This window comes from Skermanella mucosa (assembly GCF_016765655.2).
In the GTDB taxonomy this organism is placed as follows: domain Bacteria; phylum Pseudomonadota; class Alphaproteobacteria; order Azospirillales; family Azospirillaceae; genus Skermanella; species Skermanella mucosa.
The window spans coordinates 5,865,384-5,919,205 of sequence record NZ_CP086106.1; the positions used below are offsets into that span (position 1 = coordinate 5,865,384).

Below are 53,822 nucleotides of genomic sequence, written 5' to 3' on the forward strand. Positions count from 1 at the left end.
GTCGTCCAGCGCCTCCGCGCCGATGTCGAAGGGATTCGAGGGCGGCCGCGGCTGCTTCGTCCGCCGCCCGCGCGGGGCCGGAAGCGGCACCGCGGCGGACCGCGCGGTCTCGCCCCAGAGCCAAAGCCGGCCGTCCCGGAATGCGGCATGAAGGAATACGCTCATGGCGCGACCATAGCCGTCATCGCCGGTCAGATCATCCTCTGGCCGAACAGGTCCTCCTCGATCAACCCGATCTCCTCCGTCAGGTCGAAATACCGGGCGGTCCAGGCCTCGTCGCCCCGCTTGCAGCCGTGCTCGTTGACCTCGCAGGTGTGGGCCGTGCAGATCGGGCGCAGGTGCGGGGCGACGGTGCAGCCGCGCGGCCCCATGAAAGGCAGGGCGGGATGCCAAGTCGGCTCCAGCCTCTCGCCCCAATATTCCAGCGCGAAGTCGCGCGTCAGGTCGCAATACATCGGCGCGCAGCAGGACAGCGGCTTGGCGCATCGGCTGCCGGCGCATTCGGGTTCGGTGTGGGCGGCCAGTTCGGCATAGAGCACGATCAGGCGCTGCCGCGGATCGTCGGGCATCTGCCTGTTCCTGGAAGCGGTTCCCGATGGTGCGGCGGCGGCACGCCGGAATCAAGACCCTCCTGCCCGATCTATCGGGGCATCCGGCTGAATCCGGTCAACCCTTCTGTAAGGCAACCCAACGAATGCCCATCTGTTAATAGATGTAACTGTCTAAAAGCGGAACCGGCGCCCGCCGTCGCGACCGCTCGCCACTCGTCGATGCAAGGAACAGCAATGAAGTCGCAGAAAAGTCAGGTTGGGTCGATCAACGATCTCAACGCTCTGGTCGACGAGTATCTCGCCAAGGGCAACAAGATCACCCAGTGCCCGCCCGGTCCGTCGGAAGAAGTCGTCTACAAGAACCAGTACCGCAAGCGCCCCAAGAAGCCCGACGCCGCGGCCGCGCCGGCCGAGGCGCCCGCCGAGAAGACCGACGCGCCGACCGCGTCGGAGTAACAGAACCCGCTCCGGCACCCCCAGCGGGGCTCAGCCCCGCCGGGCCGTGTCGATGATTTCCGCCATCAGGTCGCGGGCATCCTTCAGCCGCTCGTGGTTCAGCCCTACCACCGGGAAGCTCCCCGAGGTCATCACGCTGACCACGGCGTTGACATGGTCCAGGTGCTCGTCCAGGTCCGGCGACGGTCCTTGCCTCCGGCGCTCGTGGATCAGGTGGTCGCGCATCGCGACCAGGCAGCGCAGCACCTCCACGACCTCCTCGTGGTGCTGCTCCGGCCTCTCGGCCAGGACCCGGTCCAGCATTTCCAGGGCCTTGCCGCAGCCGTGCCGCTCGATCACCTCGGGCCCGATCATGGCAGCCGCCTCGCGCCGCGCGCGGCGAGATCGCGGTCGACGCGGCGGCGCGGGGAAGTCCCCTCCGGTTCCCGCCGGGTCAGGCGGAAATACTCGTCCGGGCGCTCCGCCGACCGGTTGCCGGCCTGGAAGACGGCCTGGCGCATGACCATCCCCCCCGCCAGGATCGCGAGCGAGCCCAGCACCGAAAGCCCCCGGCTCGGCCGCTTCGACAGCGCGTTGACCGCGTGGCAGGCCAGCGGCACGCCCAGGCCCAGCGCCAGCGCCCCGGCCTTGTATCCGGCGCCGATCGGCCCCTCGCGCAGGGGCTGGCCGACGCCGGCCTCGCGCTGGCGGCGCTCCGCCACGGCCGAGGCCACCAGTTCCCCGGCGGCGGCGATGGCGGCGAGGCCGTCCAGCCGCCGGCAGTTCCCGGGATCGCCCGCGACCTGCTCGCCGAGGGACAGGGCCGCCGCGGCCGTCGCCATGGCCGAGGTGCCGAACTGCACCGCCATGGCGCGGGGCGCGGCCGCCCACAGGGGCGTGCTGGTGGCGCTGAGCAGCGCCGCGGTGTAGGTGCTCATTCCGGCACCCAGGAAGGCGGCCGGGACCTGCGCCATGTCGGCCGCGCGCCGAAGACCGGACCGGCTGCCGTCCCGCCGCCGCTCGCCGGCCATGTGGCCCAGGGCGGTCAGGCCGCTGGCGAGGCCGAACCCGGTCAGGATGTAGGACCCGAACGACATGGGCGAACTGGTCCGGTAGATCCGCAGCATGTTGTAGAATCGCTCGGGCGTCTTCAGGTCGGCGATCAGCAGCGGCGGCCCGGCCAGCGCGCCGGCCAGCGCCAGATAGCGCCCGTTGCGCACGATCGTCTCGTCCCGCCCGTCGCCCAGCCGGTCGGCGAGCGTCGCGACGATCTGCGACGATCCCGCGATGCCGGCGATATAGACATAGGCGGCGATCTTCCAGTCGAACGGGCTCGGCTTCAGGGACGCCTGGCCGTAATAGGTCTCGCCCTTCCAGTCCTTCGCCATAGCATCGGGCGCCATCGCATCGGGCGCCATCGCATCGGGCGCCATCGCATCGGGCGCCATCGCATCGGGCGCCATCGCATCGGGAACCGCGTTCATCGGTCCCCTCCCCGCCCGGCCGACATCAGGGCCGCGGCGGCGAGGGTCAGCCCGGCCATGGCGGCGAGCCCCGTCAGGAAGCTGGGCCGGACCCGCCCGCTCGCCCGGGTCGGCGCTGCGGGCAGGTTGTAGACCTCCGGCCTGTCGGTCAGCAGGAAGAAGGCGTTCAGGTGCTTCAGGCCGCCGGTCGCCCCCGGCGTGTCCGGCGCGCCGTAGAGATAGGCGTCGGTGGCGCCCTTCTCGTGAAGGCTCTCGACCCGCTGCCGGGCGCGGTCGAACAGTTCCTCCACCTCGCCGAACTGGATGCTGTCGGTCGGGCAGGACTTGGCGCAGGCCGGCTCCAGCCCGCCCTTCAACCGGTCGTAGCACAGCGTGCATTTGTGCGCCTTGCCGTCCGCGGCGCTCAGCTCGACCACGCCGAACGGGCAGGCCGGCACGCAATAGCCGCAGCCGTTGCAGATATCCTGCTGGACCACCACGGTGTCGAATTCGGTTCGGAAGATCGAGCCGGTCGGGCAGGCTTCCAGGCAGGGAGCGTTGGCGCAGTGCTTGCACACGTCGCTCATCATCAGCCAGTTGCTCTGGAACGGTGCCATGTCCCGGGCGCGGTCGCCGCCGCTGCCGATCTTCTCGACGAAGGCGACGTGCCGCCACGTGTCGGCGCCCAGGTCGCCGGTATTGTCGTAGCTGTGCCCGGTCAGGCCCAGGTTGTCGGCCGGCAGCCCGTTCCATTCCTTGCACGCCACCTCGCAGGCCTTGCAGCCGATGCACAGGGTCGTGTCGGTGAAGAAGCCATAGCTTTTGCCCGGCACGATCTTGGTGCCGCAGGTCAGTTCCGACTCGTCCGGGATCACCCCGTTCGGGAAGGACTCAGCATAGTCGAGTGCCCGGGGGTGGACGCCCATCAGTCTTCTCCTCGGGAACCGTCATGTCTCATCAGGCGTCCGCGCCTGACATTGCAGACCAGCGCCTTGTTCTCGTGCATGCTGGTGTTGGGGTCGCCGACCACGGCGGTCAGCACGTTGGCGATGTCGCCGGTGGCGTAGCCTTTCCAGCCGAAATGCCAGGGCATGCCGACCTGGTGGACGACCCGCCCCTCCGCGAGGCGGAACGGCTGCATCCGGTCGGTCACCAGCGCCCGCGTCTCGATCTCGCCGCGCAGCGTCGAGATCACGATCCAGTCGGTGTTCCCGATGCCGAGGTCCCGCGCCAGCTCGGTCGGGATCTCGGCGAACCCTTCCGGCTGAAGCTCCGCCGTGACCGGGACGGAGCGGGTCGGCGTGCCGCCGGAATGGTGCTCGGTCAGCCGGTACGTGGTGAAGGCGTGGGGGAAACGCGGATCGCCGGGCTCCGCCAGCTGGTTGTCGGCCTCTTCCCAGCGCTTGGCGACCGGGTTGGACTGCCGCCCGTACAGGGGATTGCGCACCGGGCTTTCCAGCGGCTCGTAATGGGTCGGCAGCGGACCGTCCTTCATTCCCGACGGGGCGAACAGCGACGCCTTGCCGTCGGCGATCATGATGAAGGGGCTGCGGCCGTCCAGCGCTTCCATGCCGACCGGGTGCTTGCTCCAGTCCGGGTCGTATCCGGGCGCCTTGGTCTTGGGGAAGTCGATCGAATCGTCGCCGGTCCAGCTTTCCTTCTCCGCGTCCCACCAGACCAGCCGCTTCTTCTCCGACCAGGGCTTGCCCTCGGGGTCGGCGGAGGCCCGGTTGCACAGGGTGCGGCGGTTCTCGGGCCAGGCGAAGCCCCAGCCCAGGTGGGTTCCCGGTCCCTGCGGCCCGTCGGCCCGGCGCGAGCGGGACCGGTTGTCGCCTTCCTCAGGGAAGACGCCGCAATAGATCCAGCAACCGCAGGCGGTGGAGCCGTCGTCCTTGATGTCGTTGATGCCGGTCAGCTGCTTGCGCTCGACCCAGGTATAGCCGTTGATCTCCTTCAGCACGGCCTCGGCGGACGGGTCGCGGTCCAGCCCCATCTCCGGATAGTCCCAGGTCAGGTTCCGGATCGGCAGGTCCCGCTCCTTGTCGCTGTCGGCGTACAGCGCCTTCAGGCGGAGGCCCAGGTGATAGATGAACCAAAGCTCCGACTGGCTGTCGCCCGGGCCGTCCACCACCTTGTCATGCCACTGCAGCAGACGGTGGGTGTTGGTGAAGGTGCCGTCCTTCTCGCCGGCCAGCGAGCCCGGCATCAGGAAGATCTCGGTCTTGATGTCCTCCGGCTTCAGGTCGCCGTCGCGCACCAGATGACCTTGGTACCAGAAGGAGGCGGTGTCGGTCTCGGCGCAGTCGCGTACCACCATCCAGTCCAGTTCGGCCATGCCGGCCTGCACCATCTTGGAATTGCTGCCGCCGATCGCCGGGTTCTGGCCCAGGAAGAACATGCCGCGGATCACCCCGTCGCGCATCGCCAGCGTCTGGGGAAGCTGGCTGTGGTCGCCGACGATCTTGGGCAGCCACTCGTAGCCGAAGCCGTTGGACGGGGCCGCATGGTCGCCGTACCAGGCCTTGAGCAGGCTGACCATGTATTTGGGGAAATTGTGCCACCAGCCGGTCGGCGTCTGCTCGGTCTCCAGGAACTGCTTCAAGTCCTTGTGCGGCCGGTAGGCGTGGGGCTGCTGGAGATATCCGGGCAGCATGTCGTACAGGGTCGGGATGTCGGTGCTGCCCTGGATGCTGGTGTGCCCGCGCAGCGCCAGCACACCGCCGCCCGGCCGCCCGACATTGCCCAGCAGCGCCTGGATGATCCCGGCGCCGCGGATCATCTGCACGCCGGTGCTGTGGTGCGTCCAGCCGACCGCGTAGCAGATCGCCCCGGTCCTGTCCCGGCCGGAATTCCGGGTGATCGCCTCGCAGACCTTCAGGAAGGTCGAGGCCGGGCAGCCGGTCACCCGCTCGACCATCTCCGGCGTGTAGCGGGCGTAGTGCCGCTTCATGATCTGGTAGACGCAGTTGGGATGCTGGAGCGTGCGGTCGTGCGGCGGCGGCCCTTCGCTGGTGGTCTTTGAGGTGTCGTTGAAGGACTCGGTCGTGGTCGCGTGGTGCTCGGCCAGCGACGACGGCACCTTCATGCCCTCGTACTGCCAAGTGTCGAGCACGTAGCTCTTCTTCCCCTCGTCCCAGCCGGAGAAGACGCCGTCCAGCTGCTCCGGGTCCTGGTAGTCGGGCGAGATGATCATCGCGATGTTCGTGTATTCAAGGGCGTATTCCTTGAACCACAGGTCGTTCTCCAGGATGTAGCGGATCATGCCGCCCAGGAACGCGATGTCCGATCCCGCGCGCAGCGGCGCGTGGATGTCGCACATGGCCGAGGTCCGCGTGAAGCGCGGGTCGGCATGAACGATCGTGGCGCCCTTCTCCTTCGCCTGCATCACGAAGCGGAAGGCGATCGGATGGTTCTCGGCCATGTTCGACCCCATCACCAGGACGAAGTCGGAATTGGCGAGATCCCACTGGGCGAGCGTCGCCGCTCCCCTGCCATAGGTGGCACCCAGACTGGGCACCGACGAGCTGTGTCAGACGCGGGCCTGGTTCTCGATCCAGACCATCCCCAGGCCGCCCGAGAACAGCTTCTTGATCAGGTAGTTCTCTTCGTTGTCCAGGGTGGCGCCGCCCAGCGAGCCGAGGCCCAGCGTGTGGTTGACGGTGGTGCCGTCGGGCAGCTTGTGGACGAAGGTCTCGTCGCGGGTCTGCTTGACCAGATGGGCGATGCGGTCCATCGCCCAGTCCATCGGCTTCGCCTCCCACCGGTCGGAGTGGGGCGCCCGGTACAGCACCTTGTCGATCCGGTCGGGCATGGTCATGAGGCCCAGGGTGGCCGCTCCCTTGGGGCACAGGGTCCCCTGGTTGATCGGGCTCCGCGGGTCGCCCTCCACATGGATCACCCGGCCGTTCTTGGCGTACATCAGCTGGGCGCAGCCGACCGCGCAGTAGGGGCAGATGTTGGTGCCGACCGTGTCGGCCTCCTCCAGCCGGGGCCTCAGGCCCCGCGACATGGAGCTTTCCGCCGCCTTGGTGGCGGAGGACTGGCCGGCGACCTGGCGCGGGACGGACCATTCGCGGACGAAGCTCCCGATGCGCTCGGGGATCGTGCGGCTGCGGATGCGTTTCATGGTCGTGCCCTCGCTCTGAATCTCATCACCGGCGATTCACCGGCCGGTCCCGTCGGCCAGCCACATGTCCTGGACGATGCCGGCGATCAGGCCGTCGGCATCCTTGTAATGGACGGTCACCCGCGCCTGGGACCGCTGGAGGCCCGGCAGGTCCTGCGGCTCGACCGGCGCCGAGGGCGCCAGGACGAACAGCATCGGCTGGCCGTCCTCCGGCTCCATCTTGAACCGCCCTTCCTGGACGATCGTGATGGTGCCGGTCATGGTCTTCAGCGCGGACTTCATGGACCCGGACCTTTCGCCCTCGCGGCGTCTTTACCGTCGAAACTCCCGGTTTGGTAACGACGGCCAGGGCGGGAGGTTCCCAAGAATGATTCGGGGTTCGGAACCGGCGGCGGATTCGACGGCACCGACCACCGCCGCGTGGACATGGCCAAGGTTCCGGAGCGCCGCGACGCAATCCTCCGCCCGGTCGGCCGGCACCCCGGCGAGCAGGCCGCCGGCGGTCTGCGGGTCGAACAGCAGGTCCGGCACGGGACCGTCGGCATGAGCCGCAGCCGCGGCGTTGCCGGGATGCAGGGTGCTGCGGACGCCGGCCTCCAGCAATTCGGCGGCGCCGTCCAGCGCCGGGACGGCGGCGGGATCGAGGCGGAGGGTGGTTCCCGACGCCTGCATCATCTCGACCAGATGGCCGAACAGGCCGAACCCGGTCACGTCGGTGCAGCCGCCGGCCCCATGCTCCGCCAGGCAGCGGGCGGCCGGTCCCGACGGCTGGTCCATCGCCGCGAGCGCCCCCGCCACCCAGCGCGCCCGCGCCCTGCCCCGCATCGCGCCGGCGAGCAGCACCCCGGTGCCGAGCGGCTTGGTCAGGATCAACCGGTCGCCCGGCCGGAGGCCCCCCTTGCGCAGCAGGCGTCCCGGCTCGACCGAGCCGGTGACGGTGAAGCCCAATGCCGGCTCCGACGCTTCCGCGCTGTGGCCGCCGACCAGCAGGGCGCCCGCGTCCCGCAGCACGTCCAGCCCGCCCCTCAGCATCTGGAACAGGTCGTCCTCGACGATGTCCGGCCGCCCCGGAGGCACGCAGGCGATTGCCAGGGCGGTCGAGGGTTCCGCCCCCATGGCGTGTATGTCGCCCAGCGCGTGGTTGGCCGCGATCCGGCCGAACAGGTAGGGATCGCCCGTGAAGGCGCGGAGGAAATCGACGGTCTGGACGGTCAGCCGCCCGGCCGGCGGCGGCTGGATCACCGCGGCGTCGTCGGTTCCGGAGTCCAGCCCGAGCCGGCGCAGCGCGCCCTTCAGGGCCTCCGCCGGCACCTTGGCGCCGCAGCCGGCGCAGCGCGGTTCGGCCGGCGAAGCCGACATGGGTTTCGGCGTCATCGCCGGGACCTCCTGGAACTTCCTCATGAAGCCCCGGTCGATCCGGTCCTTCAGCCACCAGGCCCAGCGCCCCTCCGCGGAGAAGCCCCCGCGCGAGGCGACGGCGTAGCGGTCCCCGGTGCTGATCAGCTTCAGGTAACTCCGCTGCGGCGTGAAGGGCACCGGCGGCTGGCCGGCCAGGGCACGGCGCAGGTTGCCGGTCAGCGGCGGCCCCTGGCGGACCGCGAAGACCCCCGCCTTCTCGCGCGGGTGTTCCAGCACCGCGGCCACGTCGCCCGCCGCGAACACCCGGTCGTCGTTCACGGAGCGCAGCGTCGCTTCCACCGCGACGAAGCCGCGCTCGTCGAGCGTCAGCCCCGTCCCGCGCAGCCAGGGCGCGGCACCCGCCTGGACCGCCCACAGCGCCTCGTCGAACGCGATCCGCCGGCCGTCGGCGCAGACCAGGGCGCCCGGTTCGACCGCGGCCACCTCGGCGTCGGTGAGCACCTCGACCTCCCGCTCGGCCAGCAGGCGGACGAAACGGTCACGGACCCGCGCGCTGTCGTTCGCCAGGAGTTGCCCCCGCGTCACCAGCACCACGCGGGGCCGGAGCGCCGCTTTTCCTTCCGCCGCCATGAGACACTTCAGCCGGTGGTCGATCGACAGCGCCAGTTCCACCCCCGCCGCCCCGCCGCCGACCACCGCCACGTCGAGCCGCCGGTCGGCCGCGCGGACCCGCTCCACCACCGCCGCCCAGCGGCCGGCCAGCCTGTCCACCGGCTTGACCGCCGTCGCGTGCTCGGCCGCACCCGGAACGTCGTGGGCCCGGGGCGTCGACCCTATGTCCAGCGACAGCACGTCGTAGCGCACCGGCGGCCGGCCGGTCAGCAGCACGGCGCGGTTAGCCCGGTCCAGGCCCGCCGCCTCGGCATGGATCAGCCGGGCGCCGGCGAACCCCGCCAGCTTCATCAGGTCGATATGGCAGGCATCATGGTCGTAATGGCCGGCGATGAAGCCCGGCAGCATGCCGGAATAGGGCGTCTCCACGTCCCGGGTCACCAGCGTGACCCGCACCCCCGGCATCGGGCGCATGCCGAAGCTCCTGAGCACATGGACGTGGGAATGGCCGCCGCCGACCAGCACCAGCTCCGCCATGGTCCCGACGGAGGACGTCCCGCCGCTCACAGGCGCCACAGCAGGACCCCGTCGGGCACCGCGGCCCGGTCCAGGCATGATTTGACGTCCACCGCCAGCCCCCGCCCGCCGTCGAGCAGCCGGGCGATGCCGGGCCAGCCCGCCTTGAGGTAGCCGGCGTGCGGGACGGCCAGGATCACGGCGCCGGCCGGCGGCAGGGCGTCGAGCGGCAGCAGCTCGATGCCGTACTCGTGCCGAGCCTCGGCCGGGTCGGCCAGGGGATCGTGCAGGGCGACGGCGACGCCGAAGCTTTCCAGCTCGCGCACGATGTCGACGACGCGGGTGTTGCGGATGTCCGGCACGTTCTCCTTGAAGGTCAGGCCCAGGACGGTGACCCGCATCCCGCTGCCCGCGCCGCCGCCTTCCCGCATCAGCCGCTTGACGGTTTCCTGCGCGATGAAGGCGCCCATGCCGTCGTTGATCCGTCGCCCGGCAAGGATCACTTCCGGCTGGTAGCCCGCCTGCTCCGCCCGGTGCGTCAGGTAATAGGGGTCAACCCCGATGCAGTGGCCGCCGACCAGGCCGGGGGTGAAGTTCAGGAAGTTCCACTTGGTCCCCGCCGCCTCCAGCACGTCGCGGGTGTCGATGCCGAGGCGCTGGAAGATGCAGGCCAGCTCGTTCATCAGGGCGATGTTCAGGTCGCGCTGGGTGTTCTCGATCACCTTGGCGGCCTCCGCCACCGCGATCGACGGCGCCCGATGGATGCCGGCCCTGACCACGCCGCCGTACAGCGCCGCGACCCGGTCGAGCGCCGCCGGGCTGGAAGCCGAGACCACCTTGGTGATCGTCTCGAACCGGTGCTCGCGGTCGCCGGGATTGATCCGTTCCGGAGAATAGCCCACTTCGAAGTCGCGACCGAACGACAGCCCGGACTGCTCCTCCAGGATCGGCACGCATTCCGCCTCGGTGGCACCCGGGAACACCGTCGATTCGAACACCACGAGGTCGCCGCGCTTCAGCTGTCGCCCCACGGTGCGCGACGCGGACAGCAGCGGCCCCAGGTCGGGCCGCTTCGCGTCGGAGATCGGCGTCGGCACGGTGACGATATGGACGGTCGCCTCCGCCAGGGCGGCGGGGTCGTCGGTCAGCTCGATCCCGGCCTCCGCCAGCGCCTCCGCCGTGACCTCGCCGGTCCGGTCGCGGTGACGCCGAAGTTCGGCGATCCGCCGGGAGTCGATGTCGAACCCGATGACCCGCTGGCCGCTCCGGCCGAACGCGACCGCGATGGGCAGTCCCACATATCCCAGCCCGACGATGGAGATGGCGTGATCGCTGCGCATGGGCCGGGTTTCTTTCGGTGTGGAGGACGGGAGCGGACAGATAGCAGATAGGCGCTCCCGCGGGAAATCCGATGAACCGGCCCCTCCGGACGAAAAAAGCCCCGGCGCGCGCGGGCGCGCACCGGGGTAAAGTCTGGCTATCGCCGCACTCTCGTGCGTGCACGGCCCCCCTCTCCTGCCGCAATGGCAAGGGCCCATGCCTGGGAACGGCTACCGGATGGTCCTGACGGAGACCTTGGCCCCGGTGCCGAATTGGGTGATGGTGACCGGCGGGGCGTTCGGATTCGCCGTCACGTTGCTGGAGAACGTGGCCTCGTGCCGGTTCCCGTTCTGCGTGATGGTCGCCGCCATGGTGCCGGTCTGCAGGCCGGCCGCCTGATTGCGGTTGCCGGTCTGGTTGACGACCGCGAAGTTGCCGGACCCGGACTGGAGGAGGGAAGTCTCGTTCCGCTGTCCCCTCTGCCGGGTCTCGAAGAAATTGTTCGATCCGTTTTGCGTGATCGAGACCGCATTGTCGCGTCCGATCTGGTCGATATAGGCGCTGCTGGACCCGGCGATGGCCGGACCGGAGCCGAGTGCCGCCAGGATCAGGGCGGAGAACAGGAGCTTGCGCATCGTCGCCTCCCGGCTGGAAGAGTGAAGGAGAAGGGGGGAAGCCCGGAGGCTTCCCCGAAGCGTGCCCCGGGGATCGATGCCGGACCTGGTGTCAGTTCTGCTTGACGGCGGACTGGTTGCCGTTGCCGATCTGGGCCGTCGAGCCGTAGTTGCCGTTGCCGATCTGGGACATGCCGGAGCGGTTCTGCGAGCCGTGCTGCTGAACCATCGACTTGTTGGCATCGCCGTTCTGGTACTGCCAGGAGATGTTGCCCCCGCCCTTCTGCGTCAGGTCCAGCAAATTGCCGTCGCCGTAGGTGACCTGCATGCCGAAGTTGCCGATGCCGTCCTCCTGGAGGATGCCCGCCACGTTGTCGTCGCCCACCTGGATCTGTCCCGCGAAATTGCCGGCGCTGACCTGGTCGATCTCCGCCAGGTTCCGGCTGCCGGCCTGGGCCTGCGCGGCGATGTTGTCACCGCCTCTGGGTCTGGAGGTGGCGATGGCTTCGTTGTCGTCGCCCGACTGGAACTGGGCCGCGATGTTGCCGTTCGACGAGTGCCGTATGGTGACCTTGTTCCGGTTGCCGTCCTGCTGCTGGTACGCCCGGTTGTTCTCGACCTCGGGCTTGGCGAGGGTTCCCTTCTGGACGAGGATCGCCTGGTTCGAGGTGCCTTCCTGGAGGACGATCGAACCGTTGCCGTCGCCCACCTGCGTCTGCCGGCTCCAGTTCTTCGTACCGCTGACGACGGCCGAGGCGCTGTTTCCGTCGCCCTTCTGGTACTGGAAGGACCGCGAGTCATAGCTGATCCCGTCCACCGGGGTGGAGTACTGCAGGTACCCGTTGTCGGTGCCGGTCTGCGACATGGAGGCGGCGTTGCCGTCGCCTTCCTGGGTGACGGTGATCTCGTTCCGGCTGCCGCTCTGGGCCGTGTCGTTGAAGTTGCCGTTACCGATCTGGTCGATATAGGCATAGTTGTTGTCCGCCAGCACCGGCCCGGCGGCTGCGAGGGTGGCGAGGGCCACGGTGGAGAGAAGAATTTTCCGCATGGTCGTTCAGCCTCTCTTGATCGTAAGCGCCGGTCGCTCGCCGGCTTGACGCGGGGGAATGGACGGACGAAGGCCCGTGGGGACGCGCGGGAGCACGGAGGCTCCCGCGCCGGCCCGCTTAGCGCTGGGTCACGGTGGACCGGTTGCCGGAACCGTTCTGCGTCACGTAGGCGGCGTTCTTGGAGTAGTACTGCTCGACCTTCGAGTTGTTGCCGCTGCCGGTCTGCGAAACCAGGGCGTAGTGTTCGGAACCGTTCTGGCGGGTGGTGGAGACGTTCCACGAGCCGGCCTGCGTCACGTCCGATTCGTTGGCGTCGCCGATCTGGTACTGGTAGGAGACATTGCCGCCGTAGCCGGACTGGCTCAGCCTGGCCAGGTTGTCGTTGCCTTCCTGCAACTGGAGGCCGTAGCTGAAGGCGGCGGTGCCCTGGGTCATGTGGGCTACGTTGGAGTCGCCCGCCTGGACCTGCTCGCCCTTGCTGAAGTTGCCGGTCTGCGTGACGTAGGCCTGGTTGTAGTCGCCGACCTGGGTCTGGTAGGCCGCCAGCCCGAGGCCGTCCGCCTTGGCCTCGGCGCGGTTGTGGTCGCCCCTCTGGAACTGGTCGATCAGGCCAAGCGCGCCGCCCTGCGTGTTGACGATGGCGACGTTCACGTCACCGTCCTGCTTCTGCTTGGTGGTCAGGGACGAACCGGTGCTCTGGTAGGCGATGGCGTCGTTGTGGCCGCCGTCCTGCTCCTGGTCGATCAGGTTGTTCGAGCCGATGCCCGGCTGACCGGCGACGGCATAGTTCTCGACGCCGTCCTGGTCCTGCAGGATGGTCTGCCTGGACCCGCCGTGCTGGGTCGCGATCGCGTTGTTCTTGTGGTTCTTCTGCTCCTGCGAGATCCGGTTCTTGCTGCCCGCCTGGGTCGCCTCGGCCTTCTGCTCGGTGCCGGTCTGGGTCTGGTCGATGCCGTAGACTGCGGTGCCGATCCGGCGGCCGAAGACGTAGATGTCCACCGGGCGGTTGTCGGAGCCGGACTGGACCGCCGTGGCAAGGTGGTCGGAGCCGGTCTGCGTCTGCGTCGTGCTGTTGCGCGCGCCGGTCTGCGTGATGTAGGCGTCGGAGCCGTTGCCGCCGGACTGGGTGACCTTGCCATACAGGTCGGCACCGGTCTGCTTGACGTCGGCCATGTGGTTGTTGCCGACCTGATCGACATAGGCCGCGTTGCTGTCCGCCAGCGCGGCGCCCGAGACGGTCAGCGCGGCGAAAGCGACGGTGGAAAGAAGAAGAGTGCGCATGTCCTTGGACCTTTCTTTGATTATAACAAAAGCCAGAAACAACGACCACTGAAATGGCCTAACCAAATCATTCACCGAATTACAGGCAATCAGGCGGGAGCATAAATACTCCCGCACCGATCCTTTTATTTCTGCGTAACAGAGGAACGGTTATCACTTCCTTTTTGGGAAACGATCGAGTAGTTGTAAGAATTCTCCTGTTTCTGGAAAGAATAGTTGTTGTTACCGCCGAACTGCTTCACCCGGGCCTCGTTGTCGCTGCCGAACTGGAGCTGCATGGCGTCGTTGCCGTTGCCGAGCTGTTCCGCCTTGGCGAAGTGGCTGTAGCCGACCTGGATCTGCGTCAGGGTGTTGTCGGAACCCGACTGGAGTGCTTCGGCCTCGTTCCACGTGCCGTACTGGCCGACAGTCGCCTCGTTGCCGCGGCCGACCGCCTGATCGACCGTCGCCTTGTTGTCCGTGCCGTACTGGGTCACGTCGACCTTGTTGGCGGTCTGCGCCGTCGCGATGCCGGACTGGGTGACGCGGGCCTCGTTGTCGTCGCCCCACTGGTCGATCTTGTTGTCGTTCTCGTAGCCCGACTGGACCGAGAACGCCTTGTTGGCCAGGCCACGCTGATCGATGTCGGAGTCGTGCTGCCCGCCGGCCATCGACTGCGACGCTTCGTTGTACGAGCCGTACTGGTCGATGTAGGCGTCCTGGATGCCGCCGGACTGCGTGGCGGCCGCCCGGTTCTTGTAGCCGTCCTGGACGATGCCGGTGAAATTGGCACCATCCTGCTGGTTCTGGATCGCCTCGTTCTCGACGCCCTTCTGGTTGATCCTGGCGTCGTGCTTGGTCCCGCGCTGGGTCGTGGAGGCGGTGTTGCGCTCGCCGTCCTGCCTGGTGTCGCTCAGGTGACCGATGACGGAGTGGGCGTTGTTGTTGGTCTGGTCCTGGGTGTTGACGTTGCCCGAACCGATCTGCTCGACATAGGCCTCGTTGCTGAGCTTGGCGTCCTTGGGCGCCGCCACCGCGGAACCGGAGATGGAGAGAGCCACGAGAGCGACGGTGGAGAGAAGAACCTTACGCATGGAGTTGTGAACTTTCGCTTGCTGAGAAATACTGGTAGGGTGATGAAGTCGACCTGAAATGGTCTAACGAATTTCTTTTCCGAGAACTTCCCGCAAGTCGGGCACAAAGCTTGCCTGACTTGCGGGCTCTCCTTGTCGTCTTCCAGATATACTGACCGGCGCGTCACTCCTTGATCGACGGCGCGCCGGGGATCGGGCTGCGGCCGTCGGGCAGCACATAGACCGGGGCCGGAGGGGCGGGCGGCAGGCCCGGCTGCACTTCCGGCTGGATCTGGCCTTCCGGGCTGGGCCGGACCTGGGGTTCGTCGCTCGGCGGCGGCTCGATCCGGGTGCCGTTCTGGCCGTTCCGGTACTCCTCCAGTGTCGCCTTGACCGTCTGGACGCCGTAGAGGCCGTCCTTCTCGCGCCAGTACCGGTCGATGAGCGGCTGGGCGAGCGACTGGTCCTTGAGGCCCCAGTAACCGTCCACCAAACCCTCGACCACCAGGGCGTAGACCGACTTCTCGATCGCCTGGCGGACAGCCAGGGTCGGCGGCTCGTTGGTGGTGAAGCCGGTCTCTATCTCCAGCAGTTCCTTGAAGCCGACGAAGCGGAAGGCACCGCCCTGGGCGCCGACCGAGTAGATGGTCTTGGTCGTGCTGACCGACTTCAGGATTTCGCCGGTCTGCACCGCGATGGCGCGGAGATAGACGGTCACCGTGTCGCGCCGATACTTCACGTCGCCGCCGATGCCGAGATAGCGGGCACCGACGCCACCCGTGATGGTGTTGCTGTCGTAGCCGATGATGCCGCCGTCCAGGATGATCCCGGCGAAGCTCATGGGCGGCAGCGCCGGCTGATTGCGCCCGCCGTATTCCTCGCGGGTCGCCCGGATGATCTGGCGTTCCTGGAGGACCGAGGGGAGCGAGGCCCTCTCGACGGTGGTGAACCATTTGCGGCCGCCGGCCTTCTCCAGCGCCTGGACCAGGATGGTGGCGCCGCCCTGGGTCACCGCCCGGCTGTATTCGGAGAAATTCTCATTCGGCTTGTTCTGGCCGGTCAGGTCGTCGAACCGGTAGACCGCGACCGAAAGCTTGCGCGCCGGTTCCGGAAGCGAAGCCAGTTCATCGAGGCTGACGGTCTGCTGCTCCAGCATGGGCTGTTCGGACAGGGCCAGTTCGGGGTGGGTCGAGGCGCAGGCCGACAGGGCGGCCAGGCTGGTCGCGACAAGGGCGAGTTTCTTGAAATTCATGATCGGATATCTCCGTCGTCATCGATTGTCCGCGGGTTCTGGCAGGAGGTCCGGAGACGCTCAGAACCGGGGGATGGTGATGACGGAGGTGCCGCCGCCGCCGCTCAGGGTCAGGTTGATGTCGTTGCCTGCGCGGTTCCATTCGATGATCTGGTCATCGATGACGACGCGGCCCGCGTCCTGCGCGTTCTCGCCATAGATCTGCTCGGAGATCTGGCTCGCGACGCGGCTCAGGATGCTGGAGCGGATGATGCGGGAGAACTCGTCCTGCTGGGTCGTGGCCCCGTAACTGAAATCCTGGGCCGACGGGTCCTTGTATTTGTCGATGGCGCTGGCGATGCCGAGCAGATGGGCGGAGTTGCCAGGATAGCCGCCGAACGAGGGATTGACCGGCTGATAAACCAGCTCTCCTGCGGAAGCCGAAGCGATGCCGGCGGTCAGAATGAGAGTTGAAAGCAGAGAGTATTGAGCGATCTTAGCCATCGTCGTCCCTATTTTTTATAGTTACTGACCGTTTACTGTCAGTACCGGGTCGATTTTGATTGCCGGACTTGGTTGTTCGTCGTCACCGGCATGACCAAGACATTACCGATTAACGGCATTTTAGCCAAATGCCCGTGTGAGGATAAAAAACATATAAAGTTTTATACTTTCTCGGAACGGAACCACTCCCCGGAGCTTCCCGTCGTGAGCGCCAACCGCTCCACAGGTTAACAAAGTGTAAATACATATCGGGGTAGCCGCGCCCGGTCGCGGTTCCCTTCCGGCAGGCCGGGGTCGTACCCCTTGGGGGCCGCGCCATCACAAGGCTTCCGAGGGTCGTCCGCCAACTGGACATCATATCCGGTTGGCCGCCTTCTCCCGAAACTGATTTTCCGCATGGCAGGAGGCTGACCGGTCTGTCCGTTTCCACGGCTTCGCCAAGGAACCCGGAACTTCCCCAACCCGTTCTCCGGGTTCCGGCGCAAGGCGCCTTGGTGGGAGATTAGGGATCATGAGAAGCACAGCACTAGGCGCTGCCTTGGCCGCGGGTGTCCTGGCGGTCTTCGCTCCGGGCGGGGCCCGGGCCCAGGACGTCAAGGAGACGGTCTGCGCGCAAGGGACCTATTCGGAGCCGTGCCCCCAGGTGATCTGGTGTCCGGCGTCCAATTGCGGGATCGGCATCCCGCAGCCCGACGGCCAGCTCGAGATCATTTCCTCGACCGAGAAGAAGATGGACGGCACGCAGCGCCGCCCGGTCCAGGCCGGCAAGCCGATGACGCTGGAAAGCATCACCGGCCGGGTGATCGTGTTCGAATGGGAGGATGCCGGCCAGGTCGAGCAGGCGGGATCGGACCTCACGATCAAGGACATCCTGTACGTCGTCATGCCGCCCGCCGGGTCCGGCTGAGCGTCGGATTTAACCAGGCGCCCGGCTCCGCGCCGGGGACGGTCCATGAACGGCATTCGAACGGGAAGAGAATCTGATGATCAAGTTGCGCATCAACGGGCAGGAAAAGCAGTATGACGGTGACGGCGAGATGCCGCTGCTGTGGTACCTGCGGGACGAGCTGGGGCTGACCGGCACCAAGTTCGGCTGCGGCATCGCGGCGTGCGGCGCCTGCACCGTCCATCTGGAAGGCGAGGCCGTCCGGTCGTGCCAGACCCCCGTCAGCGCCGCCGAGGGCATGTCGGTGACCACCATCGAGGGCCTGGACCCCGAGGGCGAGCATCCGCTCCAGAAGGCGTGGCGCGCCCAGGCCGTTCCCCAGTGCGGCTATTGCCAGACCGGCCAGATCATGCAGGCGGCGGCCCTGCTGAAGCAGACCCCGGACCCTACCGACGAGGATATCGACAGCGTGATGTGGGGCAACATCTGCCGCTGCGGCACCTATAACCGCATCCGCAGCGCGATCCGCGCCGCGGCGAAGGAGGCCTGAGATGGCGGCCACCCGACTTTTCAATTTCAGCCGGCGCGACGTGCTCAAGGGCATCGTCGCCGGCGGCGGCCTTGTGCTGGCGGCGCGGATCATGCCTTTGGGCAGCTCCGTCGCCCAGACCGCCGGGGCCTATGGCGCCGCCGCCATGCCGCACGGCACGGTCAACAACCCCAACGCCTTCATCTCGATCGGCAAGGACGGCATCGTCACCATCGTCTGCCACCGTTCCGAAATGGGCCAGGGCGTGCGCACCGGCATGCCGCAGATCGTCGCCGACGAGCTGGAGGCCGACTGGGCACGGGTGCGCGTGGTCAACGCGCCGGGCGACGAGGAGAAATTCGGCAACCAGGACACCGACGGGTCGCGCAGCACCCGGCATTTCATGCAGCCGATGCGCGAGGCGGGCGCGGCCGCCCGCATGATGCTCGAGGCGACGGCGGCCAAGCGCTGGGGCGTCGAGCCCGGCGAGGTCGAGGCCCGCGACCACGAGGTCGTCCACAAGGCGTCGGGCCGCAAGCTCGGCTACGGCGAGCTGGCCGAGGAGGCGGCGACCCTGGAGGTCCCGGCCAACGACCAGCTCCGCCTGAAGAACCCCGAGCAGTTCCGCTACATCGGCAAGGCGATGCCGCTGGCCGACGGCTTCGACATCACGGTGGGCAAGGCCCAGTACGGCTTCGATACCTGGATGGAAGGGATGAAATACGCGGTGGTCGCCCGGCCGCCCGTGTTCGGCGGCAAGGTCGCCTCGGTCGACGACAGCGCGGCGCTGAAGGTCCCCGGCGTCGAGAAGATCGTCCGGATCGAGGGCACCCCGGCGCCCGCCAAGTTCCAGCCGCTGGGCGGCGTCGCCGTGATCGCCAGGAACACCTGGGCGGCGATGAAGGGCCGCGACGCGCTCAAGATCACCTGGGAGGACGGACCGCACGGTTCCTACGACAGCGAGGCCTTCCGCAAGCAGATGGAGGAGACGGCCCGCAAGCCGGCCAAGGTGGTGCGCGACGACGGCGACGCCGAGGCGGCCCTGGGCAAGGCGGCGAAGAAGGTCGAGGCGGAGTATTATATACCGCACTTGGCCCAGGCGCCGATGGAGCCGCCGGCCGCGACGGTGCGGATCCAGGACGGCAAGTGCGAGGTCTGGGCCTGCGTCCAGGCGCCCCAGGTCACCCGCACCGACGTGGCGGAGCGGCTGGGCATGAAGGTCGAGGACGTGACGGTGCATGTCACGCTGCTCGGCGGCGGCTTCGGCCGCAAGTCCAAGCCGGATTTCGCGATCGAGGCGGCGCTCCTGTCCAAGGAGATGGGCGGCGCCCCGGTCAAGCTGCTGTGGACCCGCGAGGACGATATCCGGCACGGGTATTATCATACCGTCTCGGTCGAGCGGATCGACGCCGGGCTGGACGACAAGGGCAAGGCGGTGGCCTGGCGGCACCGCAGCGTGGCGCCGAGCATCACCTCCATCTTCATGCCCGACGCCAGGCACCAGGGGCCGTTCGAGCTGGGCATGGGCCTGGTGGATGTGCCGTTCGACATTCCCAACCTGCGCTGCGAGAACGGCGAGGCCGAGGCCCACGCCCGGATCGGCTGGTTCCGGTCGGTGTCGAACATCCCGCACGCCTTCGCGATCCAGTCCTTCGCGGCCGAACTGGCGGCAGCATCCGGCAAGGACCAGAAGGACTATCTGCTGGAACTGCTGGGGCCGCCGCGGGTGGCGGCGCTGGAGTCGCTGGACACCCTGTGGAACTACGGTGAATCGACCAAGGTCTATCCGGTCGATGTCGGCCGGCTGCGCAACGTGGTCGAGCTGGTGGCGGAGAAGTCGGGCTGGGGACGCCAGCTGCCCAAGGGCCACGGCCTGGGAATCGCGGCGCACCGCAGCTTCGTGACCTATGTCGCGACGGTGGTCGAGACGGTGGTGGCCGAGGACGGCACCCTGACCATCCCCCGGGTCGACGTGGCGGTCGACTGCGGCAACGTCGTCAACCCGGAACGGGTGCGCGCCCAGATGGAGGGGGCCTGCATCATGGGCCTCAGCCTGGCACTGTCGAGCGAGATCTCCTTCAAGGAGGGCCGCGTGGTCCAGGGCAACTTCGACGACTACCAGGTCGCCCGGATCGATCAGGCCCCGCGCGAGATCAACGTCCACATCGTGCCGTCGAACTGGGACCTGGCGCCGGGCGGCGTCGGCGAGCCGGGCCTCCCGCCCTTCGCGCCGGCCCTGACCAACGCCATCTTCGCGGCGACCGGCAAGCGCATCCGCCGGCTGCCGATCGGCGACCAGCTCAGGGCCTGACCGCCGGGGAACGGAAGACGGGAAAGGCCGGGCGCATCCAGGGGCGGCACCAGGGATATTTGAACAGCTGTTCAGATTGACAGGTGCCGCTACCGGCACTAAGGTGCCCCCGACCATTGGGGAGTAGCCACCCTCCTGCGGGAGGGGTTCGCGCCAACAGACTCGGGGATAGCCCGTGGCGCGTGCGGCAACCGGGCGTCAAGTCCGGAGGCTCGGCGAGACTGATGGCACGACCGCCGCCCGAAGGCCAACCGGGTGCGGGCGTGCTATCCTGTTTCGTCTGGCCGGAGATACCCGGATGTTCGGCGCCACGTCGTTCGCGCTCGCCTTCAGCCTTTCCATGGATTCCTTCGCCGCAGCATTGGGACGCGGCGCCGCCCATTCGCGGCCCGGCCTGCCCGAGGCGTTTCGCGTCGGGGCCACTTTCGGCGCGTGCCAGCTCCTGATGTCGGTGGTCGGCTGGGCGGTCGGCGTGTCCTTCGCCGAGGCGGTCCAGGGCGTCGACCATTGGATCGCCTTCGCGCTGCTTCTTCTCATCGGCGGCAGCATGGTCCGCAACGCGCTGGCGGGAGAAGCCGACGACGGTGCCGCGGCCCGGCGATCCGGCTGGCTGTCTCTGCTGGCGACCGGCGTCGCCACGAGCATCGACGCCAGCGCGGTCGGCGTCGGCCTCGCCATGGCCGACCTGGACATCGTGGTGACGGCGACGATCGTGGGTCTCGTGACTTTCCTGATGGGGTTCGGCGGCGTCATGCTGGGCCACATGGCCGGCCCGCTCCTCGGGCGCCGCGCCGAATTGATCGGGGGGCTTGGCCTGATCGGCATCGGCACCAAGATCCTACTCGAACACCTGAAGTCATGATGCATATTGTCCGGTACCTATCGGACGCGAGACCATCAAGAGCCTGGAGATCCTGCCATGTGCTGCCGCCCAGCCGTCGAACGAGCCTTTTCCGAGATGAAGGCGTCCGGAGCCCCCGACCGGCACGCGCTCGAGGCCGCACTGATCATCCACCGCTTCCACCATCCGGAGATCCCGTTCGACGAGGCGCTGACGGAAGTATCGCGATGGACCGTCGGGCGCCTGGTGCATTAGGCGCCCGGTCCGGGCGGGCGTGGGAAGCAACAGGGGCGGCAGGTTGCGCCGCCCCTCCGATCCGATCCGCTCCTCAGGAAGCGACGCTGTCCAGTTCCCGGCGGCGGGCGTCGGGAATGTTCAGGCGGCTCGCCAGGAAGTCCAGGTAGCGCCGCTCGGTCTCGGAACCGCCGCGGATCGCGATCTCCGATGCCAGATAGACCTGCTCGGCGGTGTCCTGGTCCCTGACCTGGCGGATGATGTCGTCGGTCGAGCGGGGCTGGCGGATCTCCTGCTCGACGATCTGCCGCTCCTCCGGTCCGGCGCCGGCCTTGTCCAGGTGCTGCACGATGCGCTGGCGCTCCTCGGCGGTGATCTGGCCGTCGGCGTTCGCCGCGGAGATCATGGCGCGAATCAGCAACAGGGCCTGGTCCTCGTCCATGCGGGGTTCCGCCGGCACTTCCTTGGTCGGCTGGAACACCCCCAGGGCGTCGAAGATCGGGGCGAAGGGACCGCTGGCGCCCGTCTTCTGCGTCGGCTCCGCCGGTGTGGACGCGGCCTGCCCGCCGCTGCCGCTGTCCCGGTAGGCCTTGTAGGCGAGATAGGCCAGCGCGGCCATGCCGGCCTTGCCGCCCAGGCCCATGCCGGCCTTCGTCCTGCCGCCGCCGAGCAGCATCGGCGCGGCGGTCGCCAGCGCGGCGCCGCGACCGCCGGTCCGTCCCGCGAGCCCGGATACCAGCATCGTGCCGAGCACCTTGGTCAGATTGGCCATGTCAGCCTCCCGTATCTTGTTTCGATGGATCGTTAACGATTGCCGGGCTCCGAGGTTCAGCATGCCCCGGGGTTCCACGGCCGTGGGTCGTAGGTCGGCTAGAGCGAAGCGGCAGCCGACCTACGGTTGAGTGTCATGGTCGCCGTTTCCGCGGGCAGCGATCACCAGCGCCACCATGGCGGCCAGCGGCGGGACCAGGGCGTCGGAAGCTCCCATCGTCCAGAGCGTGGCGCCGCTGACCATGCACCACAGGACGGGTAAGACCATCAGAACCCACCGCCACGGGCCGGACGCCAGCGCCACGATGCCGAGCGTGCCGACGGCGGTGGGATCGGGCGTCATGGCGAAGACCTCCACCTGCGACCAGTCCCGTCCGGCCAGCACGCCGGCGAGCGGCTGCGCCGCCAGGGCGAAGGCGAACAGGCCGAGCCGCCAGGGGCGGCCGGCGGCGAGGTCCAGCTTGCCGCCCAGCGTGCCGGCCAGCACCAGCAGCGCGGCTTGCGCCAGGAACAGGCCCGCGAACCAGGTCGCCGCCCAGTTGATCGTGGCGTAGCGGGTGTAAAGGAAGCTCCAGGCGACCCACGCCCAGCAGGCCGCCAGCAGGGCCGCGGCGATGCGGCCCCTGGCCGGGCCGCCGCGCGCAGCCAGCGCCAGGATCGCGACGCCGACGGCGAGCGCCGCCAGATGCGCCGGCCACAGGTCCGCGTTGTGAAGCTCGAACAGGCGGTGATATGTCCGGGACGAGAACAGCAGGAAGTCGGAGAGCGTGTAGGTCCACCACTCCGACATCAGAGATCCTCGACATGGGCCGCCATGCGCCGGCGCATCGCCTCGTCCGGCATCGGTCCCCGCGCGGCGGCCATGTTCTCCCGCACATGGTCGACCCGGGTTGTCGCCGGGATGGCGCAGGTCACCGCCGGGTGCGAGACGATGAACTTGAGCAGCAGCTGCGCCCAGGTGTCGCACCCGATCTCAGCCGCCCAGCCGGGTAGCGCCTCCCCCTCCAGCCCGCGGGTCAGGGCGCCCTGGCGGAACGGACGGTTGACGATCACCCCGATGCCGCGCTCGGCGGCCAGCGGCAGGATGCGCTCCTCCACTTCGCGGTCCAGCACGTTGTAGCTGACCTGGACGAAATCGAGCGGGTGGTCGCGCATGATCCGCTCGAACTCGCCGTGGCGCCGGCCCTCGGAGGTCGTGATGCCGACATAGCGCAGCCGGCCCTCCGCCTTCATGGCGAACAGGGTCTCCAGGTGCCGCTCCCACGAGAGCAGGTTGTGGACCTGGAGCAGGTCGAACCGGGGCACGCCCCAGTGGCGGCGCGACTCCTCGATCTGCCCGGGACCGGCGGCGGGGGACGAGATCCAGACCTTGTCGGTCGAGAACAGGGCCGGCGGGTGGCCGAGCCGGTCCAGTCCGTGGCCGATCACCGCCTGGGACGAACCGTACATGGGCGAACTGTCGATCATCCGCCCGCCGGCCTCGAAGAAGGCGGCCATGACGTCGGCGCACTCGTCCCGCAGCACCGGGTCGTCGCCCACATTGAAGGTGATCCAGGAGCCGAGGCCGACCATCGGCATCGCCTCGCCGCTCGACGGGATGGGCCGGGTCAGCGGCGGCGAGGGCGGAGGCGAGGCCTGGGCCCTGCCCGGGGAAGGCGTCAGGACGGCCGCAGCCCCGGCCGCCGCCATCAGTCCCAGCAGGGAGCGGCGGCTGAGTCTCGGCGTTTCGGTCATCGGGCAGTCTCCATCTCGGGGGGAACCGTTTCCCCTGAGATGGACCTCCGGGCCGCCGGAGTCAGGCCGGATCGTCGGGTTTCTTCGGGGCGCGCCCCTCCGGCACCGACTTTTCCCCGGTCCGGGCGCCGGGCGACCTGTTCCTGGGCGGAGACAGGACCTTGAACCGTTCCAGCTGGTCCGGCTCGTTGTAGCCGCCCAGGAACAGGTCGCCCAGCGCCCGGCGGCTGAGCGCCCGGACACGGTTGCGGATGGCGTTGCGCAGCGCCTCCTGGCTCATCTGACAGCGCTGGCAGAGCTTGCGGAGCTTGCCGCTGACGTCGCCGGACAGCCGCACGAGGCGGACCGTCACCGGCATGTCGCGGACCTCGGCGTACTCGACCACGTTCGGCCAGGCCGCGCGGCGCCCGCGCCGGTCGCGCCAGGTCTGGTCTTCGGCATCGAACCAGCGCCCATCCGCCAGGCAGCGTACCACCGTGCCGTGCTTCCGCCCGCAGTCCCGGCAGCGCTCGTTGGCGCTGACCGGTGTCGTGTCCGTGTAGCGCACGCTCTCGCCCGAAGGGTCGAGCTGCGGCCGGTATGTCGCCTTTCGCCGTCCTGCGCTGCTCAAACTCATGTCCCCTTGACCACCGGGCCACCATGTCACACCTACGCCGCGGCGGCCATGCGCCTCCGCTCGCACGAGGCCTATGCCATTAGCAATAGGCGGACGCTCTGAAATCTGTCCATGCGTACAGCTTCGGCGGTTTTCCAGCAAAATGCACGCAGGCGATGCACGATTCCACTTGAACCGGAGGCCGATCCCTCTCATGTTGCAGTGCAGCAAGAGACGGGATCGATCGTTCCTCCAAACGGACGGGCCCGGCTCCTCGACACCATCAAATCATCATCTTTTTGGGAGACGCTTTCATGAATACGTTCACTCCGTTCAAGGTTCCCGGCTTCGAGCAGTTCAAGGTTCCCGGTTTTGAACAGTTCAAGGTTCCCGGCTTCGACTTCAACGCCGTGTTCGACATCCAGCGCCGCAACATCGAGGCCCTGACCGCCGCCGGCCAGACCTTCGCCCAGGGCATGCAGACCGTTGCCCAGCGCCAGGGCGAGATCGCCCGCCAGTCCATGGAGCAGTTCCAGGGCCTCCTGTCGAACGCCGCGCCGACCGCCAAGGTCGAGGACAACATCATCAAGCAGGCCGATCTGGTCAAGGCCGCCTACGAGAAGAACGTCTCGAACGCCCGCGAGCTTCAGGACATCGTCTCCAAGGTCACCAACGAGGCTGCGGACATCCTGAGCCGCCGCGTCGTCGCCAGCCTGGACGAGATCAAGGCCGTCGCCCAGCCGAAGAAGGCCCCGGAGCGGACCGTCAAGGCCGCCTGAGGCAGGGTTCCGGGCCTTTACCGGGCCTGATCGGGAACCGGGAACCTCAGATTGCACCCATTTTTAGCGGTGACAATGTGAGGTTCTCGGTCCGCTTTGCTGGAATAGTGACTCGGTTGTGGTAGTTTCCACTGACCGAAAGGATACTGGGGGACCGGTTTCCGGCCCTGATTTTCACCGCGACGCGGCACCTTGCCAGGAGCCGGGGATCCATAGGGAGAACATGATGCGCGACATCGCCATTACCCTCGAACAGGCCGCCCATTGGCTGAATTGCAGCACGGCGAAGGTCAAGGAATATCTGGCGGCCGGCCGTCTGCGCGCGTTCGAAGGCAAGTCGGGCGATGCCGCCAAGGTGATCTCGCTGAACGCGACCGTGATCCTGGCCGAAAGCCTTCCTCCGGAAGCCGGCATCTTCCAGATCGCCGAGAAGCGCGACTACGACTCCGCGCCCCGGCCGCGCCAAGCCGGCATGGGCCGTGAGCGTCCGCCGCTCGAAGTCGTCCGCGCCTCCGGCCCGATCGTCGAGCGCCGCCCGCTGCGGCCGTTCGTGGCCCGCTGATATTTGCAGTACCCGACGCATGGATCGGCCCCGTCTTTGGCGGGGCCGATCCATTGTCGTTATGATGATCCTTCGGAGTCGGCCTCCGGCACCAGCGAGATGCCGTTGAGACCCGCCGTGATGTCCGACAGCATCGGCACGTAATCGTCGCCGTGCCCGCCGGTGACGGCCAGCGCGTAGGAGTTCCGGACGGCCGCCCCCAGCGGGTTGGCGATACCGGCCGCGTTGGCGAAGGACGACATGTAGGTCATATCCTTCAAAGCGTTGCGCAGCGTGAAGCGGTGGGCGTTCCGGTCGCGCTCCAGCACATATTTGAAGAAGGTCTGGTAGAAGCCGCAGTCCATCCGGCCGCCCCGGATCACGCTGTCGAACACCGCCGGCGTCAGGCCCGCCTTGGCGCCCAGGGTCAGCGCCTCCGAATAGAGCGCCGCGTAGCCCATCGACAGGAAATTGTTGAGCAGCTTCATCGTGTGTCCGGTCCCGGTCGGCCCGGTCTCGATGACCCGGCCGGCGAAGCAGTCCAGCACCGGGCGCGCCCGCGCGACGGCTTCCGCCCCGCCGCCCACCATCACGTCGAGCGTGCCTTCCCAGGCGTCCTTGGGCGTCCGGCCCAGCGGCGCGTCGATCAGGGTGATGCCCTTGGGCTCCAGCTCGGCCGCGAGGCGGGTGGTCACCGCCGGCTCCGACGTCGAGCAGTCTATGATGAGCAGCGGCTTGCCGGCCGAGGCCAGGCCGTCAGGCCCGTTGATCACCGCCTCGACCTGCGGGCTCCCGGTCACGCAGAGCACGACGATGTCGCAGGCTTCGGCCAGTTCGCGGGCGCTGCCGGCCTCGGCCGCGCCGCGCCGCTTCAGGTCCTCGACCGGCTCGCGGTTGCGGTGGCCGAGCACGGTCAGCGGATAGCCCTTGCCGACGATGTTGGCGGCCATGCCGTGGCCCATCAGCCCGACGCCGATGAAGCCGATTCTTTCCTTGCCCATGGATGTCTCCCCTCGATTGTTCTTTGTGGATGGGTGTTCAACGCCTGTCAGAGCCATCCGCTCCGCTTGAAGCGCAAATAGAGCCACAGGCAGACCGCCGCGATGACCGCTACCGTCGCCGGATAGCCGTAGCGCCAGTGCAGTTCGGGCATATGCTCGAAATTCATGCCGTAGAGTCCGGCGATCGCGGTGGGCACCGCCAGGATGGCGGCCCAGCCGGCCAGCTTCTTCATCACCTCGTTCTGCCGGATCGAGACGATCAGCAGGTTCGCCTCCAGCGCCGAGGCCAGCAGCTCGCGCAGGTTCTCGATCCGCTCCGCCAGCCGGGTGGTGTGGTCCTGCACGTCCCGGAAATAGGGCTTGAGATCCTCGTCGATCAGCGGCACCTCGACCCGCGCGAGCCGCCCGGCCATCTCGATCAGCGGCGTCACCGAGCGGCGCAGCACCTGGAGTTCGCGCCGGATCTCGTAGATGCGGGCGATCCGCTCCGGCGAGAAGGCGGCGGTCAGCACTTCCGCGGCGGTCTCCTCGACCTCCGCCTCCAGCGTCTCGACGATCGGGAAATACTTGTCCACGACGAAGTCGATGATCGAGTAGAGGACGAAATCGACGCCCTTGCCGAGCATCCCGGGCACCGTCTCGCAGCGCTTGCGCAGTTCCGCGTAGGAGGACGATGCGCCGTGGCGCACGGTGATGACGTAGCCGTGCCCGATGAAGACATGGGTCTCGCCGCACTCGACCCGGCCCGACTTGAGCTCGGCGGTGCGCAGCACGACGAACAGCGATTGCCCGTAGGCCTCCAGCTTGGGCCGCTGGTGCGCCCGGTGGGCGTCCTCCACCGCCAGGTCGTGCAGGCCGAACCGGGACTGGACGGTGTGAAGCAGCTCCTCGCTGGGCTCCAGCAGCCCGATCCAGACGAAATGGTCCGGCTGATCCGGCGGCTCCGCCTGGTCGATGCTCACCGAGCGGTTGCGATGCCCCCCGATATAGAGGGCGCTGTCGACCACCATGTCCATGGAGCTGTCCCGTCGCGCGCAAAGCGCGATCATAGGCACGTATGCGTCGACCTGTCGAGCGACGGCGCCGCGCGCCTCACTTCCGGCCCGACAGCGCCGCCTCGAAGTCGCCCAGGAGCTCGATCATATCCTGGTGGCGCTCGGCGCCGCGGAGCGACAGGCCCTTCAGCAGGACCTTCTCCACCGCCGGCGGGATCGCGACGCCCAGGCGGGACGGCGGGACCAGGTCGTCCTGCTCGATCCGGGCCAGCGCGTCGGCCGGCATCTGGCCGGCGAGCGTGCGGTAGAGGGTGGCGCACAGGGCGTAGACGTCGGTCCAGGGTCCCTGGCGGCCGCCGGCGTTATACTGCTCCAGCGGGGCGTAGCCGCGCTTCAGGATCACCGTCAGGTTCTGCTCGCCCTGGGACAGCGCCATGCGGGCGGCGCCGAAGTCCAGCAGCTTGGAGCGCTTGTCGTTGGTGATGTAGATGTTGTCCGGGCTGATGTCCCGGTGGAGCACGTTCTTCTCGTGGACCCGCGCCAGGCCGCGCATCACCGGCAGGATCACGCTGAGCGCCTCGCCGAACGGCAGCTTTCCGCCCCGCTCGTTCAGAACCTCCTGCAGCGAGCGGCCCTCCAGGTATTCCATCACCATGTAGGCGGTGCCGTTCTCGGTGAAGAAGTCCAGCACGTCCACGATTTCCGGCGTGGTGCGGAACTGGGCCAGCAGGCGCGCCTCGTCCAGGAACTTCTCCATCCCGGTCCGGTACGGCCCGGCCTGCTCGGCCCCGCTGGGCGCCACCAGCGCGCTGGCCGGCATCCGGACCGAATACATGGAGGGGTAGTATTCCTTCACCGCGACCAGCGCGTGAAGCCGTTCGTCGCGGCCGACATAGGTGATGCCGAAGCCGCCCAGCCCGAGCACCCGTCCGATCCGGTAGCGGCCGGTCAGCATGGTGCTGGGGGCCAGGATGAAGCTGTCGCGCTGGCTCGGCACGTGGCGGTAGCCGCATGCGGGGCACATGTCGGTGAATCCCGGGGCGAAGCAGCTCGGGCAGACCCGGACCTCGACCGCGGGCGCCCCCAACCGCGTGGCGCCGGAGCCGGCCATGGCGCCGTGATCGAGCAGCCGGGTCGGCGCCGGCTCGGCGGGCTTCGAGTCGACGCCCCGGCCCGCCACCCAGTCGCCCCGGCCCTCGGTGGTCCGCGGCTCCGGCTGGGGCACGGCGGCCAGCAGTTCCTGGAGGGACGCCAGCTCGCGCTTGCGCTCGGCCGGATCGGTCAGGTCGGACACCACCAGCGTCTCGAAGCCGTTGCGCGCGACCAGGGCGAACAGCCGGGTGCGCGCCATGTCCAGCGGTCGGCCGGGGGTCAGCAGGCCCTGGGTGCAGAGCTGGGCCAGCTTGATCACCCGCTGCCGCAGGCTCAACTCGGGATTGTCCAGCTTCTCCAGGATCCGGTTCTCGGTCAGGAACTCGGTGAAGACCGTGTCGACCATATGGAGCAGCTTGGACCGGATGTCGCCGGGAAGCTGGGCGGCGCTCAGCAGGGCGTGGGTGTTGCTCAGCACCTTCATCTTCTGGACCGGGTGCGACCCGCTGTCCACGAAGCTGCTGATCAGGCGCGGCCGGGCCGCCATGTCGTCCAGGGCTTCCAGCATCAGGCGGGGCTGGCGCTGGGCCAGCGACGATTGGGCCAGCGCCTGGATATAGTTGATCTTGCGCGCCGGCTCGCCCATCAGGGCCAGCAGCCTCGCCATCGCCTCCTTCAGGCCGGCTAGACCGCCCTGTTCCTGGGTCCGCGCGTGCCGCGAGGTGATCGCCTCCGCCATCTCGGGCCCGCCCTCGACTCCCTGCTCGGTCACCAGCCGGTCGAGCAGCGCCATGAAGGAGGAGGCCTTGGCGTCGCGCGCGGACGGGCGGCTGTCGCCAAGCTGCACCTGGATGTGGAACAGCGCCGCCCGGCGAGCCTGGGGCAGCCGGCCGGCGTCGAACTGGTGGGCAAGCGCCCGCAGGTTGTCGGGCAGCGAGGCCAGCAGGGCCGAGGTCTCGTCGCCCCGGACCACGTCGTACAGCCGGCACAGGCGGAGGCTGGGGTCGGCATCGGGTCCGAACAGCTCGCGGACGGCGGCACCCGACGCGAACAGGTCGGCGACCAGCCCGTCCAGCACGGCCGCCGCCTTGTCGTCGACCGGTTCGTAGAGCCAGTCGGTCAGCCGCGACAGCTTGCCGGCCCAGTCGCGGGCCCCCAGCAGCTCGGTGCAGGCGGCATGGGTCAGGGCGAAGCGGGCATCGTCGGGCCTGCCGGCCGGTTTGCCTCCCTTGGCCGTTCCCTTGGCCCCGCGCCCCGGGTCGCCCGACCCGGCCTTGCCGAACCGCTCGGCCAGCGGCGCGAAGGCCTGGCGGGACTTGAAGTTCCGCTGATAGGTGCCGCGCGCGGCGCGGGCGCGGGTCGCCAGCTCGTCGATCCGCCGGTTCAGCGTGTTGCGCGCCCCGGCGGCGTCGCTGCCGGTCAGCCGGGCGTGGCTGCCGGCGGCGGTGGTCACCGCGCTCTTGATCAGCGGGATCACGGCCAGCAGCTTGTCCGCCTCGTCGGCGCAATGGAGCACTTCGCTGACCAGCAGCATCTTCTGGTCGAGATAGTCGGCCAGCAGGCGGCGGATCGTCAGCCGGCTGGGGAGCTCGTAGTAGTTTTCCAGCGACTCGCAGAACGGCGCCTCTATGCCGTCGGCGATCCGGACCTGGGTCAGCGGCATCGACGTCTTCATCACTTCGGAGACGACGACGCCGACGCTGCCGCCGTCCTGCCGGAGGATCTTCTTGGTGACTCGGACGCCGGCCGTGGTCGGCTGGAGCATCAGCCGGTCCGCAGCGCTCTTGGCCTGATCCTCGTCATCCAGCAAATGCTCCAGCATCCACTGTTCGTCGCGGAAGATCAGAACCTCGTAAGCGGACTTCTTTTTGCGCAGCATGGCCGGACAGAAGGAACTGAAACGCCGACCGGGCACGGAAGCCGTTGCACCTCCCTCCGGGAGATCCCTTCGGGCGATTGCACCGCGACAAGTCGAATCAATTCCAACTTATTGTTCCGGGATCGAACAGTAAAGCGCCGCGTGACGGTAGCGGCCGGCTTTCGCCGATTAGCCGCAGGCGAAGCCCGTGTTACCCGGATCGGTAATCGGCTTTCGCCCGCGCCGCCCCCGTCAGTGGCCGTGCCCGGCCTTGGCGCCCGGCTTCAGCTCGAAGCGGCGTCCGCAGTAGGGGCAGTCGGCCCGGCCCGATTCGCTGAGCGTCAGGTAGACCATGGGATGGCCGAGCGCGCCGCCGCCGCCGTCGCAGCCCACAGTTTCCGTCTCCACTTGAATTGTTTCTGTCGGCTGCATCACCTATGTCCCTGTCTTGAATCCGGCGCGCCGCTGGAACGCCGCCCCGGCATGTCCTGACGGCCGCCGGGATGATACAAGACGGCGCTGCCCGATCAACGCGATTGTTGGTACCCGCGTACCGGGGTCGCAGCCCGCGGCGCGGCCTTGAACGACGCCGGGCGGAGAGAAGCCGCCCCGGCACCCCTGAAGTGGAACCGATCCGATCATGAATTCGCCCTCCCCCTCCGTCCAGGCCGCCGAACCGACGATCCCGACCACGCCGCTGCCCGCCTGCGCGGTCGAGGTGCGCGGCCTGACCAAGACCTACAAGGCGGCGGGCCGGGCGCCCGCGAAGGAGGCGCTGAAGGGGATCGACCTGGCGATCCCGCGCGGCTCGCTGTTCGGCCTGCTCGGCCCCAACGGCGCCGGCAAGTCCACGCTGATCAACATCCTGGCCGGGCTGGTCAACAAGACCGGCGGCGAGGCCCGCATCTGGGGCCGCGACATCGACCGCGAGGCCCGCGCCTCGCGCGCGGCGATCGGCGTGGTGCCCCAGGAGCTGAACATCGACCCGTTCTTCACCCCGCGGGAGCTGCTGAACCTCCAGGCCGGCCTGTACGGCGTGCCCAAGCAGGAGCGCATCACCGAGGACCTGCTGAAGGCGGTGGGTCTCCAGGACAAGGCCGACGCCTATGCCCGGACCCTGTCGGGCGGCATGCGGCGGCGGCTGATGGTGGCCAAGGCGATGGTGCATTCCCCGCCGGTGCTGGTGCTGGACGAGCCGACCGCCGGCGTCGACATCGAGCTGCGCCAGATGCTGTGGGAGCAGGTCCGGGCGCTCAACCGCGCCGGCACGACGGTGCTGCTGACCACCCACTACCTTCAGGAGGCGGAGGAGCTGTGCGACACCATCGCGATCATCAACCACGGCCAGGTGGTGGCGATGGACAGCACCAAGGCGCTGCTGCGCCGGCTGGACAGCAAGGCGCTGGTGATCCAGCTCGACCGCGACCTGACGGCGGTGCCCGCCGGGCTGGACGGCCTGCAGGTCGAACTGCCGGAACCGCGCCGGCTGGTGGTGCGCTACAAGCCGAGCCGCACCCGCGTCGGCGACGTGCTGGCGGCGATCCAGGGGACCGGGCTGACGATCCAGGACCTCAGCACGGTGGAGGCCGACCTGGAGGACATCTTCCTCCAGCTGACCCGCGGCTCCCATGATGCCGAGGCCGGCGATCCGACCCTGGTTCCGGGATCGCGGCGCTGACCGGGGCCGCGCGCGGATGGCGCCGCCGTCCCGGGCCGGACGCCCGCGGGCGCGGATCGCGCTCCTTGCCGCGCTGCTGCTGGCGGCGGGGTGCTCCGCCACCTTCCAGCCGAGGGGACCGATGGTCCGCGCGCCTGACCTGACGGCGGAGCGTATCGTCACGCCGGACGGCGTGGCGCTGCCGATGCGCCTCTGGGCGCCGGAGCCGGACGGGCCGCCGATCCGCGCGGTGGTCCTGGCACTGCACGGGTTCAACGACTATTCCAACGCGTTCGAGGGGACCGGACGCTTCTTCGCGGCCCACGGCCTCGCCACGTACGCCTACGACCAGCGCGGCTTCGGCGCCCATGACAGGCCCGGCATCTGGCCCACCGCGGACACCCTGGTCGCCGACCTGCACACGGCGGCGGCGCTGGTGCGCCGGCGGCATCCCGGCCTGCCCCTGTACCTGCTGGGCGAGAGCATGGGCGGAGCGGTGATCCTGAGCGCGCTGGCCGGTCCGCCCCCGCCCGGGTTCGAGCCGCTGGAGCCGGCGGGCACGATCCTGTCGGCCCCGGCGGTGTGGGACCGCGACTCCATGACCACGCTCCAGCGCGCGGCGCTCTGGGTCAGCTACCGCACGGTCCCCTGGCTGCGGCTGACGGCGCCGCGCGAGCTCAAGATCAAGCCCTCGGACAATATCGAGATGCTGCGCGGGCTGAGCCGCGACCCGCTGGTGATCAAGGGCACCCGGGTCGACGCGGTCGAGGGGCTGGTCCGGCTGATGAGCCGCGCCGCCGCGGCGGTGCCGAGGCTGCCGGCGCCGGCGCTGGTGCTCTATGGCCGCAACGAGCAGGTGATCCCCCGCGCGCCGATCGAGAAGGCGCTCGCGGCCATGCCCCGCCGGGTGCATGTCGCGGTCTACGACCAGGGCTACCATATGCTGATGCGGGACCTCCAGGGGGAGACCGTGCTGCGCGACATGGTCAGCTGGATCGGCGATCCGTCCGCGCCGCTGCCCAGCGGTGCCCACCGGCAGCCCTTCTCCGAACCGGCGGGCACCGAGATGGCCGGCCGGTGAATGGACCTTCCCGGCACGTCGCGGGTTTCCCCTTGACTGCATGGGACGATGGAAGGAAGCGCAATGGCTGACACGCTACGGGACGGCACGGGAGCGGCCGGCCGGGATCCGGCGTCGCGAAGGTTCCGGCCGCTGGCCGGGTTCGTCGCCGGGTTCATCGGGGTGCTGGTGTTCCACCAATTGATGCTGGCCGTGCTCAACCTCGCCGGGCTGACCGCCGGTCAGCCCTGGGCGCTGCGGCCGGCACCGCCGCTCGGGATCCCCGCCGTGCTGTCGGCGGCGTTCTGGGGCGGCCTGTGGGGCATCGCCCTGGCCGCGGCGGAGCGGTTCTTCCCGCGCGGGGCGGGATACTGGCTGGCCGCCTTCCTGTTCGGCGCGGTCCTGCCGACCCTGGTCGCCTGGTTCGTCGTCTTCCCGCTGAAGGGGATGCCGGCCGGAAACGGGTGGCAGCCGGCCGGCATGCTGACCGGCGTGCTGGTCAACGGCGCCTGGGGATTGGGCACGGCATTCATCCTGTCGCGGTTCTCCACCGGGCGACGGAACCTTACCAAGGCGGTATGACGGGATCGGATGCTCCGGCCCGGGATCGCTTGAACAGTTGAACAATCAACTGTTTTTCGGGAAAACTGCGCGCATCTTCCAGAACATCCCCGTGCGCCCCCGACATGATGCATACCGTTACGAGCCTCGGCGATTCAGGGCTGCTGCTGCCCGCTTCCGTCTGCGTGTTCGCCTATCTGCTGTGGCGCGGCGCCCCTTCGGTGGCGCTGCTGTGGGCTGCGACGCTCGCGGTCGGGCTGGGGACCACGCTGGTCGCCAAGCTGGGCTTCATCGCCTGCGGAAGCTCCGTCGGCCTGGCGGCGCTGGAAAGCCCGAGCGGGCATACCAGCTTCGCGGCGATCTTCTTCGGCTGCTGCGCCCTGATCGCCGGGTTCGGCCGGCCGGCCTGGCAGCGGCTCGCCATCCTGGCGGTCGCCGGGACGGTAATCCTGCTGGTGGCGGTCAGCCGGGTCGCCCTGCGCGCCCATACGGCGGAGGAGGTCGTCGGCGGCCTGGCGATCGGCTGCGCCTGCGTCGGCCTGTTCGCCTGGGCCCACGCCCGGATCGATCCACCCGCGGTGAGGCTGCGCCCGGTCGCCGTGGTCTTCGCGGTGCTGGTGGTCCTGCTGAATGGCCACAGCCTGAGCGCCGAGCCGCTGATCCGCGACATCGCGCACAAGCTGCGCATCACCATGGATGTCTGCGGTTAGGGATCAGGGAGCCCGCTGGCGCGGCGGCGGATAGGAGATCGCGACCACCTCGATCTGCTCCGGTCCGGCGGGGGTGCGCAGGTCGACGACGTCGCCGACGCGCGCCTTGAGCAGCGCCTTGGCGACGGGGGAGATCCAGCTGATGCGCCCCCGGTCCAGGTCCGTCTCGTCGATGCCGACGATGGTGACGGTGCGTTCCTCGTCCCGTTCGTTGGCATAGGTGACGGTGGCGCCGAAGAAGACGCGGTCGCGGTTCTTCTGGGCCGAGGGGTCGACCACCTGGGCCGCCTCCATCCGCTTGGTCAGGAAGCGGATGCGCCGGTCGATCTCGCGCAGGCGCTTCTTGCCGTAGATGTAGTCGCCGTTCTCGGACCGGTCGCCGTTGCCGGCGGCCCAGGAGACGACCTCGACCGTCTTCGGGCGCTCGACCCGCATGAGCTGCCTGAACTCGTCCTGGAGGCGCTGGAACCCCTCGGGCGTGATGTAGTTCTTGACGCCCGCCGGCCGGGTTTCCTTCTCGTCCGGCAGATCCTCATCGGCGTCGCTTTCGCGGACGAAGGCCTTGCTCATGGGTTGCGGCTTTTTCCAACTGGTTGACACGGTCCCGGCCGTGCAGGGTGCCGCCCCGTGTCGTGCCCGCGCAAGGGATAATCATGCCGGATGGAAAGCTTGTCCAGGCACGACGAAGCCTCCGGAGGAGCGGGCTCCTCCGGAGGCTTCGGACCGGATGCCCGGTCGGATCAGATCTTGGCCGCTTCGCCGCGCGAGCCGATCTCGATGTACTTGCGGGTGATCGGCTCGACCAGGTCGGCGACCTGGCGGGCCATGGTGACTTCCTCGTCCAGCGACTGGCGGAGGCCGGTCAGGTTGTTGAAGCCGGCGGCCTCGCCCATCACCAGGAGGGACTTGTACGAGGCGATCTCGTAATTCTCGAACGCGGTGTTCGCCAGCATGTTCTTGATGATCTCGTCCGACGCCACGGAATGGGCGATCGCCGCGGCGTTGCCCATGAAGCCCTGGACGGCTTCCTTGAGGGAGGACGGGCTTTCCGCCAGCTGGCTCATCACCTCTTCGAGACGGACGCGCTGCTGCTCGGTTTCCTGGATGTGCCGGCGCAGGAGCTGTTCGAGTTCCGGATAGTTCTCCAGCCGCTCCACCTGCCGGTTCATGATCTGAAGCGCCTGCTGCTCGAGGGCGTGGGCATTGTGCAGGCCGGTCGTGAAGATATTGCGTGCGGCATCCGTATTCGAAGCCATGGTAGGAACCCTCCGTTGATGTATCTGGGTGCCTCAACCGCCCGGGCCTCCCGTGGTTCCCGACGAATCCGGGTGATTTTCCGCCACTTGCGCCTGTTGCGGTATCCAGGGGCCGAACCCCTTTCCATGGCCGGCCGTGGAGATACATCCCTTCTCCCCGATGATCCTGAAAAGGAGGAACACCATGCTGCCGCTTCCCTTGCCGCCGAACCCGCTGAATCCGTTCGGCATCGTGTCCGGCGCCGTCGCCGTCACCGCGACCGTGGCGGGACTGGGCGTCGGGCTGGCTCTCGGCGCCGCGATGCTCGCCGCCGGTTCCGCGATGTCCCGCAACCGCTGAGGAGCCCTGCCATGATCCGGACCATGATGAACGGTGCCGTGCATTTCGGGGGCGGGATCGTCCTGGGAGTGCTGACGATCTTCGCCCTCAAGGGAATGGCGGACCGGAACGAGGGGCGGATGACCGCCGGACCTGGCCGGGGGATGGGCGCCGCCGGCGGAATGGGCGGGACGGGAACCGTGCCGCCCCCGGACTCGGCCGCCGGCCGAGGCTTCGACAAGGCCGAGGGCATCTGAGGCGGGAACCGCCCGGCGTAATCCGTTGGCGACGTATCCCTGAGGGAGTCCGGGGTGGATTAATGCCGGTCGGATAAACGACTGGCGGTTCCCGAAAGCACGCCATGCCGATAGCGGATCTCCTGGCCGAGTATTTCACGGTGACCGGCGACGTCATCATGGTGACGGAGGCGGGGCCTCTCGACGAGCCCGGCCCGGTGATCACCTATGTGAGTCCCGCCTTCGAGCGCCTGACCGGCTATCCCGCCGAGCACGCCGTGGGCCGGTCACCCCGGTTCCTGCAGGGCGACGGGACCGACCGGGCCGCCCTGGCGCGCATCCGGAGCGCGCTCGAACGGGGCCGGCCGGTCCGGGAGGACCTGCTCAACTATCGTCCCGACGGCAGCCCCTTCTGGATCGAACTGGCCATCCATCCCATCACGGACGCGCGCGGGAAGCTCCAATGCTTCCTGAGCGTGTTGCACGACATCACGGAGCGGAAGCGCATCGAGGCCATGCTGCGGGACGCCGAGAGCGAGGCGCGGCAGGCCCGGCGGGTGGCCGAGGAGGCGACGCTGTCGCGGTCCAGGTTCTTCGCCGCGGCGAGCCACGACCTGCGCCAGCCCTATCAGGCGATCCGGCTGCTCCATCAGCTCCTGGCGGACCGGCTGGAGGATCCCGCCCAGCGCGCCCTCTCGGAGAAGCTGGGGGAGGCGATCCAGGCCGGCGAGTCCCTGCTGAACGTCCTGCTGGACGTCTCCGCGCTCGAGGCGGGAACCATCCTGCCGCGACTGGACGACGTCGCGGTGGACGTCCTGCTGACCCGCCTCGCCCACGAGATGGAGCCCCAGGCCCAGGCGGCCGGCCTGCGGTTCCGCGTCCACCCGTGCCGGGCCTCGGTGCGGAGCGATCCGGTGCTGCTCCAGCGGATGATCTCCAACCTCCTCAGCAACGCCCTGCGCTACACGCCGTCGGGAAGCATCCTGCTCGGCTGCCGGCGGCGGGGCGACGCGGTCCGCATCGAGGTCTGGGACACCGGGATCGGGATTCCGGAGCATCTTCTCGGCGAGGTGTTCGAGGATTTCATCCAGCTCGGCAACCCCGAGCGCGACCGGACCCGGGGACTGGGGCTGGGGCTGGCGGTGGTCGCGCGCATGGCGAAGCTGCTGGACCATCCGGTCGAGGTCCGCTCCGTACCGGGACGCGGCTCGATGTTCGCCGTGACGGTGCCGCTGTCGGAACCCCGAGCCGCCGCGCCCCGCGCCGAACCCGCGCCGGGGAAGCGCGGCCTGGAGGGCGGGACCGCGGTCGTGGTCGACGACGATCCCATCGTCCTGGAGAGCCTCGGCCTCCTGGTCGAGAGCTGGGGCATGTCGGCGGTCCGCGTCGCCAGCCTGGACGAACTGCCCGCCGCGCTGGCCCGCACGCCCCGCCCTCCCGACCTGGTCCTGGCGGATTACCGGCTCCAGGGCGACCGCAGCGGGCCCGACGCCGTGGAGATGGTGCGCGGCCATTACGGGACGCCGGTCCCGGCGCTGCTGCTGACCGGGGACACCCATCCCGACCGGCTCCGGGAGGCGGCGGCCCACGGCTACCGCCTCCTGCACAAGCCGATCCATCCCGGCGCCCTGCGGGAGCAGGTGGAACTGCTGCTCGATCAGGCCACCTTGCCGAGCGGGACGGCCGCCGTCCCGTCCGCCCCGGACTCGGCCGCCGCGCGGGCATCCTCCGAATCCACCGTGACATAGTCGAACCGGCCCTCCGGCGCCGGCCCGCTCCGCAGCAATGCCAGCCCGGACCGCATGTCGCGCCCGCCGGCGGCCCGGCGGTCGCGGACCGACGCGGGCGAGAAGTCCAGCGTCTTGACCGCCAGCTCGTGGGCCGCCGCCTGGTAGGCCAGGTGGAGCAGCCGGGCCGAGGGGCCGTCCGGATCCTGCTTCTCCAGCAGGGCGAACTCGCGCCGGAGGGCGGCGACGCTGCGCCGGGTGGCGCTGGAGAACAGGATGTCCTGGGTGCGTTCGAGCACGGCGTCCAGGGAGGCGGGCCGCGGGCTGCGCAGGCTGAACAGGTCGACCGCGATGACGGTCAGGTCGCGGCGGAGCGGCTCCCGGAACGGGTAGTCGAGCGGCAGGTTGTTGGTGTAGCCGGGATCGCACAGCAGCCGGCCGCCGATCTCGACCGGCGGGAAGGCCGGCGTGATCGCGGCGCTGGCCAGGATGTGCTCCGGTCCGATCCGGTCGCGGACGGTGTCGAAATAGACCTCGTCGCCGGTTTCCAGATCGACGCAGGCGAGAGTGAACCGGACCTCGCCGCCGTTGAGCCGGTCGAAATCCACCAGGCGCTCCAGGGTCGCGCGGAGCGGCGCCGTGTCGTACAGGGCGACGTCGTTCGGAACCCACGGCAGCGCCGACCACAGGCCGGGATAGCGGTGCCGGAAGATGTTCGGCCGGCCCAATAGCGCCGCCAGGGCCGCGTTCATGCCGTTGTAGAGCTGGCGCGGCTTGACCCCGGGGAAGAGCGGCATGCGGGAGGTCGGCAGGGTGGCCTCCTCCCAGAAACGGGTCAGCCTGGCGATCCTGTCCTCCGGCGCGTTGCCCGCCAGGATGGCTCCGGTGATCGCCCCCACGGAGGCGCCGACGATCCAGCCGGGCCGGACGCCCTGCTCGTGCAGTTCCTCGCAGGCGCCCGCCAGATAGGCGCCCAGTGCGTTGCCGCCGCCGAGGACGAGCGCGATGTCCCGGTTTCCGCCCGGGATGGAGGAGATAGGCATATCCGACTCCTTGTGCATTCCTGAATGGTCGGGTCTGGGAGGTGCTCCGTGAAGCGCCTTCGCACCTGCGAGATGGCGCCCGCGGGGGCAACAGGCAAGCCCCGGGGTCGTTCCAAGGGGCTAGCCCCGACGCCATGGCCGCTCCGACCTTGTTCCTTAAAAATTTATTTAAATCCTGGATTAGCCTCGATCGCGTAGGAGCACCCGTTGAAACTTCCAACGACTGGAGAGGCGCGATGGAGAACGAGGATCTGGAGAAGGACGCGGGCGACAGGCTCGAGATGGAACGGCGGAAGTTCCTGGGACAGTGCGGGCGTTTCGCGATCGCCACGCCGCCGGCGATCACCCTGCTGATGTCGACCAGCCTGACGTCGCAGGCGATCGCCAAGTCGGGCGGCAAGGGCCATCCCGGCAACGGGTACGGCCACGGCAACGGCCAGCATGGCGGCGTTCCCGGAAATCCCTGGAAGAACCACGGCGACAAGTACCGCTGAAGCCTCCCGGCCCCGTTTCGAGACGCACCAGTGCAGGGAAACCATCTGATGATCGCCGAGGGCGTATCCCTTGCCTCCATCGGCGGGCACAGGGTGCTCTTCCACGAGGCCAGGCAGGAACTGTACGAACTGGACGACGGGATGGCGTTCGTCTGGAACCGCCTGACCGAGGGGACCGCGATCGACCGCATCGCCGAAGAGGCGGCCGGTCGCGGCCTGCCCGAGGGGCAGGTGCGCGCCTGGCTGGACCATGCCGTCTCGGAATGGACCCGCCTGGGACTGCTCCGGCCGGCGGCCCTCCGCCAGCGACTGAGTATCGGCGGGGTCCGCATCGAGATCCGCTACGCGACCGCCGCGCTCGCGGAGTTCGTCGCACCCGGCTTCAGCCATCTGGAGGCGGAGGACGGACCGGACGGTCAAGACGGCTGGGCGGCTGATTGCCAACTCGACTTGGCGGAGGAGGACGGCGCGACCGTGATCCGCCGCGGCGCGGCCGACCTGGCGACCTGCCGGCGGGACGAGATCATACCAGCATTGAGGGGAGCCCTCACCCTGGAGGCTGTCGGACGGGGACGCCACGAGGTGGCGCTCCATGCCGCGACGGTCGCCGCGGGCGGTCATGCCCTCCTGCTCAGCGGCTGCCCGGGGGCCGGCAAATCGACGCTGGCCGTGGCGCTGGCCTATTCCGGCCTGGGCCTCGCGGGGGGCCTCGCGGGGGGCCTCGCGGGGGACGACGTCGCCCTGCTGGGCGCCGACGGGCGGGTGACGGGACTGCGGTTCGCGCCGGCGCTGAAGCCCGGGTCGTGGCCGCTGCTGGCGGGGATGCGTCCCGACCTGCTCGACCTGCCGGTCCATGTCCGGTACGACAGCCAGGGGGTCCGTTTCCTCGACGGCGTGCCTGCCGCCGACGACGGCCCCCTTCCGGTCCGCTGGATCGTCAGCCTCGACCGCCGCGACGGGGCCGAACCCGCGCTGCGGCCGCTGGACCCGCTGGAAACCCTGCGCGACCTGATCGGCGGCGCCGCCTCCGCCGACGACCGCCTGGGCACGAAGGCGTTCCACGCCCTGGCCCGCGTGCTGGATGGGGCCGGGTGCCATCGGCTCACCTATTCGCGGCTGGACGACGCCGTGGCCCTGCTGGCCGGGTTATGCGGGTCATGACGAAGATGACCGCCGCCTCCCGGTTCGACGCCCTGGTCTCGTGCCTGCGGGGACGGCCGCCGGCCGATGCCGACTGGGTCGGCGTGGTCGAGGAGGCGAACCGCTATCTGGTCGTTCCCGCCGTCCGGGCGGCGCTGGCCGGATGGGCCGGGCCGGAGGTTCCGCGGGACGCCCGGGATTACCTGGACTTCATCCACGGGCGGAACCACGAGCGGAACCTCAGGCTGCGCGCCCAGGCGGTCGAGGCGGTCGAGGCGCTGAACCGCCGCGGCATCGTGCCGACCCTGCTGAAGGGAGCCTGCACGCTGCTGACCGCGGCCGAGGACCGGCTGGGCGACCGCATCCTGTGCGACCTGGACATCCTGGTCCCGGAGGACGGGGTCCCGGCCGCGCTGTCCTGCCTGTCGGCGATCGGCTACGAGGTCCAGCCCGGCGAGGCCCAGGACCACGCGCCCGCGGCGCTGGCGCGGCGGCGGGACGTCGGGATGATCGACCTGCATGTCCGGCCGCCCGGTCCGGCCAGGTTCCACCACCCCGGCAGGCTCGCCCGGAGCGGCCGCGTCCTGGCGGTCGGGGCGACCGGCCGGGCCGTGCTGCCGAGCCCGGAGTTCCGGGCGCTGCACCTGATCGCGCACGACATGTTCCACGACAAGCTCTACCTGAGCGGCGACTTCGAGCTGAGGCGCCTGGTCGACCTGGATGGAATCGTCAAGGCCCATCCCGGCCTCGACTGGAAAGAGGTCGCCGCCCTGCTGGACGGCCGCGCGGCCCGGCACGCCCTGGAGGCCCAGCTGGTGGCGCTGCGGTCCCTGCTCGGCGCCAACGTCCCCGCCGTCCCCCTCAGCCACGCCGTTCCCCACTTCCAGCACTGGCGCCGCCTGCAACAGGCCCGGCACCCGGGTTTCAGGACGTTTCTGCGGGGGATCTACCGGTCGTCGCGACGGCTGGGGGGCGGCGGGACGCGGGGATTGCTGACGGAGCCCCCCGGGGGACTGTAAGCAAATGTCTACAAATGGGGTGGCGTCGGGCTGGCGGCGTGATCATGGCATCCGGATCCGACCCGGCCGGACCGGCGCTTCCGGCGGGAAGCGATGCTGACATCACCCCCCGGGGAAATGTCATCTCGACTTTGGCCATCCTAAATGGGACTACGAGCGGCTTCGGATTGGTTTTGATAGGTCAGGGGGCATAAGCGGCGGCCTGGACGAGCCTGACGTAGACGGTGCGAGGAATTTGGACGGTTTCGCCGGGATCCAGGGCTGTGACGAAATTCAGGTCGGTCCACAGGGCGATGCGTACGGCAGCCAGGGCGTCGGCGAAGGTCGGGGCGGTCTTGGGGTACCAGGCCGCCCGGCGCGGGGTCAGGTCGAGTTGGCCGGCGAAGGCCTGGACATGGAGCGCGACCAGCGAGTACAGGCCGAACAGCACCGGGGTGGTGCGGAACACCGCCTTGTCGGCGTGCTGGCGCTGGGTCTCGACGCCGAGGTGGGCGCGCGCCTCTTCATAGGTGAGTTCCATCAGCCAGCGCCTGGAGAACCAGCCGAGGATGACCAGCGGGTCGGCCGTCAAGTCGGTGCACGCCAACGCGTCGGGGTCGCGCTTGGACCCGGGATAGCGCACCAGGATCCAGCGGACCGCGACCGGCGGCTCCCCCGGGTGGTGCCACAGCGCGGTGCCGGAGATGAACTCCGCCTCCCGCGCGTGGCGACGCCCGGTGCGGACCAGCAGGGCGAAGCGCTGCCAGGGCTCGCCCGCGTCGTGCCGCCGCTTGGCCAGCTTGGTTTGGGCCTTGCCCTTGGTGGCGGGCCGACCGCCCCGGCCGGGCGGGCGCGGGGCCGGGAAGTCGAACAGCCGGGCGTCCAGGCGGAGCCGGGTCACCACGGTCATTGCGCGGCCCAACTCGCGCAGCAGGCCGACCGAGGCGAACTCGCCGTCCATCACCGCGACCATGGCGCGCCCCGGCAGCCAGCGCCGCACCAGGCGCAGCAGGCTGAGCGCCCACGCCGTGACCGGCCGGTATCGCCGGCCCTCGGCCTGGCAGAAGGCTTGGCTCGGCGCCAGCGCGCTGAGCATCGGCAGCGCCCAGACCTTGCGGGCGAACGGCACCTCGGCCAGCAGCATGGCCGAGACCCAGCGCAGGCCGCGGCTGGTGACCTTGCGCCCGCGCGAGGAGCGCACCGGGTCGTAGTAGTGTGCCGCCGGCCGGACCCGGGGACCGCGCCGGCGCTCCAGGGTGTGGTCGAGCCCGACCACCACCGGGCCGAGCGGGGCGAACACGCGCACCAGCGCCCGGGTGAGCCGCCGGGCCAGCGCCAGCCCGGACCACACGTCGCGGCTGAGCACCCGGTGGAAGGTGGCGAAATCGGCCCGTCCGGCCAGGCCGAGCGCGCGTAGCGCGCCGGCCACGGTGCGCGGGCCAAGCGCCAGCAGGGCGCCGACCGCCAGCGCGGCGGCCTGGGGCCGGCAGGTCGGCGAGAACACAGCGAGCGCCGGGGCGAGCCAGCGGCAGAACGCCTCGGGCAGCGGCGGGTCAGGGCGGTCCATGGTCCCCTCCGGGCGGTTGGAGTGTTGGACCCAACAGTCCCGCCCCGCGGAGATCGCCATGGCCGCCAAGACCGACCCCGTGCTCCAGCGCATCCACGCCCACCCCTGGCCGCAAGGTGGCGTCCGCGCCCGGCGCGCCGGTCACGGCTACTCGCTGGTCAGCACCCGCACCGGCGCGCCGGTCGCCCGCCTGTGCCCGACCGGCGAGGACGACGAGGTCGAGGTCCTCTGGTGGCGACGCGACGCCTGGGGACCCGCCGGTCCCTTCGGCGCCATCATGCCCCTTGATGACGCCCTCGACTTCATCGCCGAGGAACCCTTCTTCTGGATCAGGGCCTGATCAAAGTCCCATTTAGGATGGCCAAAGTCGAGGTCAGCATTCGTCATGAAAGGCCGGGACGCCGAGCGCGGGGCGTCGGCCCCGGAAGGGTGCCGTGGGTTTTCGTATTCACGCTCCAAAGATCCGGCACCGGGGTGCGGAGGGAAGTCTGGCACGAAGTCATGAAGGAATACTTTCCTTCATGAAGAGGGTCCCGGGGTGCCGTCAGGAAGCCCGGATACGGTCGATGATCCAGGACCAAACGGCCAGGAGCTGGGCCATGACGGCGGGATCGGCAAGCTGCTTCAGCGAGACGCCGGGTTCGCCCTTGATGGCGCTCGCAGTCATCTGCATGCCGGGGATAAGCTTGAGCCGGTCCAGCAGCTGCTGACGCAGTTCCTCGCTGTCGAACGGGGGCTTCTCCTTCAGCCAGACCAGGCTGGTGGCGGCCCTGTCATGGGGTTTCAGGAACACGGGGTAGTATGTGCGCTGGGCATGGTTCACGCGCATCAGGATCGAAGGGTCGTTGGCGGTCGTCGTGGTGACGTGATCGCCATGCTCGGCCATCCAGTCCACCAGGAGGCGCGCTGTCCTGACATGCTCGTCGCCATGGCGGGCCCGCTGCCGGTCGAACCATTGCTCCACCGAAATCCTGTTGATGGCATCCTTGCCCTTGCGCCGCTGGGCCTCGGCGGTGCGTCCGATGACACGCGGAACGAGGGTGCGCATATCGTCCGCGACGAACTGCCTTATTTCGAGCGCCAGCACCTCCGCCGGGTTCATCTGGACGTTCAGGAACTCGACGATGCGCTGGAGTTCCGGATGGATCTCGTCGGCTATGAAGACCATGCGGATGCGGCCGGCGCGGAGATTGACGTCGGCCTGCCGCCAGAAATTCTCCGGATCGGCATCCGCTCCCAGGAAGCGGGCCAGGATGCCGGCGGCCTCCTCCTCCGGCTGCTGGGCGGCGCAGGTCCTCTCGAACTGGAGCTTCAGCTCGTCCACGGGCCAATAGACGACGCCGTTGGCGGCGTAGTCCAGCATCTGGGCGACCACTTCCCGCCGGCTCCGCGTATCGGTGGCGCGCTTCACCTCGACCAGCGTCGGCACGGCGTCCTGGTCGATGAACAGGTGGTCGAGCGACCAGCGGCCTTCCCCGCCATCCTCGCCCGGCACGGCCTGCTCGCGCGCGATGAGAAGCCAGCGCCGCGGGTTGTCGGGATCGACCTGATCACCGGCTATCAGGCTGGGATGCGTGGCCAGCAGGCGCTGAAGCAAGTCCTCGGTGGCGTAGGGAGCCGCCCGCATTTCAATGAGGCCGCCGTCGTCGCGGACGAGATAGATGCCGTTACCCATGGCGTCTCGTTCTTTTGATATCCTGGCTGATCGGCCAGCCGAAGCGACTGACGATGCAGCATGACGTCGGAGGGGTTAAAATTCTCCCGATACCAACGTGGACGGTCCCGGAGGATGATTCCTACCTTCAGTACCTGACGCCGTCACAAGGCAGGAGCCCAGCCATGGCAGACCCCATCAACCTCGCCCGGAAGCTTGGCCTGTTCCAGGATCACTGGTCGCCCAGGATCGTCGCCGGCTTCAACGGCCACGACGTCATGGTGGTGAAGGCCGAGGGGGAGTTCGTCTGGCATTCCCATCCGGACACCGACGACTTCTTCCTGGTCCTCAAGGGCGACCTCACGATCGAGCTGCGGGACTCGGAGGTCAAGCTGGGTCCCGGCGATCTCTACATCGTCCCGAAGGGCGTGGAACATCGGCCGGTAGCCCATGGCGAGGTCCACCTGCTGCTCATCGAGCCGCGCGGCACGCCCAACACGGGCGACGAGGCCACCGCCGCGAAGAAGGTGCACGTCTAGCACTACAGCCTGCCGTTCCACGTGTCGCGATGCGTTGGGCCGTGGCCCAACGCATGTGATCGGCTGTCCCGGCCGGATCTACCTGACCGGGTGCCGCTTCCGCGGTCCCGCACGGTAACGTCAACGAGTTCGGTGGAATGTCGATGCACGGCGCCACCGAAACTCGGAGTTGCCGGGCAATCCATCGTAGCGCACCGCTCCCGCCCCTCTCCGGGGCCGCCTCAGCTGTCCCGGAGAACCTGGGGCAGGATCTGCTCCAGCGCCTCGATCCGCGCCCTGGGCGCCGGGTGGGTGGATATGAAGGCGGGGGCGGTCCGTCCCCCGGCGCGCTCCATCCGCCGCCACAGTTCCACCGCCTCCCGGGGGTCGAAACGCGCCCTGGCCATGGTCAGCAGCCCGAGTTCGTCGGCCTCCAGCTCCTGGCGCCGCGAGTAGGGCAGTTCCAGCCCGAACTCCACCCCGACGCCGAGCAGCGCCGCGATCTCGTTGGCGTAGGTCACGTCCCCGATCTGGAGGGCGGCGCTGACCAGCCGCAGGCCGAACTGCTTGGCCGCCGCGACGCTCAGCCGTTCCTGGGAATGCTCGGCCTGGTTATGCCCGATCTCATGGCCGATCACGGCGGCAAGCTGGTCCTCGTTGGCGGCGACCCGGAACATGCCTTCGAACACGCCGATCTTGCCGCCGGGCAGGGCGAAGGCGTTGGGCTCGTCGCGGGCGAAGACGACCATTTCCCACCGGGCGGGGTCCTCGCCGGCGGCCTGGAGCAGGCGCCGGCCGACCATCTGGAGAGCCTGCTGCAGGTCCCGGGCCTGCGACACCGGCGTCTGCGCCCGGATGCGCTGCCAGCTTTCCACCCCGAGCTGGCGGACGGTCTCGTCGGAAACGAGCTGGATCGGAAAGCCGCCGATCTCGTCGCAGCCGGCGACCAGAGGCGCAGCGGCGACGCCGGCGAGCAGGCCGAGCATGCGGCGGCGGTTCAGCGGCGGAGAGCAGGAGCACATGGGATGGCACATCGTCTGACGGTGGGGTGAAGCGGAGTGAAGTGATGCGGAACCAAGCCACCAACGGGCGGACGGACATGCCGGTTGCGTGGGCCGTTTCCGGCGCTCGGGTCCTTCCGGGATCGTTCGCCCGGGCGGCCCCCCAAGGTGGTGGGGTATGCAAGCGTGCTGGAGGCCGGGGCGCGGTCGGTTGCTGGCCGTGTGGATGCTCCTCGGTAGTATGGAATCGGCATCGTTCGAAGCTCATCCCTCCGAGCCCTCATTCCAGCCATCGCCCATATTGACAACATGATGTCAATTTAGCATCATGTCTACATGTCAGATATTGCCGCTGTCACCGAACTGATCCTTGAATGCTTCCGCCTCAACGGGCGCTTGCTCGCTGCCGGAGACGCCTTGGTCCGTGACCTTGGGCTGACCAGCGCACGATGGCAGGTATTGGGAGCCGTCATGATGTCACCGGTCCCGTTGCCCGTGGCCCACATCGCGCGGAACATGGGTCTGTCGCGGCAGAACGTGCAGCGGTTGGCCAATGAGCTCGAGGGGCAAGGGGTTGTCCGGTTCGCACCCAATCCGCACCATCGGCGGGCCAAGCTTATCCTTCCGACGGAGCAGGGACGCGCTCTCTATGAGGCCGCCATCACGCGCCAGAGACCATGGGCAAGCGCTCTGGCCGACGGCCTGCCTGTCAAGGACATCGAATCCGCGACCGAGCTGCTGCGGATCGTTCGCGGCCGGCTCCGAACCGGATGTGAAGATGACGACGATCCGTAAAACCAAGACCGAGCGCTAGGGCTCGTCGATGCTCCATGGAGATAGCGATGCTGACTGGTCAATTGGCTCTTCTCACGGCCGCCATGTTCACCGGCGCGGCTTTCTACATCAATGTGGTCGAACAGCCTGCCCGCTTGGGGCTGGACCACCGCTCGCTGCTGGCGGAATGGAAGCCCGCCTACAAACGTGGCGCTGCCATGCAGGCTCCCCTGGCGATAGTAGGCTTTCTCTTCGGATTGGCGGCGTGGTGGCAGATAGGCCATGTCGGATGGATACTTGGAGCGCTTCTCATGATCGCGAACTGGCCCTTCACATTCCTCGCCATCATGCCCACGAACAACCGGCTTATGCTGCTTGAGGCCACGATGGCGGGTCCTGAAAGCCGGAGGATGATCGAGAAATGGGGCTTGTTGCACGCCGTGCGGACTGCGCTCGGATCCGGCGCCGCCGCCGCGTTCCTATGGGCTTCCCTCGCCTGAGCGGAACAAGGCTTCGGCGCCGGACGAGTGCGGCCGCGACGCTTTGGTAGGCGAAAGTAGCGTTGGCGAAGGTGGACCCGATCCGATTCGACCGCACGACCTCTGCCGCAGGACCCTCGCGCCACTCGCCACGCGAGCGGCACACCGCCGGCACGAAAAACACGTCCACCAGGCATTGCGCGGCGGCTTGGCATGGGCTATGGTCCTTCCCGTCGCTGGACCCGTAGCTCAGCTGGATAGAGCGCTGCCCTCCGAAGGCAGAGGTCGTACGTTCGAATCGTATCGGGTCCGCCACTTTTCCGGCCTTTCCGGGTCTAACATCCCGCTAAAATCCCACTACGATGGGCGAAGCGCCCCCGTCAGGTGTCAGTGAGCGCTGGAGCCTTCCTTGGGATCGTGCTAGCCATCGAAAAAGCTATCCTTATGGCGTCAGCGAATTGGGTGTTAAAGACGCGGGACGATCACTTCGGCACGACGATGGCGGCAGTCGGATAATGACCGGCACGTTGCTTAGCATTACAGTTGCAGCAACGAATCCTCTTCCCTGTTGATCGAGTTTTGGGGGAGGGTTCGATGTCTGGTGTTGCCATTGAGGATCTGCTGGAGCTCTGGTCTGCCGAACTTCGGAAAGCGAAGGCCCGTCTGAGTTGGTTGATCGGGCATCCGAGTGTTGTGGCTTCGGCGGCGGCTTTTCTGGACACGCTTCTCGGACCGGAGCGGCGCAAGACGGGATGGATGCGAGCGGAGGCCGCTGGCGATGCCGGTCCCTGGCGCCAGCAGGCGGTGCTGGGGCGCAGCCACTGGAATGCCGACGCCCTGCGCGATGTTGTGCGTGATTATACGCTTGAGACGCTGGCCGAGGGGGACGCGGTGCTGGTCATTGACGAGAGCGGCTTTCTCAAGCAGGGCACGGCATCGTGCGGCGTCCCCCGCCAGTACACCGGCTCGGCGGGCAAGATCACCAATTGCCAGGTCGGCGTCTTCGCCGCCTACGTCTCGACCAGAGGCCACGCCTTCATCGACCGGCAGCTCTACCTGCCCAAGGCCTGGACCGACAGCCCGGAGCGCCGGGCGGCAGCCCATGTCCCCGAGGCTGTCACGTTCGCGACCAAACCGCAGCTCGCGGTCGCGATGATCGAGCGGGCAATCGGCGCCAGAGTGCCGTTTTCCTGGGTGGCAGCGGACAGTGTCTACGGCGTCCGTCGATGCTCCCATCGCGCGGGTCATCAGCCGGGCCATGGAAGAGGCCGGCGTCCGCCCGGCGCTCGGCCAGCGCCGGATCGGCGATTATGAACTCGGCAAGATCCTCGACGAAGGCGATGGCTGGCAGGACTGGGATGGCGTCCACGTCAGCGCCAAGGTGCATCGGCGAATCCGGGTCTATCCCTTCACCACCTCGTCGTCGGATGAAGCCCGCAAGTCGCTCGGAAGGCTCGCCGCCCGCGAATTCCAAGTGATGGAAGGGATCGATCATCCCGGCATCCTGAAGGTGCGCGACTTCAAGGAAAGCGAGCGCGGCCCGGCGCTGGTGTTCGATCACGATCCCAAGGCCAAGCGCCTCGACTTCCTGCTGCGCGAACATCTGGACCTGATGGGCGTCGAACTGCGGCTCCAGTTAGTGCGGCAACTGGCGGAGACGCTGAAATACGCCCACGGCAAACGCCTCTGCCATCGCGCGCTGTCGCCGCAGAGCATCTTGGTGCGGGACCCCGATCAGGCCTATCCGAACCTCCAGATCATGAACTGGCAGTCTGCCGCCCGCGACGCCTCGACCGGCGGAACGTCGCTCGACACCAGGGGTACCGAACACCTGGAGGATTACGTCGAGGATCTGGCCAAGGTCTATATCGCTCCGGAAGCACTGCATGGCGGTGTCGAGACCGGCGCGCACCATGACGTGTTCTCGCTGGGCGCCATAGCCTTCCACCTGTTCGCCGGACAGCCGCCGGCCGCGTCCCCGCTGGATCTGGCGACCAAACTGCGCACCGACGGCGGCCTGCGGATCTCCGACATGATCGACGGAGCCATGCAGAGCCTTGTCGATCTGATCCGTCTCAGCACGCATCCGGATGTCTCGAACCGGATCGGCTCGATGGATGAGTTCCTGGACTATCTCGGCGAGGCCGAGACGGAAATGCGGCTCGGCACGCCCGAAGACACCGTCGATCCGGCCGTGGCGAAGCCTGGAGACCGCATCGACGGCGGTTTCACCGTCGTGCGCCGGCTTGGCCGGGGCGCGTCGGCCGACGCCCTGCTGGTCCGTGCCGACGACGACCCGACGGAAGAGGAACTGGTGCTCAAGGTGGCGCTGGACCCCGCCAACAACGACCGGCTCCAGGCCGAAGGGGCGGTGCTGCTTAAGCTCCACTCCATCACCAGAACGTCGTGAAGGCGCGGCGTACGCTGACGGTGGCCGGGCGGACGGCGGTGCTGATGGAGCACGTCAACGGGCAGACGCTGGCCCACCACCTCCGGCGCGAGGAACGGCTGTCGCTGGACCTGATCTGCCGGTTCGGCGAGCAGCTTCTGAGCGCCGTCGATCACCTGGAGGAAAAGGGTGTCGCCCACCGCGACATCAAGCCGGACAATATCGGGATCACCGAGGGCAAGGAGCGCAAGCGCCTCATCCTGTTCGACTTCTCGCTGACGCGGACATCGCCGGACAACATCCAGGCGGGAACGCGTCCCTATCTCGACCCTTTCCTGTCGCTGCGGCGGCCGCCGCGCTGGGACCTCAACGCCGAACGCTTCGCCGTGGCGGTGACGCTGTACGAGATGCTGACCGGCACAGTCCCGTCCTGGAGCGACAAGCAGAGCGATCCCGCCGCGGTCGGCGCCGAAGCCGTGATCGAGGCCGACCGCTTCAATCCGCACCTCCGCGACGGGCTGACCGGCTTCTTCACCAAGGCGCTGCGGAGCGACGCGCGCGAGCGGTTCGACAATGCCGAGGACATGCAGCGCGCATGGCGGCACGTGTTCGACCAGCCGGCGCTGGAGAGGATCGAGGATACCGGCTTCGACGCCGTCGCCCGCCGGGCCACGGCGCAGACCTCGATCGCCGAACTGGGCTATGGGATCGAGGCGCAGGACGTGCTCGATCGCATGGGCATCCATACCGTGCGCGACCTGCTTGCGGTACACCGGCGCACCTTGCGCTATCTGACCGGCGTCGGCGACTGCATCAGGCGCGAGATCCGCGAGAAGGCGAAGCGTCTGGCGCAGCTCCGTCCCGATCTGGTGCCGAGGACCCCGGCGCCGTCCGAACCGGGAACGGTGTCGGCTGGCGTCCGGGTCAACGGCGCGTGGACAAAGGAGCCGCAACGGTTCAACCTCAATCCGCTCCACCAAATGGTGGGACGGAACTTCTAATTGGCGCATGACGGCGGAGTTGGTTGAATGCTCCTCTCGGTTAGGCAGCACGATAATCCGGAAATCCGAGATTACGGTGAATAGTCGCTTCGCTTTATGACCTGTAAACGGTCACCAGATAAACATCATGACAGGACCTCTGTCCCATATGGGCCATCTTGCTGCAGATTGGCAGTTAGAGCGAGTGCAATCCTCGTCGCTCGAGCCCGCGAGAGCATGGGAGCACCTTTAGAAGCGCTGATAATAAATTTTACATATCCCATGTCCTGCAGGACAGCAGCTATGATATCTATAGAGCCGGCATCGACGGTGTCGTTGCACTCGGCATGCTTGATGATGTTGCTCATGATCTTGTCCCGGTATAATGTGCCAAGCTGAACATAGTCTTAAGAATGTAAGCGTGACCTATTCATGATAAGGCTTTTTAGCATCATCGCTACGCCGTATGCGATGTTCCTGAAAGCTCCTAGCCTCAAATTAAGCCTAAATTTTGGCTAATTAGCCAGATTTGGGTTTTGGCTTTTTCAATGATGCTTGACCAAGCCAACGCATCTGATCGCGCTGAATCGATCTGGTTTACAGGCTCATCCAAGAGGATAGATAATGACGTATGGTCTGCAATCATGATTGTCGCACAAACCAAGCAATTTGATAATCCAGAACTAAATAAATAAGACTGTGCTGATTCAAATGGGTATAAAATATCTTTCCCATTATTGATCCACCAAGAAGCTTGTTTATTTTCCATAAACATCTGAGTGAGTAGTTGGATTTGGACAACATCTTTCGGAAAAACCGATTTTAGAACAAATTCTGTTCTACTTATAATTGGTTTCATGAAGTGGCGAATCACTATCGCTCGTTGTATTTCACTCTCTTGCCCATTCATTATCTATCTCACTCGTATTCGGGATTTTCGATAACCTCACCCGAGCTGACGCTGGTACAAGAAATCAACATAACGAAAATATATTGTTGTAATCATAGGTTGAGATTTCATTGCGAGCGCGAGAGCGGCTTATTCTATCTTTAAGGTGAACCAGATAGACCGTTTTAGTGAGACCACTTGGAGCCATTTTACTTTCTGTTCCTACTGGCTGATAGCGTCAGTCGAGCGCCGAGATCACCACTCTGCCACACTCCTAATGCAGAACTTGTCGTTTACGCTGGTTCAACCAATTTTTTCCTCATGGATATCACGCCAGACACACGCCTCAGGTTCATGCCCGCCCCTAGGTCACTCGCATGCATGTCCCGCCTAGTTTTAGCAGGCGCAGGATACCCGGCAGCCATGAAAGAATTCATAGACTATCTGATCGAAGTAGCGGAGTGGAGTGACGGCCACTTAGCTGTGCCAACTGCTGTTTATGATGAAGAGCCAGAAATTTTGGATAATAGTATGCTGCACGCGCATGTTGGTGGCATGGCTGAACACTTGGCGCGGTTGGTGGGCGGCAATACTCCGCCGTGGTGCGAGAAGCCCTGCTATTTTCTGCAAGGTACGTACTTCTTGTATGGAGAGCGGTCGCGGCTGTTCCTGCTCGAATCGACCCCGGAAGCTTTTCGCCGTCGCGGACTTTTCTGTGGCCCCGTTTTGCAAAAGCTGGTCACAGCCTTGAAGATTTCTGCCCCTAATGCACACATCCCATAGGTGTCGATACGAATAAGGGACTGACCACGAAAACGTCGTCCTGCCCCTTTCTTTTATGCATACGCGCAATAACCTTTGGTTTGGTACGGTATAGAAGTTGTATCCTGTATAGTTTTGTCAGAGGCAGCGTTGTTCCTCGATCCGAAAGAGAGAAGTGCTGTAGGTTCCGAAGAACAACACAGGAATATCCTGCTGTTTGCCTACGTGGACGGCGAATTGGATGCGGCGCAGCGGCGTCTTGTCGAAGATTTGCTTGCCCGCGATCCGGATGCTCGTCAGCGGATCGCACAGATGCGTCAACTCAATGCCTGGCATTGATGCTGTCCCGAAAATTAGTGGCGGGGGCCGGGCACGCTGGAGGCAGGTGGTCATGCGGCGACCTTTGGGCGGAGGAGAACGTCGTATCCGAGGTTGTTGAGGCGCCGGACCAGGTTGGTCGTGGTGCGCGTCCGTGCCTGCTGATCAAGGAACGCCTCTCCGAGTTCCTTGAAGGGAACGATCCTGGCGAGCATATGGAACACCGCCACCAGGATCTTGTGCGCGATGGCCATGGCGGCCCGCTGCGAGCCTCGGCGTGCCTTCAGCCGGTGGTACTTGTCCTTGTAGTAGCTGCCCTTGGTCCGGGCGGCGCAGACCGCGGCCTGAACGAGAGTCGTCTTGAGGTGAATGTTGCCCTTGCGGGCGGCCGTGCTCTTCTTCTTTCCGGCGCTCTCGTGATTGCCGGGGCAGACCCCGGCCCACGCGGCCAAGCGCCTGGCGTTGCCGAACACGGTCATGTCAATACCGATCTCTGCGATGATCGCTACGGCGATCCGGTCGTCAACACCAGGGATCTGCCGGAGCAGACGCCGCTGCGCCGCGTAGGGCTGGGCCTTCTCCTCGATGCGCTCGTCGAGCGCGCGCAGATCCGCCTCGATCGCCTCGACCCGCCGGAGGTGGAAGGCCAGCAGGTAGCGGTGATGCTCGGTCAGCCGGCCGTCCAGCGCCAGGGCCAGCGGCTCCAGCTTACGGCGCAAACTCCGCTTCGCCAGGTCCGCCATCTCCTGCGGCGTGGCGGTGTTTTCGATCAGCGCCTTCAGCATCGCCCGGCCGGACACGCCAAACACCTGGCTGACCACGCTGGCCAACTTGATGTTGGCGCTCTCCAGCAGCTTGAGCGTGCGGTTCTGCTCGGTGGCCAGTGCCTCGGCCAAGGAGCGCCGTAGCCGGACCAGGTCACGCAGGTCGCGGATGGGCGGTGGTGGCACGAAGCTCGGCTTGACCAGGCCGTGGCGCACCAGGTCGGCGGTCCACTCGGCGTCCTTCAC

The 53,822-nt window shown here is 67.8% G+C and carries 58 protein-coding genes, 1 tRNA gene and 1 pseudogene (2 of these 60 cut by a window edge); 28 read left to right on the forward strand and 32 right to left on the reverse strand.

Features of this window, described 5'->3' with window-relative positions; genetic code table 11:
- Both JL100_RS27135 and JL100_RS27140 read right to left on the reverse strand, forming a co-directional pair.
- Positions 1 to 165: the 5' portion of a DEAD/DEAH box helicase gene (locus tag JL100_RS27135; RefSeq protein WP_202684948.1), read on the reverse strand. Its footprint begins 2,973 nt before the window's first position; 165 of the gene's 3,138 nt are visible here — the first part of the coding sequence; the start codon lies at positions 163 to 165; its stop codon lies beyond the left edge, outside the window.
- Positions 166 to 191: 26 nt separating this feature from the next.
- Positions 192 to 569, reverse strand: coding sequence for a hypothetical protein (locus JL100_RS27140; RefSeq protein ID WP_202684949.1), 378 nt, complete (start codon positions 567 to 569; stop codon positions 192 to 194).
- Positions 570 to 785: 216 nt separating this feature from the next.
- Between JL100_RS27140 and JL100_RS27145 the strand changes: the two genes are divergently transcribed.
- Entirely contained in the window at positions 786 to 1,007 is a 222-nt protein-coding gene (locus JL100_RS27145; protein ID WP_202684950.1) for a hypothetical protein, read from the forward strand.
- Between the two features lie 30 nt (positions 1,008 to 1,037).
- On the opposite strand, the gene JL100_RS27150 is transcribed toward JL100_RS27145, so the two are convergent.
- The 13 genes from JL100_RS27150 to JL100_RS27215 form a co-directional block, all read right to left on the reverse strand.
- The gene (locus tag JL100_RS27150) at positions 1,038 to 1,361 is read right to left on the reverse strand and encodes a hypothetical protein (protein ID WP_202684951.1); all 324 of its coding nucleotides are present in this window, start codon (positions 1,359 to 1,361) and stop codon (positions 1,038 to 1,040) included.
- Entirely contained in the window at positions 1,358 to 2,470 is a 1,113-nt protein-coding gene (nrfD, locus tag JL100_RS27155) for an NrfD/PsrC family molybdoenzyme membrane anchor subunit (RefSeq protein WP_202684952.1), read from the reverse strand. Before nrfD ends, JL100_RS27150 begins: the two co-directional genes overlap by 4 nt.
- Entirely contained in the window at positions 2,467 to 3,375 is a 909-nt protein-coding gene (locus JL100_RS27160; RefSeq protein ID WP_228420929.1) for a 4Fe-4S dicluster domain-containing protein, read from the reverse strand. The genes nrfD and JL100_RS27160 overlap by 4 nt, the downstream gene beginning before the upstream one ends.
- A complete protein-coding gene (gene fdh, locus JL100_RS27165; RefSeq protein WP_323378331.1) occupies positions 3,375 to 6,575 on the reverse strand; it encodes a formate dehydrogenase in 3,201 nt (1,066 codons plus the stop codon). The genes JL100_RS27160 and fdh overlap by 1 nt, the downstream gene beginning before the upstream one ends.
- Positions 6,576 to 6,611: 36 nt before the next feature.
- The gene (locus JL100_RS27175; RefSeq protein WP_202684955.1) at positions 6,612 to 6,857 is read right to left on the reverse strand and encodes a hypothetical protein; all 246 of its coding nucleotides are present in this window, start codon (positions 6,855 to 6,857) and stop codon (positions 6,612 to 6,614) included.
- A gap of 30 nt (positions 6,858 to 6,887) precedes the next feature.
- On the reverse strand, positions 6,888 to 9,122 hold the full coding sequence (selD, locus tag JL100_RS27180) for a selenide, water dikinase SelD (RefSeq protein ID WP_202684956.1): 2,235 nt from the start codon (positions 9,120 to 9,122) through the stop codon (positions 6,888 to 6,890).
- Positions 9,110 to 10,402, reverse strand: a complete 1,293-nt coding sequence (locus tag JL100_RS27185) for a nucleotide sugar dehydrogenase (RefSeq protein WP_202684957.1) — start codon at positions 10,400 to 10,402, stop codon at positions 9,110 to 9,112. The genes selD and JL100_RS27185 overlap by 13 nt, the downstream gene beginning before the upstream one ends.
- Before the next feature lie 210 nt (positions 10,403 to 10,612).
- The gene (locus JL100_RS27190; RefSeq protein ID WP_202684958.1) at positions 10,613 to 11,017 is read right to left on the reverse strand and encodes a hypothetical protein; all 405 of its coding nucleotides are present in this window, start codon (positions 11,015 to 11,017) and stop codon (positions 10,613 to 10,615) included.
- Between the two features lie 91 nt (positions 11,018 to 11,108).
- Positions 11,109 to 12,044: a hypothetical protein gene (locus JL100_RS27195; protein WP_202684959.1), complete on the reverse strand. Its 936-nt coding sequence runs from the start codon at positions 12,042 to 12,044 to the stop codon at positions 11,109 to 11,111.
- A 118-nt stretch (positions 12,045 to 12,162) separates the two neighbouring features.
- A complete protein-coding gene (locus JL100_RS27200; protein WP_202684960.1) occupies positions 12,163 to 13,326 on the reverse strand; it encodes a hypothetical protein in 1,164 nt (387 codons plus the stop codon).
- Between the two features lie 125 nt (positions 13,327 to 13,451).
- Complete coding sequence (locus JL100_RS27205; RefSeq protein ID WP_202684961.1) at positions 13,452 to 14,399, reverse strand: hypothetical protein; 948 nt, start codon at positions 14,397 to 14,399, stop codon at positions 13,452 to 13,454.
- A 163-nt stretch (positions 14,400 to 14,562) separates the two neighbouring features.
- Complete coding sequence (locus tag JL100_RS27210) at positions 14,563 to 15,630, reverse strand: CsgG/HfaB family protein (RefSeq protein ID WP_202684962.1); 1,068 nt, start codon at positions 15,628 to 15,630, stop codon at positions 14,563 to 14,565.
- 60 nt (positions 15,631 to 15,690) lie between these two features.
- The gene (locus JL100_RS27215) at positions 15,691 to 16,113 is read right to left on the reverse strand and encodes a curli assembly protein CsgF (protein ID WP_202684963.1); all 423 of its coding nucleotides are present in this window, start codon (positions 16,111 to 16,113) and stop codon (positions 15,691 to 15,693) included.
- Positions 16,114 to 16,624: 511 nt separating this feature from the next.
- Between JL100_RS27215 and JL100_RS27220 the strand changes: the two genes are divergently transcribed.
- The 5 genes from JL100_RS27220 to JL100_RS27240 all read left to right on the forward strand — a co-directional run bounded on the left by JL100_RS27220 (position 16,625) and on the right by JL100_RS27240 (position 20,935).
- Positions 16,625 to 17,020: a hypothetical protein gene (locus JL100_RS27220; protein WP_202684964.1), complete on the forward strand. Its 396-nt coding sequence runs from the start codon at positions 16,625 to 16,627 to the stop codon at positions 17,018 to 17,020.
- A gap of 76 nt (positions 17,021 to 17,096) precedes the next feature.
- Positions 17,097 to 17,549 (forward strand): (2Fe-2S)-binding protein, encoded by a 453-nt coding sequence (locus JL100_RS27225; protein ID WP_202684965.1) that lies wholly within the window; start codon positions 17,097 to 17,099, stop codon positions 17,547 to 17,549.
- A gap of 1 nt (position 17,550) precedes the next feature.
- Positions 17,551 to 19,839, forward strand: coding sequence for a xanthine dehydrogenase family protein molybdopterin-binding subunit (locus tag JL100_RS27230; protein ID WP_228420930.1), 2,289 nt, complete (start codon positions 17,551 to 17,553; stop codon positions 19,837 to 19,839).
- Positions 19,840 to 20,137: 298 nt separating this feature from the next.
- On the forward strand, positions 20,138 to 20,701 hold the full coding sequence (locus JL100_RS27235) for a manganese efflux pump MntP (RefSeq protein ID WP_202684966.1): 564 nt from the start codon (positions 20,138 to 20,140) through the stop codon (positions 20,699 to 20,701).
- Positions 20,702 to 20,797: 96 nt separating this feature from the next.
- Positions 20,798 to 20,935, forward strand: coding sequence for a hypothetical protein (locus tag JL100_RS27240; RefSeq protein WP_202684992.1), 138 nt, complete (start codon positions 20,798 to 20,800; stop codon positions 20,933 to 20,935).
- Positions 20,936 to 21,008: 73 nt separating this feature from the next.
- On the opposite strand, the gene JL100_RS27245 is transcribed toward JL100_RS27240, so the two are convergent.
- The 4 genes from JL100_RS27245 to JL100_RS27260 form a co-directional block, all read right to left on the reverse strand.
- Positions 21,009 to 21,686, reverse strand: a complete 678-nt coding sequence (locus JL100_RS27245; protein ID WP_202684967.1) for a tellurite resistance TerB family protein — start codon at positions 21,684 to 21,686, stop codon at positions 21,009 to 21,011.
- A 120-nt stretch (positions 21,687 to 21,806) separates the two neighbouring features.
- Positions 21,807 to 22,475 carry a DUF6064 family protein gene (locus JL100_RS27250; protein WP_202684968.1) on the reverse strand — a complete coding sequence of 223 codons (669 nt, stop codon included), beginning with the start codon at positions 22,473 to 22,475 and terminating at the stop codon, positions 21,807 to 21,809.
- Positions 22,475 to 23,419: an aldo/keto reductase gene (locus JL100_RS27255; RefSeq protein ID WP_202684969.1), complete on the reverse strand. Its 945-nt coding sequence runs from the start codon at positions 23,417 to 23,419 to the stop codon at positions 22,475 to 22,477. The genes JL100_RS27250 and JL100_RS27255 overlap by 1 nt, the downstream gene beginning before the upstream one ends.
- Before the next feature lie 61 nt (positions 23,420 to 23,480).
- The gene (locus JL100_RS27260; RefSeq protein ID WP_202684970.1) at positions 23,481 to 24,029 is read right to left on the reverse strand and encodes a hypothetical protein; all 549 of its coding nucleotides are present in this window, start codon (positions 24,027 to 24,029) and stop codon (positions 23,481 to 23,483) included.
- 299 nt (positions 24,030 to 24,328) lie between these two features.
- Here JL100_RS27260 and JL100_RS27265 point away from each other — a divergent pair, with 299 nt between their 5' ends.
- A complete protein-coding gene (locus JL100_RS27265; protein WP_202684971.1) occupies positions 24,329 to 24,793 on the forward strand; it encodes a phasin family protein in 465 nt (154 codons plus the stop codon).
- A 226-nt stretch (positions 24,794 to 25,019) separates the two neighbouring features.
- Complete coding sequence (locus JL100_RS27270) at positions 25,020 to 25,355, forward strand: hypothetical protein (RefSeq protein ID WP_228420931.1); 336 nt, start codon at positions 25,020 to 25,022, stop codon at positions 25,353 to 25,355.
- Positions 25,356 to 25,414: 59 nt separating this feature from the next.
- Here JL100_RS27270 and JL100_RS27275 read toward each other — a convergent pair whose 3' ends face one another.
- From JL100_RS27275 to JL100_RS27290, 4 genes are all read right to left on the reverse strand, one after another.
- On the reverse strand, positions 25,415 to 26,335 hold the full coding sequence (locus JL100_RS27275) for an NAD(P)-dependent oxidoreductase (RefSeq protein ID WP_407696913.1): 921 nt from the start codon (positions 26,333 to 26,335) through the stop codon (positions 25,415 to 25,417).
- Between the two features lie 47 nt (positions 26,336 to 26,382).
- Positions 26,383 to 27,351, reverse strand: coding sequence for a magnesium/cobalt transporter CorA (corA, locus tag JL100_RS27280; RefSeq protein WP_228420932.1), 969 nt, complete (start codon positions 27,349 to 27,351; stop codon positions 26,383 to 26,385).
- A 76-nt stretch (positions 27,352 to 27,427) separates the two neighbouring features.
- Positions 27,428 to 30,301, reverse strand: coding sequence for a serine/threonine-protein kinase (locus JL100_RS27285; RefSeq protein WP_202684975.1), 2,874 nt, complete (start codon positions 30,299 to 30,301; stop codon positions 27,428 to 27,430).
- Between the two features lie 231 nt (positions 30,302 to 30,532).
- Positions 30,533 to 30,688, reverse strand: coding sequence for a zinc-finger domain-containing protein (locus JL100_RS27290; protein ID WP_323378332.1), 156 nt, complete (start codon positions 30,686 to 30,688; stop codon positions 30,533 to 30,535).
- Between the two features lie 232 nt (positions 30,689 to 30,920).
- Here JL100_RS27290 and JL100_RS27295 point away from each other — a divergent pair, with 232 nt between their 5' ends.
- The 4 genes from JL100_RS27295 (at position 30,921) to JL100_RS27310 (ending at position 34,268) form a co-directional block, all read left to right on the forward strand.
- The gene (locus JL100_RS27295) at positions 30,921 to 31,958 is read left to right on the forward strand and encodes an ABC transporter ATP-binding protein (RefSeq protein WP_202684976.1); all 1,038 of its coding nucleotides are present in this window, start codon (positions 30,921 to 30,923) and stop codon (positions 31,956 to 31,958) included.
- 16 nt (positions 31,959 to 31,974) lie between these two features.
- The gene (locus tag JL100_RS27300; protein ID WP_202684977.1) at positions 31,975 to 33,018 is read left to right on the forward strand and encodes an alpha/beta hydrolase; all 1,044 of its coding nucleotides are present in this window, start codon (positions 31,975 to 31,977) and stop codon (positions 33,016 to 33,018) included.
- Positions 33,019 to 33,081: 63 nt separating this feature from the next.
- Positions 33,082 to 33,579 (forward strand): hypothetical protein, encoded by a 498-nt coding sequence (locus JL100_RS27305; protein ID WP_202684978.1) that lies wholly within the window; start codon positions 33,082 to 33,084, stop codon positions 33,577 to 33,579.
- Positions 33,580 to 33,683: 104 nt separating this feature from the next.
- The gene (locus tag JL100_RS27310) at positions 33,684 to 34,268 is read left to right on the forward strand and encodes a phosphatase PAP2 family protein (RefSeq protein WP_202684979.1); all 585 of its coding nucleotides are present in this window, start codon (positions 33,684 to 33,686) and stop codon (positions 34,266 to 34,268) included.
- A gap of 3 nt (positions 34,269 to 34,271) precedes the next feature.
- Here JL100_RS27310 and greB read toward each other — a convergent pair whose 3' ends face one another.
- Entirely contained in the window at positions 34,272 to 34,838 is a 567-nt protein-coding gene (gene greB / locus JL100_RS27315; protein ID WP_202684980.1) for a transcription elongation factor GreB, read from the reverse strand.
- A 170-nt stretch (positions 34,839 to 35,008) separates the two neighbouring features.
- Positions 35,009 to 35,524: a ferritin-like domain-containing protein gene (locus JL100_RS27320; protein WP_202684981.1), complete on the reverse strand. Its 516-nt coding sequence runs from the start codon at positions 35,522 to 35,524 to the stop codon at positions 35,009 to 35,011.
- 184 nt (positions 35,525 to 35,708) lie between these two features.
- Here JL100_RS27320 and JL100_RS27325 point away from each other — a divergent pair, with 184 nt between their 5' ends.
- From JL100_RS27325 to JL100_RS27335, 3 genes are all read left to right on the forward strand, one after another.
- Positions 35,709 to 35,864: a hypothetical protein gene (locus JL100_RS27325; RefSeq protein WP_202684982.1), complete on the forward strand. Its 156-nt coding sequence runs from the start codon at positions 35,709 to 35,711 to the stop codon at positions 35,862 to 35,864.
- A gap of 11 nt (positions 35,865 to 35,875) precedes the next feature.
- Entirely contained in the window at positions 35,876 to 36,100 is a 225-nt protein-coding gene (locus JL100_RS27330; protein WP_202684983.1) for a hypothetical protein, read from the forward strand.
- A gap of 104 nt (positions 36,101 to 36,204) precedes the next feature.
- Positions 36,205 to 37,827, forward strand: coding sequence for an ATP-binding response regulator (locus tag JL100_RS27335; RefSeq protein ID WP_202684984.1), 1,623 nt, complete (start codon positions 36,205 to 36,207; stop codon positions 37,825 to 37,827).
- On the opposite strand, the gene JL100_RS27340 is transcribed toward JL100_RS27335, so the two are convergent.
- Positions 37,737 to 38,849, reverse strand: a complete 1,113-nt coding sequence (locus tag JL100_RS27340) for a patatin-like phospholipase family protein (protein ID WP_202684985.1) — start codon at positions 38,847 to 38,849, stop codon at positions 37,737 to 37,739. The two genes, JL100_RS27335 and JL100_RS27340, sit on opposite strands and share 91 nt — an antisense overlap.
- Before the next feature lie 236 nt (positions 38,850 to 39,085).
- On the opposite strand from JL100_RS27340, the gene JL100_RS27345 reads away from it, so the two are divergent.
- Genes JL100_RS27345 through JL100_RS27355 form a run of 3 tightly spaced genes read left to right on the forward strand, consistent with a single transcriptional unit; the run spans position 39,086 to position 41,502 of the window.
- Positions 39,086 to 39,343: a hypothetical protein gene (locus tag JL100_RS27345; RefSeq protein ID WP_202684986.1), complete on the forward strand. Its 258-nt coding sequence runs from the start codon at positions 39,086 to 39,088 to the stop codon at positions 39,341 to 39,343.
- 48 nt (positions 39,344 to 39,391) lie between these two features.
- Entirely contained in the window at positions 39,392 to 40,504 is a 1,113-nt protein-coding gene (locus tag JL100_RS27350; RefSeq protein WP_202684987.1) for an ATP-binding protein, read from the forward strand.
- Entirely contained in the window at positions 40,501 to 41,502 is a 1,002-nt protein-coding gene (locus JL100_RS27355) for a nucleotidyltransferase family protein (protein WP_202684988.1), read from the forward strand. The genes JL100_RS27350 and JL100_RS27355 overlap by 4 nt, the downstream gene beginning before the upstream one ends.
- A gap of 181 nt (positions 41,503 to 41,683) precedes the next feature.
- Here JL100_RS27355 and JL100_RS27360 read toward each other — a convergent pair whose 3' ends face one another.
- Positions 41,684 to 43,048 (reverse strand): IS701 family transposase, encoded by a 1,365-nt coding sequence (locus tag JL100_RS27360; RefSeq protein ID WP_228420846.1) that lies wholly within the window; start codon positions 43,046 to 43,048, stop codon positions 41,684 to 41,686.
- Between the two features lie 58 nt (positions 43,049 to 43,106).
- Here JL100_RS27360 and JL100_RS27365 point away from each other — a divergent pair, with 58 nt between their 5' ends.
- The gene (locus tag JL100_RS27365) at positions 43,107 to 43,388 is read left to right on the forward strand and encodes a hypothetical protein (protein WP_202685820.1); all 282 of its coding nucleotides are present in this window, start codon (positions 43,107 to 43,109) and stop codon (positions 43,386 to 43,388) included.
- 204 nt (positions 43,389 to 43,592) lie between these two features.
- On the opposite strand, the gene JL100_RS27370 is transcribed toward JL100_RS27365, so the two are convergent.
- Complete coding sequence (locus tag JL100_RS27370) at positions 43,593 to 44,723, reverse strand: hypothetical protein (RefSeq protein WP_202685522.1); 1,131 nt, start codon at positions 44,721 to 44,723, stop codon at positions 43,593 to 43,595.
- 164 nt (positions 44,724 to 44,887) lie between these two features.
- On the opposite strand from JL100_RS27370, the gene JL100_RS27375 reads away from it, so the two are divergent.
- Positions 44,888 to 45,241, forward strand: coding sequence for a cupin domain-containing protein (locus JL100_RS27375; RefSeq protein WP_202685521.1), 354 nt, complete (start codon positions 44,888 to 44,890; stop codon positions 45,239 to 45,241).
- Between the two features lie 221 nt (positions 45,242 to 45,462).
- On the opposite strand, the gene JL100_RS27380 is transcribed toward JL100_RS27375, so the two are convergent.
- Positions 45,463 to 46,242, reverse strand: a complete 780-nt coding sequence (locus JL100_RS27380) for a M48 family metallopeptidase (protein WP_202685520.1) — start codon at positions 46,240 to 46,242, stop codon at positions 45,463 to 45,465.
- 315 nt (positions 46,243 to 46,557) lie between these two features.
- Here JL100_RS27380 and JL100_RS27385 point away from each other — a divergent pair, with 315 nt between their 5' ends.
- The 6 genes and pseudogenes from JL100_RS27385 to JL100_RS27410 all read left to right on the forward strand — a co-directional run bounded on the left by JL100_RS27385 (position 46,558) and on the right by JL100_RS27410 (position 50,864).
- On the forward strand, positions 46,558 to 47,016 hold the full coding sequence (locus JL100_RS27385; RefSeq protein ID WP_202685519.1) for a MarR family winged helix-turn-helix transcriptional regulator: 459 nt from the start codon (positions 46,558 to 46,560) through the stop codon (positions 47,014 to 47,016).
- Between the two features lie 47 nt (positions 47,017 to 47,063).
- On the forward strand, positions 47,064 to 47,495 hold the full coding sequence (locus tag JL100_RS27390) for a DUF1772 domain-containing protein (RefSeq protein WP_202685518.1): 432 nt from the start codon (positions 47,064 to 47,066) through the stop codon (positions 47,493 to 47,495).
- Between the two features lie 217 nt (positions 47,496 to 47,712).
- Positions 47,713 to 47,789, forward strand: a tRNA-Arg gene (locus JL100_RS27395).
- A gap of 279 nt (positions 47,790 to 48,068) precedes the next feature.
- Positions 48,069 to 48,695, forward strand: a pseudogene (locus tag JL100_RS27400) (IS701 family transposase); the annotation flags it as partial.
- A 256-nt stretch (positions 48,696 to 48,951) separates the two neighbouring features.
- Positions 48,952 to 49,884 carry a protein kinase domain-containing protein gene (locus JL100_RS27405; protein ID WP_407697032.1) on the forward strand — a complete coding sequence of 311 codons (933 nt, stop codon included), beginning with the start codon at positions 48,952 to 48,954 and terminating at the stop codon, positions 49,882 to 49,884.
- The gene (locus JL100_RS27410; RefSeq protein ID WP_202685516.1) at positions 49,881 to 50,864 is read left to right on the forward strand and encodes a protein kinase domain-containing protein; all 984 of its coding nucleotides are present in this window, start codon (positions 49,881 to 49,883) and stop codon (positions 50,862 to 50,864) included. The genes JL100_RS27405 and JL100_RS27410 overlap by 4 nt, the downstream gene beginning before the upstream one ends.
- A 125-nt stretch (positions 50,865 to 50,989) precedes the next feature.
- Here the strand turns inward: JL100_RS27410 and JL100_RS27415 are convergent, their stop codons facing one another.
- On the reverse strand, positions 50,990 to 51,211 hold the full coding sequence (locus JL100_RS27415; protein WP_202685515.1) for a hypothetical protein: 222 nt from the start codon (positions 51,209 to 51,211) through the stop codon (positions 50,990 to 50,992).
- A gap of 125 nt (positions 51,212 to 51,336) precedes the next feature.
- Positions 51,337 to 51,753: a hypothetical protein gene (locus JL100_RS27420; RefSeq protein WP_202685514.1), complete on the reverse strand. Its 417-nt coding sequence runs from the start codon at positions 51,751 to 51,753 to the stop codon at positions 51,337 to 51,339.
- Positions 51,754 to 52,155: 402 nt separating this feature from the next.
- Between JL100_RS27420 and JL100_RS27425 the strand changes: the two genes are divergently transcribed.
- Together JL100_RS27425 and JL100_RS27430 are read left to right on the forward strand one after the other, a co-directional pair.
- A complete protein-coding gene (locus tag JL100_RS27425) occupies positions 52,156 to 52,515 on the forward strand; it encodes a hypothetical protein (protein WP_202685513.1) in 360 nt (119 codons plus the stop codon).
- Positions 52,516 to 52,644: 129 nt separating this feature from the next.
- On the forward strand, positions 52,645 to 52,833 hold the full coding sequence (locus tag JL100_RS27430; RefSeq protein WP_202685512.1) for an anti-sigma factor family protein: 189 nt from the start codon (positions 52,645 to 52,647) through the stop codon (positions 52,831 to 52,833).
- A gap of 50 nt (positions 52,834 to 52,883) precedes the next feature.
- On the opposite strand, the gene JL100_RS27435 is transcribed toward JL100_RS27430, so the two are convergent.
- Positions 52,884 to 53,822 carry the 3' portion of an IS110 family RNA-guided transposase gene (locus tag JL100_RS27435; RefSeq protein ID WP_228420933.1) on the reverse strand. The gene runs 297 nt beyond the window's last position, so the window shows 939 of its 1,236 coding nt (coding positions 298–1,236); its start codon lies off the right edge, out of view; the stop codon is at positions 52,884 to 52,886.

What these genes read in the sequence shown, in the direction of transcription:
- JL100_RS27240 (WP_202684992.1), top strand. Translation starts at nt 20,798, where the DNA reads ATGAAGGCGTCCGGAGCCCCCGACCGGCACGCGCTCGAGGCCGCACTG.
- JL100_RS27175 (WP_202684955.1), bottom strand. Translation starts at nt 6,857, where the DNA reads ATGAAGTCCGCGCTGAAGACCATGACCGGCACCATCACGATCGTCCAG.
- JL100_RS27380 (WP_202685520.1), bottom strand. Translation starts at nt 46,242, where the DNA reads ATGTGCTCCTGCTCTCCGCCGCTGAACCGCCGCCGCATGCTCGGCCTG.
- JL100_RS27365 (WP_202685820.1), top strand. Translation starts at nt 43,107, where the DNA reads ATGGCCGCCAAGACCGACCCCGTGCTCCAGCGCATCCACGCCCACCCC.
- JL100_RS27300 (WP_202684977.1), top strand. Translation starts at nt 31,975, where the DNA reads ATGGCGCCGCCGTCCCGGGCCGGACGCCCGCGGGCGCGGATCGCGCTC.
- JL100_RS27220 (WP_202684964.1), top strand. Translation starts at nt 16,625, where the DNA reads ATGAGAAGCACAGCACTAGGCGCTGCCTTGGCCGCGGGTGTCCTGGCG.
- JL100_RS27285 (WP_202684975.1), bottom strand. Translation starts at nt 30,301, where the DNA reads ATGCTGCGCAAAAAGAAGTCCGCTTACGAGGTTCTGATCTTCCGCGAC.
- JL100_RS27245 (WP_202684967.1), bottom strand. Translation starts at nt 21,686, where the DNA reads ATGGCCAATCTGACCAAGGTGCTCGGCACGATGCTGGTATCCGGGCTC.
- JL100_RS27415 (WP_202685515.1), bottom strand. Translation starts at nt 51,211, where the DNA reads ATGAGCAACATCATCAAGCATGCCGAGTGCAACGACACCGTCGATGCC.
- JL100_RS27425 (WP_202685513.1), top strand. Translation starts at nt 52,156, where the DNA reads ATGAAAGAATTCATAGACTATCTGATCGAAGTAGCGGAGTGGAGTGAC.
- JL100_RS27185 (WP_202684957.1), bottom strand. Translation starts at nt 10,402, where the DNA reads ATGCGCAGCGATCACGCCATCTCCATCGTCGGGCTGGGATATGTGGGA.
- nrfD (WP_202684952.1), bottom strand. Translation starts at nt 2,470, where the DNA reads ATGAACGCGGTTCCCGATGCGATGGCGCCCGATGCGATGGCGCCCGAT.
- JL100_RS27140 (WP_202684949.1), bottom strand. Translation starts at nt 569, where the DNA reads ATGCCCGACGATCCGCGGCAGCGCCTGATCGTGCTCTATGCCGAACTG.
- JL100_RS27370 (WP_202685522.1), bottom strand. Translation starts at nt 44,723, where the DNA reads ATGGGTAACGGCATCTATCTCGTCCGCGACGACGGCGGCCTCATTGAA.
- JL100_RS27205 (WP_202684961.1), bottom strand. Translation starts at nt 14,399, where the DNA reads ATGCGTAAGGTTCTTCTCTCCACCGTCGCTCTCGTGGCTCTCTCCATC.
- JL100_RS27210 (WP_202684962.1), bottom strand. Translation starts at nt 15,630, where the DNA reads ATGAATTTCAAGAAACTCGCCCTTGTCGCGACCAGCCTGGCCGCCCTG.
- JL100_RS27375 (WP_202685521.1), top strand. Translation starts at nt 44,888, where the DNA reads ATGGCAGACCCCATCAACCTCGCCCGGAAGCTTGGCCTGTTCCAGGAT.
- JL100_RS27305 (WP_202684978.1), top strand. Translation starts at nt 33,082, where the DNA reads ATGGCTGACACGCTACGGGACGGCACGGGAGCGGCCGGCCGGGATCCG.
- JL100_RS27270 (WP_228420931.1), top strand. Translation starts at nt 25,020, where the DNA reads ATGCGCGACATCGCCATTACCCTCGAACAGGCCGCCCATTGGCTGAAT.
- JL100_RS27275 (WP_407696913.1), bottom strand. Translation starts at nt 26,335, where the DNA reads ATGGGCAAGGAAAGAATCGGCTTCATCGGCGTCGGGCTGATGGGCCAC.
- JL100_RS27150 (WP_202684951.1), bottom strand. Translation starts at nt 1,361, where the DNA reads ATGATCGGGCCCGAGGTGATCGAGCGGCACGGCTGCGGCAAGGCCCTG.
- JL100_RS27225 (WP_202684965.1), top strand. Translation starts at nt 17,097, where the DNA reads ATGATCAAGTTGCGCATCAACGGGCAGGAAAAGCAGTATGACGGTGAC.
- JL100_RS27325 (WP_202684982.1), top strand. Translation starts at nt 35,709, where the DNA reads ATGCTGCCGCTTCCCTTGCCGCCGAACCCGCTGAATCCGTTCGGCATC.
- JL100_RS27420 (WP_202685514.1), bottom strand. Translation starts at nt 51,753, where the DNA reads ATGAATGGGCAAGAGAGTGAAATACAACGAGCGATAGTGATTCGCCAC.
- JL100_RS27145 (WP_202684950.1), top strand. Translation starts at nt 786, where the DNA reads ATGAAGTCGCAGAAAAGTCAGGTTGGGTCGATCAACGATCTCAACGCT.
- JL100_RS27355 (WP_202684988.1), top strand. Translation starts at nt 40,501, where the DNA reads ATGACGAAGATGACCGCCGCCTCCCGGTTCGACGCCCTGGTCTCGTGC.
- JL100_RS27295 (WP_202684976.1), top strand. Translation starts at nt 30,921, where the DNA reads ATGAATTCGCCCTCCCCCTCCGTCCAGGCCGCCGAACCGACGATCCCG.
- JL100_RS27405 (WP_407697032.1), top strand. Translation starts at nt 48,952, where the DNA reads ATGGAAGGGATCGATCATCCCGGCATCCTGAAGGTGCGCGACTTCAAG.
- JL100_RS27340 (WP_202684985.1), bottom strand. Translation starts at nt 38,849, where the DNA reads ATGCCTATCTCCTCCATCCCGGGCGGAAACCGGGACATCGCGCTCGTC.
- JL100_RS27360 (WP_228420846.1), bottom strand. Translation starts at nt 43,048, where the DNA reads ATGGACCGCCCTGACCCGCCGCTGCCCGAGGCGTTCTGCCGCTGGCTC.
- JL100_RS27310 (WP_202684979.1), top strand. Translation starts at nt 33,684, where the DNA reads ATGATGCATACCGTTACGAGCCTCGGCGATTCAGGGCTGCTGCTGCCC.
- JL100_RS27230 (WP_228420930.1), top strand. Translation starts at nt 17,551, where the DNA reads ATGGCGGCCACCCGACTTTTCAATTTCAGCCGGCGCGACGTGCTCAAG.
- JL100_RS27160 (WP_228420929.1), bottom strand. Translation starts at nt 3,375, where the DNA reads ATGGGCGTCCACCCCCGGGCACTCGACTATGCTGAGTCCTTCCCGAAC.
- JL100_RS27320 (WP_202684981.1), bottom strand. Translation starts at nt 35,524, where the DNA reads ATGGCTTCGAATACGGATGCCGCACGCAATATCTTCACGACCGGCCTG.
- JL100_RS27330 (WP_202684983.1), top strand. Translation starts at nt 35,876, where the DNA reads ATGATCCGGACCATGATGAACGGTGCCGTGCATTTCGGGGGCGGGATC.
- JL100_RS27215 (WP_202684963.1), bottom strand. Translation starts at nt 16,113, where the DNA reads ATGGCTAAGATCGCTCAATACTCTCTGCTTTCAACTCTCATTCTGACC.
- corA (WP_228420932.1), bottom strand. Translation starts at nt 27,351, where the DNA reads ATGGACATGGTGGTCGACAGCGCCCTCTATATCGGGGGGCATCGCAAC.
- greB (WP_202684980.1), bottom strand. Translation starts at nt 34,838, where the DNA reads ATGAGCAAGGCCTTCGTCCGCGAAAGCGACGCCGATGAGGATCTGCCG.
- JL100_RS27350 (WP_202684987.1), top strand. Translation starts at nt 39,392, where the DNA reads ATGATCGCCGAGGGCGTATCCCTTGCCTCCATCGGCGGGCACAGGGTG.
- JL100_RS27335 (WP_202684984.1), top strand. Translation starts at nt 36,205, where the DNA reads ATGCCGATAGCGGATCTCCTGGCCGAGTATTTCACGGTGACCGGCGAC.
- JL100_RS27190 (WP_202684958.1), bottom strand. Translation starts at nt 11,017, where the DNA reads ATGCGCAAGCTCCTGTTCTCCGCCCTGATCCTGGCGGCACTCGGCTCC.
- JL100_RS27250 (WP_202684968.1), bottom strand. Translation starts at nt 22,475, where the DNA reads ATGTCGGAGTGGTGGACCTACACGCTCTCCGACTTCCTGCTGTTCTCG.
- JL100_RS27195 (WP_202684959.1), bottom strand. Translation starts at nt 12,044, where the DNA reads ATGCGGAAAATTCTTCTCTCCACCGTGGCCCTCGCCACCCTCGCAGCC.
- JL100_RS27345 (WP_202684986.1), top strand. Translation starts at nt 39,086, where the DNA reads ATGGAGAACGAGGATCTGGAGAAGGACGCGGGCGACAGGCTCGAGATG.
- JL100_RS27390 (WP_202685518.1), top strand. Translation starts at nt 47,064, where the DNA reads ATGCTGACTGGTCAATTGGCTCTTCTCACGGCCGCCATGTTCACCGGC.
- JL100_RS27265 (WP_202684971.1), top strand. Translation starts at nt 24,329, where the DNA reads ATGAATACGTTCACTCCGTTCAAGGTTCCCGGCTTCGAGCAGTTCAAG.
- JL100_RS27235 (WP_202684966.1), top strand. Translation starts at nt 20,138, where the DNA reads ATGTTCGGCGCCACGTCGTTCGCGCTCGCCTTCAGCCTTTCCATGGAT.
- JL100_RS27200 (WP_202684960.1), bottom strand. Translation starts at nt 13,326, where the DNA reads ATGCGCACTCTTCTTCTTTCCACCGTCGCTTTCGCCGCGCTGACCGTC.
- JL100_RS27385 (WP_202685519.1), top strand. Translation starts at nt 46,558, where the DNA reads ATGTCAGATATTGCCGCTGTCACCGAACTGATCCTTGAATGCTTCCGC.
- JL100_RS27255 (WP_202684969.1), bottom strand. Translation starts at nt 23,419, where the DNA reads ATGACCGAAACGCCGAGACTCAGCCGCCGCTCCCTGCTGGGACTGATG.